54 protein-coding genes and 2 pseudogenes (1 of these 56 running past the window's edge) are annotated in these 55,490 nt (G+C 76.2%); 32 read left to right on the forward strand and 24 right to left on the reverse strand.

Going from position 1 to position 55,490, the window contains the following annotated elements:
- Positions 1–39: 39 nt before the first annotated feature.
- A pseudogene (locus AB0442_RS09485) lies at positions 40–846 on the reverse strand (cytosine permease); the annotation flags it as partial.
- Positions 847–889: 43 nt separating this feature from the next.
- Between AB0442_RS09485 and AB0442_RS09490 the strand changes: the two are divergent.
- Complete coding sequence (locus AB0442_RS09490) at positions 890–1,039, forward strand: amidohydrolase family protein (RefSeq protein WP_366161958.1); 150 nt, start codon at positions 890–892, stop codon at positions 1,037–1,039.
- 230 nt (positions 1,040–1,269) lie between these two features.
- Here the strand turns inward: AB0442_RS09490 and AB0442_RS09495 are convergent, their stop codons facing one another.
- A complete protein-coding gene (locus tag AB0442_RS09495) occupies positions 1,270–2,553 on the reverse strand; it encodes an ABC transporter substrate-binding protein (RefSeq protein WP_366161793.1) in 1,284 nt (427 codons plus the stop codon).
- 388 nt (positions 2,554–2,941) lie between these two features.
- Between AB0442_RS09495 and AB0442_RS09500 the strand changes: the two genes are divergently transcribed.
- The 7 genes and pseudogenes from AB0442_RS09500 to AB0442_RS09530 all read left to right on the forward strand — a co-directional run bounded on the left by AB0442_RS09500 (position 2,942) and on the right by AB0442_RS09530 (position 8,978).
- Positions 2,942–4,309 carry a CapA family protein gene (locus AB0442_RS09500; RefSeq protein WP_366161794.1) on the forward strand — a complete coding sequence of 456 codons (1,368 nt, stop codon included), beginning with the start codon at positions 2,942–2,944 and terminating at the stop codon, positions 4,307–4,309.
- Between the two features lie 102 nt (positions 4,310–4,411).
- Positions 4,412–4,858: pseudogene (locus AB0442_RS09505) on the forward strand (proteinase inhibitor I4 serpin); the annotation flags it as partial.
- An 83-nt stretch (positions 4,859–4,941) separates the two neighbouring features.
- Positions 4,942–5,610 carry a serpin family protein gene (locus tag AB0442_RS09510; protein WP_366161795.1) on the forward strand — a complete coding sequence of 223 codons (669 nt, stop codon included), beginning with the start codon at positions 4,942–4,944 and terminating at the stop codon, positions 5,608–5,610.
- An 18-nt stretch (positions 5,611–5,628) separates the two neighbouring features.
- On the forward strand, positions 5,629–6,303 hold the full coding sequence (locus AB0442_RS09515) for an SMI1/KNR4 family protein (RefSeq protein ID WP_366161796.1): 675 nt from the start codon (positions 5,629–5,631) through the stop codon (positions 6,301–6,303).
- Positions 6,304–6,430: 127 nt separating this feature from the next.
- Positions 6,431–7,828, forward strand: a complete 1,398-nt coding sequence (locus AB0442_RS09520) for a M1 family metallopeptidase (protein ID WP_366161798.1) — start codon at positions 6,431–6,433, stop codon at positions 7,826–7,828.
- 591 nt (positions 7,829–8,419) lie between these two features.
- Entirely contained in the window at positions 8,420–8,668 is a 249-nt protein-coding gene (locus tag AB0442_RS09525) for a hypothetical protein (RefSeq protein WP_366161799.1), read from the forward strand.
- 85 nt (positions 8,669–8,753) lie between these two features.
- Positions 8,754–8,978 carry a hypothetical protein gene (locus tag AB0442_RS09530; RefSeq protein WP_366161801.1) on the forward strand — a complete coding sequence of 75 codons (225 nt, stop codon included), beginning with the start codon at positions 8,754–8,756 and terminating at the stop codon, positions 8,976–8,978.
- A 67-nt stretch (positions 8,979–9,045) separates the two neighbouring features.
- Here the strand turns inward: AB0442_RS09530 and AB0442_RS09535 are convergent, their stop codons facing one another.
- Entirely contained in the window at positions 9,046–9,507 is a 462-nt protein-coding gene (locus tag AB0442_RS09535) for an ATP-binding protein (RefSeq protein WP_366161802.1), read from the reverse strand.
- Positions 9,504–9,899, reverse strand: a complete 396-nt coding sequence (locus tag AB0442_RS09540) for an STAS domain-containing protein (RefSeq protein ID WP_366161803.1) — start codon at positions 9,897–9,899, stop codon at positions 9,504–9,506. Before AB0442_RS09540 ends, AB0442_RS09535 begins: the two co-directional genes overlap by 4 nt.
- A gap of 309 nt (positions 9,900–10,208) precedes the next feature.
- Between AB0442_RS09540 and AB0442_RS09545 the strand changes: the two genes are divergently transcribed.
- Entirely contained in the window at positions 10,209–14,627 is a 4,419-nt protein-coding gene (locus tag AB0442_RS09545; RefSeq protein WP_366161804.1) for a HAMP domain-containing protein, read from the forward strand.
- A gap of 5 nt (positions 14,628–14,632) precedes the next feature.
- Positions 14,633–16,945 carry a SpoIIE family protein phosphatase gene (locus AB0442_RS09550; protein WP_366161806.1) on the forward strand — a complete coding sequence of 771 codons (2,313 nt, stop codon included), beginning with the start codon at positions 14,633–14,635 and terminating at the stop codon, positions 16,943–16,945.
- A gap of 37 nt (positions 16,946–16,982) precedes the next feature.
- On the opposite strand, the gene AB0442_RS09555 is transcribed toward AB0442_RS09550, so the two are convergent.
- On the reverse strand, positions 16,983–18,131 hold the full coding sequence (locus AB0442_RS09555; protein ID WP_366161807.1) for a glutamate--cysteine ligase: 1,149 nt from the start codon (positions 18,129–18,131) through the stop codon (positions 16,983–16,985).
- 639 nt (positions 18,132–18,770) lie between these two features.
- Between AB0442_RS09555 and AB0442_RS09560 the strand changes: the two genes are divergently transcribed.
- A complete protein-coding gene (locus AB0442_RS09560) occupies positions 18,771–18,956 on the forward strand; it encodes a hypothetical protein (RefSeq protein ID WP_366161808.1) in 186 nt (61 codons plus the stop codon).
- 116 nt (positions 18,957–19,072) lie between these two features.
- Positions 19,073–19,303, forward strand: coding sequence for a DUF6296 family protein (locus tag AB0442_RS09565; protein ID WP_366161809.1), 231 nt, complete (start codon positions 19,073–19,075; stop codon positions 19,301–19,303).
- Positions 19,304–19,361: 58 nt separating this feature from the next.
- Here AB0442_RS09565 and AB0442_RS09570 read toward each other — a convergent pair whose 3' ends face one another.
- Together AB0442_RS09570 and AB0442_RS09575 are read right to left on the reverse strand one after the other, a co-directional pair.
- Positions 19,362–19,928 (reverse strand): type 1 glutamine amidotransferase domain-containing protein, encoded by a 567-nt coding sequence (locus AB0442_RS09570; protein WP_366161810.1) that lies wholly within the window; start codon positions 19,926–19,928, stop codon positions 19,362–19,364.
- A gap of 92 nt (positions 19,929–20,020) precedes the next feature.
- Positions 20,021–20,257 carry a hypothetical protein gene (locus tag AB0442_RS09575; RefSeq protein WP_366161811.1) on the reverse strand — a complete coding sequence of 79 codons (237 nt, stop codon included), beginning with the start codon at positions 20,255–20,257 and terminating at the stop codon, positions 20,021–20,023.
- 155 nt (positions 20,258–20,412) lie between these two features.
- Here AB0442_RS09575 and AB0442_RS09580 point away from each other — a divergent pair, with 155 nt between their 5' ends.
- The gene (locus AB0442_RS09580) at positions 20,413–20,643 is read left to right on the forward strand and encodes a hypothetical protein (protein WP_363538710.1); all 231 of its coding nucleotides are present in this window, start codon (positions 20,413–20,415) and stop codon (positions 20,641–20,643) included.
- A gap of 123 nt (positions 20,644–20,766) precedes the next feature.
- Here the strand turns inward: AB0442_RS09580 and AB0442_RS09585 are convergent, their stop codons facing one another.
- The 12 genes from AB0442_RS09585 to AB0442_RS09640 form a co-directional block, all read right to left on the reverse strand.
- Positions 20,767–21,261, reverse strand: a complete 495-nt coding sequence (locus AB0442_RS09585) for a DUF6328 family protein (RefSeq protein ID WP_366161813.1) — start codon at positions 21,259–21,261, stop codon at positions 20,767–20,769.
- Positions 21,262–21,453: 192 nt separating this feature from the next.
- Positions 21,454–22,227, reverse strand: a complete 774-nt coding sequence (locus tag AB0442_RS09590) for a class I SAM-dependent methyltransferase (RefSeq protein ID WP_366161814.1) — start codon at positions 22,225–22,227, stop codon at positions 21,454–21,456.
- Positions 22,228–22,309: 82 nt separating this feature from the next.
- Positions 22,310–23,074 (reverse strand): endonuclease/exonuclease/phosphatase family protein, encoded by a 765-nt coding sequence (locus tag AB0442_RS09595; protein WP_366161815.1) that lies wholly within the window; start codon positions 23,072–23,074, stop codon positions 22,310–22,312.
- Between the two features lie 67 nt (positions 23,075–23,141).
- Positions 23,142–23,621: a MarR family transcriptional regulator gene (locus tag AB0442_RS09600; RefSeq protein ID WP_366161816.1), complete on the reverse strand. Its 480-nt coding sequence runs from the start codon at positions 23,619–23,621 to the stop codon at positions 23,142–23,144.
- Entirely contained in the window at positions 23,618–24,031 is a 414-nt protein-coding gene (locus AB0442_RS09605) for an EVE domain-containing protein (protein ID WP_366161817.1), read from the reverse strand. The genes AB0442_RS09600 and AB0442_RS09605 overlap by 4 nt, the downstream gene beginning before the upstream one ends.
- Complete coding sequence (locus tag AB0442_RS09610) at positions 24,028–24,468, reverse strand: SRPBCC family protein (RefSeq protein WP_366161818.1); 441 nt, start codon at positions 24,466–24,468, stop codon at positions 24,028–24,030. The genes AB0442_RS09605 and AB0442_RS09610 overlap by 4 nt, the downstream gene beginning before the upstream one ends.
- 100 nt (positions 24,469–24,568) lie before the next feature.
- Positions 24,569–25,747, reverse strand: a complete 1,179-nt coding sequence (locus AB0442_RS09615) for an NAD(P)/FAD-dependent oxidoreductase (RefSeq protein WP_366161819.1) — start codon at positions 25,745–25,747, stop codon at positions 24,569–24,571.
- Complete coding sequence (locus tag AB0442_RS09620) at positions 25,744–26,067, reverse strand: tetratricopeptide repeat protein (RefSeq protein WP_366161821.1); 324 nt, start codon at positions 26,065–26,067, stop codon at positions 25,744–25,746. Before AB0442_RS09620 ends, AB0442_RS09615 begins: the two co-directional genes overlap by 4 nt.
- Before the next feature lie 148 nt (positions 26,068–26,215).
- On the reverse strand, positions 26,216–27,931 hold the full coding sequence (locus AB0442_RS09625) for a response regulator transcription factor (protein ID WP_366161823.1): 1,716 nt from the start codon (positions 27,929–27,931) through the stop codon (positions 26,216–26,218).
- Between the two features lie 336 nt (positions 27,932–28,267).
- Entirely contained in the window at positions 28,268–28,822 is a 555-nt protein-coding gene (locus AB0442_RS09630; protein ID WP_366161824.1) for a DUF2231 domain-containing protein, read from the reverse strand.
- A 57-nt stretch (positions 28,823–28,879) separates the two neighbouring features.
- A complete protein-coding gene (locus AB0442_RS09635) occupies positions 28,880–29,581 on the reverse strand; it encodes an HAD family hydrolase (protein ID WP_366161826.1) in 702 nt (233 codons plus the stop codon).
- A gap of 27 nt (positions 29,582–29,608) precedes the next feature.
- Entirely contained in the window at positions 29,609–30,223 is a 615-nt protein-coding gene (locus tag AB0442_RS09640) for an NUDIX domain-containing protein (RefSeq protein ID WP_366161827.1), read from the reverse strand.
- Between the two features lie 430 nt (positions 30,224–30,653).
- Here AB0442_RS09640 and AB0442_RS09645 point away from each other — a divergent pair, with 430 nt between their 5' ends.
- The 3 genes from AB0442_RS09645 to AB0442_RS09655 all read left to right on the forward strand — a co-directional run bounded on the left by AB0442_RS09645 (position 30,654) and on the right by AB0442_RS09655 (position 35,546).
- Entirely contained in the window at positions 30,654–31,544 is an 891-nt protein-coding gene (locus AB0442_RS09645) for a hypothetical protein (protein WP_366161828.1), read from the forward strand.
- 91 nt (positions 31,545–31,635) lie between these two features.
- Positions 31,636–32,814 (forward strand): ATP-binding protein, encoded by a 1,179-nt coding sequence (locus tag AB0442_RS09650; protein WP_366161829.1) that lies wholly within the window; start codon positions 31,636–31,638, stop codon positions 32,812–32,814.
- Positions 32,811–35,546: a hypothetical protein gene (locus AB0442_RS09655; protein WP_366161830.1), complete on the forward strand. Its 2,736-nt coding sequence runs from the start codon at positions 32,811–32,813 to the stop codon at positions 35,544–35,546. Before AB0442_RS09650 ends, AB0442_RS09655 begins: the two co-directional genes overlap by 4 nt.
- 222 nt (positions 35,547–35,768) lie before the next feature.
- Here AB0442_RS09655 and AB0442_RS09660 read toward each other — a convergent pair whose 3' ends face one another.
- Together AB0442_RS09660 and AB0442_RS09665 are read right to left on the reverse strand one after the other, a co-directional pair.
- A complete protein-coding gene (locus AB0442_RS09660) occupies positions 35,769–37,292 on the reverse strand; it encodes an SDR family oxidoreductase (RefSeq protein ID WP_366161832.1) in 1,524 nt (507 codons plus the stop codon).
- Positions 37,293–37,343: 51 nt separating this feature from the next.
- Positions 37,344–38,399, reverse strand: coding sequence for a spore photoproduct lyase family protein (locus AB0442_RS09665; RefSeq protein ID WP_366161960.1), 1,056 nt, complete (start codon positions 38,397–38,399; stop codon positions 37,344–37,346).
- A gap of 344 nt (positions 38,400–38,743) precedes the next feature.
- On the opposite strand from AB0442_RS09665, the gene AB0442_RS09670 reads away from it, so the two are divergent.
- From AB0442_RS09670 to AB0442_RS09705, 8 genes are all read left to right on the forward strand, one after another.
- A complete protein-coding gene (locus AB0442_RS09670; protein ID WP_366161833.1) occupies positions 38,744–39,328 on the forward strand; it encodes a sigma-70 family RNA polymerase sigma factor in 585 nt (194 codons plus the stop codon).
- On the forward strand, positions 39,325–40,092 hold the full coding sequence (locus AB0442_RS09675; RefSeq protein WP_366161835.1) for an anti-sigma factor: 768 nt from the start codon (positions 39,325–39,327) through the stop codon (positions 40,090–40,092). Before AB0442_RS09670 ends, AB0442_RS09675 begins: the two co-directional genes overlap by 4 nt.
- Before the next feature lie 213 nt (positions 40,093–40,305).
- Entirely contained in the window at positions 40,306–41,637 is a 1,332-nt protein-coding gene (locus AB0442_RS09680; RefSeq protein WP_366161837.1) for an FAD-dependent oxidoreductase, read from the forward strand.
- The gene (locus AB0442_RS09685) at positions 41,634–42,449 is read left to right on the forward strand and encodes a DUF1365 domain-containing protein (RefSeq protein WP_366161838.1); all 816 of its coding nucleotides are present in this window, start codon (positions 41,634–41,636) and stop codon (positions 42,447–42,449) included. Before AB0442_RS09680 ends, AB0442_RS09685 begins: the two co-directional genes overlap by 4 nt.
- Positions 42,446–43,768 (forward strand): cyclopropane-fatty-acyl-phospholipid synthase family protein, encoded by a 1,323-nt coding sequence (locus tag AB0442_RS09690; RefSeq protein WP_366161840.1) that lies wholly within the window; start codon positions 42,446–42,448, stop codon positions 43,766–43,768. Before AB0442_RS09685 ends, AB0442_RS09690 begins: the two co-directional genes overlap by 4 nt.
- Complete coding sequence (locus AB0442_RS09695) at positions 43,765–45,003, forward strand: cyclopropane-fatty-acyl-phospholipid synthase family protein (RefSeq protein ID WP_366161841.1); 1,239 nt, start codon at positions 43,765–43,767, stop codon at positions 45,001–45,003. Before AB0442_RS09690 ends, AB0442_RS09695 begins: the two co-directional genes overlap by 4 nt.
- A gap of 56 nt (positions 45,004–45,059) precedes the next feature.
- A complete protein-coding gene (locus AB0442_RS09700; RefSeq protein WP_366161962.1) occupies positions 45,060–45,797 on the forward strand; it encodes a DUF1295 domain-containing protein in 738 nt (245 codons plus the stop codon).
- A gap of 551 nt (positions 45,798–46,348) precedes the next feature.
- Positions 46,349–47,341, forward strand: coding sequence for a MerR family transcriptional regulator (locus AB0442_RS09705; protein ID WP_366161843.1), 993 nt, complete (start codon positions 46,349–46,351; stop codon positions 47,339–47,341).
- 283 nt (positions 47,342–47,624) lie between these two features.
- Here the strand turns inward: AB0442_RS09705 and AB0442_RS09710 are convergent, their stop codons facing one another.
- Entirely contained in the window at positions 47,625–48,908 is a 1,284-nt protein-coding gene (locus AB0442_RS09710) for an NAD(P)/FAD-dependent oxidoreductase (protein ID WP_366161845.1), read from the reverse strand.
- 70 nt (positions 48,909–48,978) lie between these two features.
- Here AB0442_RS09710 and AB0442_RS09715 point away from each other — a divergent pair, with 70 nt between their 5' ends.
- Complete coding sequence (locus tag AB0442_RS09715) at positions 48,979–49,383, forward strand: hypothetical protein (protein WP_366161847.1); 405 nt, start codon at positions 48,979–48,981, stop codon at positions 49,381–49,383.
- A gap of 578 nt (positions 49,384–49,961) precedes the next feature.
- Positions 49,962–50,843, forward strand: a complete 882-nt coding sequence (locus tag AB0442_RS09720) for an RNA polymerase sigma factor SigF (protein ID WP_366161849.1) — start codon at positions 49,962–49,964, stop codon at positions 50,841–50,843.
- Between the two features lie 127 nt (positions 50,844–50,970).
- Here the strand turns inward: AB0442_RS09720 and AB0442_RS09725 are convergent, their stop codons facing one another.
- Entirely contained in the window at positions 50,971–51,414 is a 444-nt protein-coding gene (locus AB0442_RS09725; RefSeq protein ID WP_366161851.1) for an SsgA family sporulation/cell division regulator, read from the reverse strand.
- A gap of 253 nt (positions 51,415–51,667) precedes the next feature.
- Here AB0442_RS09725 and AB0442_RS09730 point away from each other — a divergent pair, with 253 nt between their 5' ends.
- From AB0442_RS09730 to AB0442_RS09740, 3 genes are all read left to right on the forward strand, one after another.
- Positions 51,668–52,351: a hypothetical protein gene (locus AB0442_RS09730; protein WP_366161853.1), complete on the forward strand. Its 684-nt coding sequence runs from the start codon at positions 51,668–51,670 to the stop codon at positions 52,349–52,351.
- A 132-nt stretch (positions 52,352–52,483) separates the two neighbouring features.
- Positions 52,484–52,915, forward strand: coding sequence for a hypothetical protein (locus AB0442_RS09735; protein WP_366161855.1), 432 nt, complete (start codon positions 52,484–52,486; stop codon positions 52,913–52,915).
- Between the two features lie 62 nt (positions 52,916–52,977).
- Complete coding sequence (locus AB0442_RS09740; RefSeq protein ID WP_366161857.1) at positions 52,978–54,003, forward strand: mechanosensitive ion channel domain-containing protein; 1,026 nt, start codon at positions 52,978–52,980, stop codon at positions 54,001–54,003.
- Positions 54,004–54,025: 22 nt separating this feature from the next.
- Here the strand turns inward: AB0442_RS09740 and AB0442_RS09745 are convergent, their stop codons facing one another.
- Positions 54,026–54,460: an SRPBCC family protein gene (locus tag AB0442_RS09745; RefSeq protein WP_363538770.1), complete on the reverse strand. Its 435-nt coding sequence runs from the start codon at positions 54,458–54,460 to the stop codon at positions 54,026–54,028.
- A gap of 195 nt (positions 54,461–54,655) precedes the next feature.
- Here AB0442_RS09745 and AB0442_RS09750 point away from each other — a divergent pair, with 195 nt between their 5' ends.
- From AB0442_RS09750 to AB0442_RS09760, 3 genes are all read left to right on the forward strand, one after another.
- Positions 54,656–54,880, forward strand: a complete 225-nt coding sequence (locus AB0442_RS09750) for a DUF6458 family protein (RefSeq protein WP_030275090.1) — start codon at positions 54,656–54,658, stop codon at positions 54,878–54,880.
- A gap of 22 nt (positions 54,881–54,902) precedes the next feature.
- A complete protein-coding gene (locus tag AB0442_RS09755; protein ID WP_363538772.1) occupies positions 54,903–55,223 on the forward strand; it encodes a WhiB family transcriptional regulator in 321 nt (106 codons plus the stop codon).
- A 137-nt stretch (positions 55,224–55,360) separates the two neighbouring features.
- Positions 55,361–55,490, forward strand: partial view of a GlsB/YeaQ/YmgE family stress response membrane protein gene (locus AB0442_RS09760; RefSeq protein WP_344627842.1) — the 5' end (the start) only. 131 nt of this gene lie beyond the right edge of the window; only the first 130 of its 261 coding nucleotides appear in the window; its start codon is at positions 55,361–55,363; its stop codon lies beyond the right edge, outside the window.

The raw sequence follows: 55,490 nt of genomic DNA on the forward strand, positions 1-55,490 counted from the left end.
CGCCCGGTGGCGAGAGGACACCGGGCGCGCGGCCGTTCGTCAGTCCCGGCCGTCCGGGGCGCCCCGCCGGGCCGCCGCCAGGTAGACCGCGGCGGAGAGCAGGAGGCCGACCGGCAGCGACAGCTCGGTGCCGCCGAGGGCGGCGGCCACCGGCCCGGTGTACAGCGGGGTGGTGACGCACAGGCCCGCCGCCGCGGCGCCCAGCAGGACGGCGGCCGCCCCGGCCGGGTTGACGCCCGCGGTGTACCAGAACGGCCCGCCGCGGCTCTCGTCGGAGAGCGCCCGGCCGTCGTAGCGGTTCCGGCGCAGCAGGACGTCGGTGGCGTAGACGGCCATGGTGGGGCCGGTCAGCACCACCATCAGCTCCAGGACGCTGTTGACGGTGTCGAGGAAGTTCGAGACCAGCAGCGCGTAGAGGGTGAGTGCGACGCCGAGCGCGCCGTCCAGGGCGACGCTGCGGGAGCGGCGGACGCGCAGGCCGGCCGCCTGCAGGGCGAGCCCGGAACTGTACGCGCTCATCGCGTTGTTGGCGACGGCGGACAGCACGACGGCCAGCAGGAAGGCCGGTTCGAACCAGCCCGGGAGGATCGCGGTGAGCGCGGTCTGCGGGTCGCTCATGTCCAGCGCGGTGCCGGCGACGGCGCCGAGCGCGGTGAAGAGCACGCTCGGCAGGAACCCCCCGAGCGCCGTCCACCCGGCCACGGCCCCCGGCCGGGTGCTGCTCGGCAGGTACCGGGCGAAGTCGGCGCTGTTGGTGTACGAGAGCGGGGCGGACGCGACCAGGATGAGCCCGCCCGCCAGCGCGGCGACCAGCGCGCCGCCGTGCAGCGGCTGTTCGGGGCGGTAGGGGTACACCCTCAACCCCGCCTGGGCCGCGGGGGAGGACCACCTGGCCGGGGGGCTCGCCGTCGGACAGCGCGCGGACCTCACCGTCCTCGCCGAGGACCCGCTCACCGTGCCCGACGGCGACCTCGCCGCGCTCCCGGTGCTGCTCACCGTCGTCGACGGCCGCCCGACCCACCGCGCCCCGCAGCTGTGACGCGGCGACGGGGCTGCGATGGGCCGGCGGAGCTGTGACGCGGCGACGGAGCTGCGACGGATCGACAGTTCTGTGACAGGACATCACTGTTATGACCGGCCATCACTCGCCAACCGTGAGTCGTCGGCTCGGTGACAGGCCATCGCAGATGTGAAGGGCTGGCATGGTTGCGGCACCACAGCCGTGTTGCGACAGGCCGTCGCAGGCGTGACGGAACGCAGTCCCGGCCGCTACTGCGGGGCGCGCTTGCCGGTGAGCACCCAGCGGACGTCCACGAACCCGCTCTGCTGCTGGGCCAGCCGGCCGTTCTCCACCTGCTGGAACGTCACCCAGGTGTTGGTCAGCCGCGGCGACTCGGCGCTCGGCAGCATGCTCGCCATGCCCCAGTCCAGCGGCGGGGTGACACCGCCGGTGTCCAGCGAGTCCCCGCTGTCCAGCTGGTTGCGCAGCGTCTTCGCGGTCAGCGGCAGGCCGGCCGAGGCCAGCCGGTCGGCCGCCTGGAAGAAGACCTGATAGGCGACCCAGGTGGTCTGCACGCCCAGGTCGGAGACGTCCACCGGGGAGTCCGCGGGCCGGCCCTCCAGGGTGTGGCGCAGCTCGTCCCAGACCGCGGAGGACTCGGGCGGGTACCAGCCGGTCACCAGGGCGCCCTCCAGCGGACCCCCCTTGCCGCCGGTGGCGTCGACCACCGACTGCTGGACGCCGCCGAGCACCGCGCCGAGCCGGGTCCGGGCCGGGGCGAGCTTCCGGTAGGCGTCCAGCAGGGCCCGGGTCTGCTCGACGCCGAGCGCCGTCGTCACGCAACCGTCCTTGCGGTCCCCGCCGACCGCCGCCCGGGCGAGCGCGGCGAAGTCCGGGCCCTTCTCCGCGGCCTTCACGTCGGTGAGCGGCACCCCGGCCGGCCGCAGCGCGCCGGACAGGTAGCGGGTGAGGGTGTCGCCGGTGCGGTTGTCGGGCCGCACCAGCGCGATCGACTTGCAGCCCGCCGCGACCAGTTGGCGCCCGCTGCCGGCGATCAGCGCCGGCGTGCCGCCCGCCACCGGGTAGGACAGCGGACTGGAGAACTCCGGCCCGGACAGCCCGTAACCGCCCAGGTAGGGGATGCCCGCCGCCTCCAGGGCCGGCACGAAGTCCTCGGCGTGCCGGCTGTACGAGCCGATCACCGCCACCGCGTGGGCGTCCACCGCCTGCCGGGCGCAGGCCGCCGCCCCCTCCGCGGTGTCCTGCTCGTTGCAGGTCAGCACGTGCAGCCGGTGCCCGCCGAACCCGCCCTTGGCGCTGACGGACCGTCCGATCGCCTCGGCCAGCGCGGTGCTCCCCGACCGGTCCGCGGAGCCGGAGCCGGACGGGGCCATGGTCAGCACGGTCACCGCGGCGTTCTCGGCGGCACCCGCGCCGCCCGCGCACCCGGTGAGGTCGAGCAGCGCCGGGAGCAGTGCCGCGGCCGCCGCCAACCGCCCGGCCCGCCCCGTCCGTGTGCCCGCCGTGCTCCGCCGGCCGATCCGCCCTGCCATACCCGCGCCCCTCCCGTGGTCCGCCCGATGTCGGGGGCAAGCCAAGCGAGCGCAGCGCACGTTCAGGCGGCCAACGGGCGAACAGCACGGGGTGTTCGGGGGAAGAGCAGGTCGCTCTGCAAACGTACCACCGGACCAACCAGGCCACCGTCATGACGGGCCATCAGAGAGTGTCCGCTGGTCAGGACGGATTTCGGCGGCATACCGCGGCGCGGTGCCCGCCCCGGCATGTTCGGCCAACTCCGGAACGGCCGCCGGCGCCGTCAGCCGCGCCGAGGCCCGTGCTTTCGGCCCGTGCCGGGCGAACCGGCCGCCGTGCGGGGCGGGCGGTGGGGCGTAGCGTGGTGAGGGTGGTCCGTCAGCGCAGCGGCGCACTCCGGGGTGCCCGGTGACGCCGCTCGTCTCCCGCCGCGCGGTGCTGCTGGGTGCCGCCGGCGGACTGCTCGCCGCGTGCAGCAGCGGCACGCCGGAGCGCCGGCCCCACCGGGGCGCCGCGACCGCCGCCGAGGCCCTGCGGTCGGACGGCGGCGTCCGGCTGCCCGTGGTGCTGGCCGTCCACCCGGTGACGGCGATCGGCCGCACCGCGACCCGGGCCGAACTGGAGGCCGTGCACTCCGGCGGGGCGGACACCTGGCAGGGGCTCCGGGTGGTGCGCGGGACGGGTGCGGTGGCGGAGGTGGCCGCCGCCGGGGACGCCGTCGCCGTGGTGACGGCGGACGCCGTGGTGCCCGGCACCGCCGTCGTGCCGGTGGACGGCCGGGACCCGCTGACCGCACCGGCCGACTACCCCGTCACCGCCGCGGTCGACGCCGTGACCGCCCCCGATCCGGTGGTCACCAGCATGTGGACCGGCGACGTGATGCTCGGCCGCCGGGTCGGCGCCGGGATGGCGGCCGCCGGCGACTGGGAACTCCCGTTCTCGCAGACCGCGGGCCGGCTGGCCGCCGCCGGACTGACCGTGGGGAACCTGGAGTGCACCCTCTCCAAGGAGGGCCGGGCCACCCACGGCGGCGACTCCTTCGGCGCGGACCCGAGGGCGCTCGCGGGCCCTCGCCGGGCCGGCTACGACATCCTCACCCTCGGCAACAACCACCTGGGCGACTACGGGCCCGACGCCCTGGTGCGGACGGTGGCGATCGCCCGCGGGGAGGGCTTCGCCACCACCGGCGCCGGTGCGGACATCGCGGCTGCCCGCGAGCCGGCCCTGGCGACGGCCGGCGGGCTGCGCTTCGCCGTGCTCGCGTTCTGCGCCGTCGGCGAGTCCCCGGAGGCGGGCCCGGCCACGCCGGGTGTGGTGTGGCAGCGGATGCCGCCGATCACCGGCCCGCTCGCCGAGGGCGACCTCGCGGCGCTGGAAGCGTCCGTGCGCGCCGCCCGCCCGACCGCCGACGTGCTGGTGGTCGTCCCGCACTGGGGCCGCGAGTACTCGCACCGCCCGGTCGCCGAGCAGTACACCGTCGGCCACCGGCTGATCGACGCCGGCGCCGATGCGGTGGTCGGCATGCACCAGCACTGGGTGCAGCCCATCGAGATCTACCGCGGCCGCCCGATCGTGCACGGCCTGGGCAACTTCGTCTTCGACATGACCTTCTCCGAACAGGTCCAGCAGGCCGTGGTCGTCGAACTCGTCCACTGGGGGCGGATCCTGAAGAGCGTCCGGGCCGTGCCGGTGCGGATCGGTGCGGGCGGCGTGCCGCACTTCCTCGACCCGACCGGCGCCGAGGGCCGCGGCATCCTCGGCACCGTCTGGAGCTGATGGGCCGTCACATGCCGGACCGGGCACGAGAAACAGTCATCGTCCGGCGCCGTGTGCCCCTAACATCGGCTGATCGATCGGTTCGGCGGACAGGGGGCGGCCTTGGAGGCTGCGGCGGACACGGCACGGATCGTCAACGCGCTCGCGGAGCGCTGGGCGGCCGAAATCGGCGGCACCGGGAGCGACGGCACGGTCCTCACGGCCGTCGGCGTCTGGCCGCTGCTCGGCTTCCTGGCCGCCGGGGCGGACGGTGCCGCCCGCAAGGAACTGGAGGAGGTGCTCGGCCTGCCCGCCGAGGAGGCGGCCCGGCGCGGACGGGAGCTCCTCGCCCTGCTGCGCGACGTGCCCGGTGCCGGTGCCGCCGTCGGCCTGTGGACCGCGGGCGGCGTCCGACCGGATCCGGGCTGGCTGGCCGAGGTCGGACGGCACACCCGCGGCACCCTCAAGGGCGTGCCCGCGCTCGACCGGCTCGTCCTCGACCGGTGGGCCCGGAAGCACACCGGCGGCCTCGTCCGCTCCATGCCCCTGGAGGTCGACCGCGACCTGCTGCTGGTGCTGGCCAGCGCCGTGGCCGTCCGCACCCGCTGGCGGCACGCCTTCCAGGAGACCTGGCAGCACGCCGACTCCGGTCCGTGGGCCGGCCGATCGCCGCACTGCGGCTCGACGGCACCGAGCTGCTCGACCACCTCGCCGTCGCCGAGACCGCCGCCGGCCCGGTCACCGAAGTACGCCTGCCCGGCACCGCCGAGACCGACGTCCACCTGCTGCTCGGCACCGAGGACGCCCCGCTCGGCCCGGTCCTCACGGCGGGCCTCGCACTGCTGGACGGCCGCGCCCGGCGCATCCCGGCGGCCGAGCTGCCGACCGGCGGGCCGTGGCCGGGCCTGAGGACCGACACCCTGGACAGCGCCACCCCCGGGGACCGGCTGGACCTGACCACCGCGGCCTTCACCGTCGACACCACGCACGACCTGCTCGAACGGGCGGAGCTGTTCGGTCTGCGTACGGCGAGCGAGCGGGACTCCTTCCCGGGGATCTGCCGCACCCCGCCGCTGCAGGTCTCCCAGGCCAGGCAGCAGGCCACCGCCGTCTTCGGCGCCCGCGGCTTCGAAGCCGCCGCCGTCACCGCCGTCGGCATGACCCGAGGCACGGCCGCACGCCCGTCCGTGCTGCACCGGGTCACCGTCGCCCGGGTCCGCATCGACCGGCCGTTCGCCTTCCTCGCCGTGCACCGGCCGACCGGCCTGGCCCTGGTCGGCGGCTGGATCACCGAACCGGCGGGCGCACACCCGTCACCGTGAGGCGCTAACCTGCCGGGCATGGTCGATCAGATGTGGGCGGGCGTCCGGGAGCGGGTCGGAGTACTGGGCGGCACGGTCGGCTTCTTCGGCGCTGCGACGCACGGCTTCCGGCTCGACCCGGTCCTCGCACCGGCCGAGGTCGAGGCCCTGGAGGCCCGGCTCGGCACGACGCTCCCCGACGAGTACCGCAGCTTCCTGCTGCAGGTCGGCGCCGGTGGCGCCGGCCCCTGCCACGGGGTGTACCCGGTCCACCGCACCGGGGACGGCTGGGCCTGGTCCGGCGACGGCGCCGACCTGGCCGACCTCGACCGGATCGCCGAGGCCTTCCCCACCACGGGCCCCGACCCGGAGGCGCTCGCAGTGCTGGTCGCGCAGCGCCCGGACGAGGAGTCCTTCGAGGGCGAGGACGAGTACGACACCGCCATGGAGGAGTGGGACGACCGCGTCGGTGAACTCCTGTGGGCGGCGGACCGCACGGTCGGCGCGATCGTCATCTGTCACATCGGCTGCGGCCAGCGCGAATGGCTGATCGCCAGCGGCCCCGAACGCGGTCGGATCTGGTCCGACAACCGCGTCGACGACCTCGACCTCGCCCCGCTGCTCGACCCCGACGGCCGGCCCGTCACCTTCGCCCGCTGGTACCTCGACTGGCTCGACAAGGCGGAGCAGCACCTGCGTCAGCAGGCCGGCTGAGCCCGGAGTCCCGTGAGCGCGCCTCCCCGGTGCGCAACGCCCCCGCGCCCGCCGTCCGGAGGACCCGGCCGGCCGCCCCGGCGCGGCGGCGCCGCCGCGCCGGGGAGGCTGTCGGAGCATGTGGCGAATGATGAGACGAACCCGGGCGACGGCGGCGGCCTCCGCCGCAGCCGTCCTGCTGCTCCTCGCCGGTGCGCCCGCAGGTGCCGCCGCACCCGCCGGCGCGGCACTCACCCCGCCGGACCCGTACTTCCCGCTCAGCGGCAACCAGGGCTACGACGTCCTCCACTACGACCTCGACCTCGACTTCACCCCGGCGAGTCACCTGTTGGACGCCCGGGCGACCATCACCGCGAGCGCGGACCGCCCGCTCGCCTCCTTCCGCCTGGACTACTCGGGCCCGGCCGTCCAGGAGGTCCTGGTCGACGGCAGGGCCGCCGCGTACCGGCGGGACGGCCAGAAGCTGACCGTCACCCCCGCCCGCCCGATCCGCCCCGGCGCGGTGTTCGGCGTCGTGGTCCGTTACCGGGGCATCCCCGAGCGGATCTCCGACCCGGCCCTCGGCGACTACGGCTGGATCAACACCCCGGACGGTGCCGTCGCCCTCAACGAGCCCGACGGAGCCCGCACCTGGTACCCCCTCAACGACGACCTGCGGGACAAGGCCACCTACACCTTCCGGATCACCACCCCGACCGGGGTCACCGCCCTCGCCAACGGGGAACCGGCCGGCCCGCCGCAGACCCGCGACGGCCGCACCACCGTCACCTGGCAGATGCGCAAGCCGATGGCCGGCTACCTGTCGATGGTCGCGATCGGCGACTTCCGGGTCACCCGCAGCACCGACGGCGGCCTGCTCAACATCACCGCCTACGACCCGACCGGCAGCGACGACGGCCTGCTGCATCCGGCCACCGTCCAGGCGGTCGCCTGGGAGCGGAAGCGCTTCGGCGCGTACCCCTTCGACTCGACCGGCGGCATCATCGACCGGATCGGCGTCGGCTACGCCCTGGAGACCCAGAGCCGCCCGGTCTACGACGGCGGCACCGACGAGCTCACCGTCGTCCACGAGATCGCCCACCAGTGGTACGGCGACAGCGTCACCCCCTCCACCTGGCGCGACATCTGGCTGAACGAGGGCTTCGCCACCTACACCGAATGGCTGTGGCAGGAGGACCACGGCGGCCCCACAGTGCAGCAGGTCTTCGACACCTACTACGAGACGCCCGCCGGCGACCCGTTCTGGAAGCTGGAGACCGGCGACCCCGGCCGCGACGAGATGTTCAACTACGACGCGGTCTACATCCGCGGCGCGATGACCCTGCACGCCCTGCGCACCACCATCGGCGACCGCGACTTCTTCGACCTGCTCCGCACCTGGGCGCGCACCCACCGCTACGGCACGGTGGACACCGGTGACCTGCTGCGGCTCGCCGAGAAGATCTCGCACCGCGATCTCGGCCCGCTCTTCGACGCCTGGCTCCGCACCGCGGCCAAGCCCCCGCTGCCGACACCGTCGCACTGACCCTCCGTCCGGACGCCGGCGGCGCCGCCCAGTGGCGCGGCCCGCCGGCGTCGGGCGTTCGTGCCGTCCTGTCAGGTGTGCCCGAGGAGCGCCGCGGTGGGCCTTCCGGCCTCTTGACCGGAACCGGACGACCCGCCCCGCGGAGCGTGGTTGGCCGGGCCCCGGACGGGGCAGAGATCCGGTACGCGTGAGGAACGGCGCAGGTGGGCAGAGGTCGCCGGTGCCGGTGACCGAGGAGATGACGGTGATGATCAGGATCAAGGTGGTGTCACGCCCCGTCCGGGGCAAGCCGCGGCCTCCGCTCGATCTGCGAACCCCGTCGGGCCGGCCGCTGCCCTACTGAGCACCGGCCCACCGGCCCCCTGCGCACCGGCCCTGCTGAGCGCCGGCCGGCAGGCGGTGACGCACCCGCGGGCAGGCTCGCCGGGCGCGGGAGCGGGCCGTCCGCCGCGGGGTTTGCGTGCGGTCGGGCCGGGCAGGCGGACACTCCTGCTCCGCGGACGGAGCAGGAGGCGGACCGTACGGCCCGCCCCGGTCCCGGGCGCAGTAACCTGGAGGGTTCTGCGTCCCGCACGGCGAAGGGAGCCTGCCGTGGCCCATGCCGATCGCGACCTCGCCATGCTCGGCGAGAACGTCGAACCCGCCGGTGCACTGAGACCCGAGACCCTCGACCGGGTCCGTGCGGTGGTGGCCGAACACGCCCGCGACGGGGAGGACCGGCGGCTGCTGCTGGAGGTGCTCGGCCTGGCCGGCGACGAGCCGGCCGCCCACGACGCCTCGGCCGACCTCACCCGGACGGAGGAACCGGAGAGCGGTGGGCGGCCGCATCCGTCACACTGACGGCCCCGCGGATCGGCGGACACCCCGCCCGGGCCGCGGCCGAGCCCCGGCCGACTTCCGGCCGAGCCCTGCCCGAGGAGGAGCGATGGCGTTCCCGCACCACCCCCACCGTGCGCCCGAGGACGGGCCCGAGACACCGCGGCGCGACCGCGCCGTGCTCGGCGCCCTCGGGGCACTGCTCGACGACCTCGCCGCCCTCGGCCACGGCCACGCCCGCCGGGAGGACCCGGACACCGACGAGGCACCCGACACCGCCCACGGCCTCGAACGCCGAGCCCCACACCCGGGCGACCTGACGGCGACCGCCTGATCGGGCCATCCCGCAGGTGCCCCCACGCGCCCCTGGTCATGTACCCCGTCCGCTTGGATCTCAGGCCCTACTGGATGCCCGGGCCGGTCCCCGCAAGGGGGAGGACGGCCCAGACGGTCTTGCCCGCGGGGTGCTCGGCCACGCCCCAGGACGAGCTCAGCCGCTCGACGATGAAGAGGCCGTGGCCGCTCGGCCGGGCGGCGTCGTGCGGGCGCCGCGGCAGGGGGCGGGCCGGTCCGGCGTCGACCACCTCGATCCGGACGGCCGCGTGGGCCGGGGAGAGCGCCAGTTCGAGCGGCCCGTCGGCGTGCTGGGCGGCGTTGGTGAGCAGCTCCGCCACGACCAGGCGGATGCAGTCGGCGGCCGGGCCGGCCGGGTCCACGCCCCAGGAGGCGAGTACCGCCTCGGCGAACCGCCGTCCGGCGCGGGCCCGTCCACCGCCGTCGAAGGTGATCGTCGCGCGGGCGGCGACCGCCGCAGGGACGTCCCCCGTCCCCTCGCGGCGACTTCTGTCGGCGGCGGCTGTCACGGCTGCCGTCCGCTGCCCCGGAACTCCGCGGTGGAGCCGAGCACGGCGAAGACGGTGTCGGCGCCGGTCATCGCGAGCAGGCGCCGCATCTGCGGCGGCAGTGCGCAGAGCACCAGCCGGACGTCCCGCTCCTGGGCCCGGGTGCGCAGCCGGAGCAGCAGGTTGAGACCGGAGGAGTCGCAGAAGCCGACACCGGCGAGGTCCAGGCACAGCGTGGTGGCCGCCGCGGCGAGGGCCGCCTCCAGGTCGGGGCGGGCGGCGTCCGCGCCGTCCAGGTCCAGGTCGCCCTCGACGGCGCAGACGACCGCACCGTCGAATGCCGTTGCCATGACGGTGCGGACGCCGGCGTCCGCCGCCGTTCCGGTCGCCTGGTCGGTGTCGCCGGTGCCCATTGCGCTGCCCTCCCGCCGCGGCCCTGCGCGGTGCCGCCGTGCCGTCCATCGCCTTCCGTGGGGATGCGTATCACCCGCATGGATTCGTACCACACGTCCGCCCGCCGATTCCCCTTCCGGTCTTCCGCGCGCACCGGCGACTTCCGTCCGTCCGCCCGTCGATCGGGCCGCCGAGCAGGGCTTGTGTGTACGCGGCGTAGGGTAGTGTCGCCTGCGGCCGGCCGCCAGCGCGGCCGGCGGTCGCGCCCGGGACCGTGCGCGGCTCCAACACCACCGGGGCAACTCGGCCGTGACGAGGGGAACGTGGCCGTGACGGAGACGCAGCCGGGCCGGATCGCGAACGGCGTCCTTCCCGCGGGGCCCAACCCGCCGGGCACGGTGGGTGAGCCGGACCTGCGCAATCTGCTGGCCGGTCTGACGGCCGTCCGCGACGGCGACTTCGGCACCCGGCTGCCCGACGACGCCGACGGACTGCTCGGCGAGATCGCCGGCGTGTTCAACGGCATGGTCGACCAACTGTCGCTGTTCACCTCGGAAGTGACCCGGGTGGCGCGCGAGGTCGGCACCGACGGGCGGCTCGGCGGCCAGGCCGAGGTGCCCGGGGTGTCGGGCACCTGGAAGGACCTGACGGACTCGGTCAACGCCATGGCCGGCAACCTGACCACCCAGGTCCGCGACATCGCGCAGGTGGCGACGGCGGTGGCGAAGGGCGACCTCTCGCAGAAGATCGACGTCGCCGCCCGCGGCGAGATCCTGGAGCTCAAGAACACCGTCAACACCATGGTCGACCAGCTCTCCTCCTTCGCGGACGAGGTGACCCGGGTGGCGCGCGAGGTCGGCAGCGAGGGCCGGCTCGGCGGTCAGGCGCAGGTGCCGGGCGTCGCCGGCACCTGGCGCGACCTGACGGATTCGGTCAACTTCATGGCCGGCAACCTGACCGACCAGGTCCGCAACATCGCCCAGGTCACCACGGCCGTGGCGAAGGGCGACCTCTCACAGAAGATCACCGTCGATGCGCGCGGCGAGATCCTGGAGCTCAAGAACACCGTCAACACCATGGTCGACCAGCTCTCGGCGTTCGCCGACGAGGTGACCCGGGTGGCGCGCGAGGTCGGCACCGAGGGCATCCTCGGCGGTCAGGCGCAGGTGCCGGGCGTCGCCGGCACCTGGCGCGACCTGACCGTCTCGGTGAACTCCATGGCGGGCAACCTGACCGACCAGGTCCGCTCCATCGCGCAGGTGGCGACGGCGGTGGCGAAGGGCGACCTCTCGCAGAAGATCAACGTGACGGCCCGCGGCGAGATCCTGGAGCTGAAGGAGACCATCAACACGATGGTCGACCAGCTCTCCTCCTTCGCCGGGGAGGTGACCCGGGTGGCCCGCGAGGTCGGCACCGAGGGGCGGCTCGGCGGCCAGGCGGACGTCCGCGACGTGTCGGGCACCTGGCGGGACCTCACCGAGTCGGTCAACGTCATGGCGGACAACCTGACCGCGCAGGTGCGGTCGATCGCCGAGGTGACGACGGCGGTCGCGCGCGGCGACCTGAGCCAGAAGATCCGGGTCGACGCGCGCGGCGAGATCCTGGAGCTGAAGGAGACCATCAACACGATGGTCGACCAGCTCTCGGCGTTCGCGGACGAGGTGACCCGGGTCGCCCGGGAGGTCGGCACCGAGGGCAACCTCGGCGGCCAGGCCACCGTCCGCGGAGCCTCCGGCACCTGGAAGGACCTCACGGACAACGTCAACGTGATGGCGTCCAACCTGACCGGGCAGGTCCGTTCGATCGCTCAGGTGGCCACCGCCGTCGCCCGCGGCGACCTCAGCCAGAAGATCACCGTCGAGGCGAAGGGCGAGGTCGCGGCACTGGCCGGCGTGATCAACACCATGGTCGACACGCTCTCCGCGTTCGCCGGGGAGGTCACCCGGGTCGCCCGCGAGGTCGGCACCGAGGGCATCCTCGGCGGCCAGGCCACCGTGCCCAGCGTCGCCGGCACCTGGAAGGACCTCACCGACAACGTCAACTTCATGGCGCACAACCTGACCAGCCAGGTCCGCAACATCGCCCAGGTCACCACGGCCGTCGCCCGCGGCGAACTCAACCGCAAGATCGACGTCGACGCCCGCGGCGAGATCCTGGAGCTCAAGACCACCATCAACACCATGGTCGACCAGCTGTCCTCGTTCGCCGCCGAGGTCACCCGGGTCGCCCGCGAGGTCGGCAGCGAGGGCCGGCTCGGCGGCCAGGCCGAGGTCGAGGGCGTCTCCGGCACGTGGAAGCGCCTCACCGAGAACGTCAACGAACTGGCCGGCAACCTCACCCGGCAGGTCCGGGCCATCGCCGAGGTCACCGGCGCCGTCGCCGAGGGCGACCTCACCCGGTCGATCACCGTCGACGCCTCCGGCGAGGTCGCCGACCTCAAGGACAACATCAACACCATGGTCGAGTCGTTGCGCGAGACCACCCGGGCCAACCAGGAACAGGACTGGCTGAAGACCAACCTCGCCCGGCTCACCGCCCTCGTCCAGGGCCACCGCGACCTCACCGTCGTCGCCGACCTCATCATGAACGAGCTCACCCCGCTGGTCGGCGCCCAGTACGGCACCTTCTACCTCGCCGAGGACACCCCCGAGGGCCCCGAACTCGTCCTGGTCAGCAGCTACGGACGACCCGCCGGGGACAGCCCGCCCCGGCTGAGGCCCGGCGAGTCGCTGGTCGGCCAGGCCGCTCTGACCCGGCGTCCGCTCGCCGTCACCGACCTCCCCGACGGCTACACCGTCGTCTCCTCCAGCCTCGGCGCCGCCCCGCCGCGCGCCCTCGTCGTCCTGCCGATCACCGTCGAGGACCAACTGCTCGGCGTCCTCGAGATCGCCTCCCTGCACCCCTTCACCGCGGTGCACCGCGACTTCCTCGACCGGTTCACCGAGGCCCTCGGCGCCAACCTCAGCATGCTGCTCGCCAACGCCCGCACCGACGAACTCCTGGAGGAGTCCCAGCGGCTCACCGCCGAACTGCGCGCTCGCTCCGAGGAACTCCAGAACGGCCAGCAGGAACTGCGCGACTCCAACGCCGAACTCGAGGAGAAGGCCGACCTGCTGGCCGCCCAGAACCGCGACATCGAGACCAAGAACCTGGAGATCGAGCAGGCCCGCCGGGAACTGGAGGAACGCGCCCGGCAGCTCGCCCGCACCTCCATGTACAAGTCCGAGTTCCTCGCCAACATGAGCCACGAGCTGCGCACCCCGCTCAACAGCCTGCTCATCCTCGCCCAGCTGCTCGCCCAGAACCCGGCCGGCAACCTGACGGTCAAGCAGGTCGAGTACGCCGAGATCATCCACTCCGCCGGCTCCGACCTGCTGCAGCTCATCAACGACATCCTCGACCTCTCCAAGGTCGAGGCCGGCAAGATGGACATCCACGTCGAGCGCTTCCCGCTGCGCGAACTCCTCGAGTACGTCGAGTCGACCTTCCGGCCGCTCGCCGGACAGAAGCGGCTGCACTTCACCGTCGTCACCGCACCCGGCCTGCCGGACACCCTGCACACCGACCAGGCACGGCTGCGGCAGGTCCTGCGCAACCTGCTCTCCAACGCCGTCAAGTTCACCGACAGCGGCCGGGTGGAGCTGCGGATCGAACCCTCCAGCCCGGAGGAGAGCACCGCCGACGGCTCGGTGCCGCCCGGCAGCCTCGCCTTCCGGGTCACCGACACCGGCATCGGCATCGCCGAGCAGCACCTGGAGTCCATCTTCGGCGCCTTCCAGCAGGCGGACGGCACCACCAGCCGCCGCTACGGCGGCACCGGCCTCGGTCTGTCCATCAGCCGCGAACTCGCCCACCTGCTCGGCGGCACCATCACCTCCCGCAGCACCCTCGGCGAAGGCAGCTGCTTCACCCTGCACCTGCCCGGTCCCGCACTCGGGGAGTCCGCCGAGAGCGCCCCGCCGCGCCCGGCCCGGCTGCTCGTCGTCGAGGCCGACCCGTCCGGCCTGCTCACCGCCGTCGCGACCAGCGCCACCGCCCGCCGCGACCCGCCCGCCGAGATCCGCACCGTCGGCGACGCCGAAGAACTGCGCGCCGCGCTCGACCGGGGCCCGTGGCACTGCGCCGTCGTCGACCTCGACCTGCCCGGCGAGCGGCTGCGACCCGTCCTCGACGCCCTGCGCGCGGACGGGCCCGCGGTGATCGGCCACTCCGAACGGTCCCCCGACCCGGACCGGCCCGACCGGCCGGACACCGCCGACCTGCCGACGGCCGCCGGCCTCGACGACCTGCGCGAGAGGATCAGGGCGGCGACGGCCCCGCCCGAGGAGGCGCCCGCCGCCCCGCCCGCCCCGGCACCCGTGCACCGCGCCCGGCTGGCCGGCCGTACCGTCCTGATCGTCGACGACGACACCCGGAACGTCTTCGCCGTCACCGGCATGCTCGAACTGCACGGGGCGCGCGTCCTGCACGCCGAGAACGGCCGTACCGGCCTCGACATGCTGCGCGGCCACCCCGAGACCGACATCGTCCTGATGGACGTGATGATGCCGGAGATGGACGGCGACACCGCGACCGCGGAGATCCGCAGACAGGGCGGCACCGCGGACGTCCCGATCATCGCCCTCACCGCCAAGGCGATGCCCGGCGACCGGGCCCGCAGCCTCGCGGCCGGCGCCAACGACTACATCACCAAGCCCGTCGACACCGACCACCTGCTCGCCCGGATCATCCACTGGCTGGACGGCTGACCGCCGTGGACCGGACCGGCCCCGCCGACACCGGGGCACCCCGCGACCGCACCGAGACCGCGGCCGACCGGCTCGCCCTCGCCCTGCGGCGGCTGGAGGCCGAACGCGACGTGCTCCGCGACCGGCTCGCCACCCGCCCGCTCGTCGACATCGCCACCGGCATGCTCGCCGAACGGCTGCACTGCCCGCCCGCCGACGCCGCCGCCCAGCTCGACGCCCTCGCCGCCGAGGCCGGCGTCCCCGCCGACCGGCTCGCCGCCGAGATCGTCGGCGCGACCGCCGCCCCCGGCCCCGACCTCGGCGAGAGCCCCGCCGCCGGCCTCCGGCCGCGGCCCGCACCGCCCACCGAGGCGGACACCGCGGCCCGCGCCCTGCTCGACCGCACCGCCGACCTGCCGACCGCCGACACCGCCGTGATCTGGGGCGCCGAACCGTGCGGTGGCCTCACCCTGCTCGGACACGCCGGCCTCGACCCCGAGGACGCCCGCGCCTGGCGCCACGTCCCGCCCGGTGTCGACACCCCGGCCCGGCACGCCGCCCGCAGCGGCAGCGGACTCTGGCCCGAGGACGGGCCCGCCGCCACCGGCCTGCCCACCGCCGGCCGCGACACCGCGCCGTACCGGCTCGCGATGCCGATGCGCCGCCGCGGCCGCCTGCTGGGCGTCCTCGAACTCGGCTGGGCCGAAGCCCCGCCCCCGCTGCCGACCGCCGCACCCGCCCGGCTGCGGGCCCTCGCCGAGGTCTTCGCCGTCACCGTCGACACCGCGCCCCCGGCGGTGCGGCCCGAGCCGCCGCCCGCGGACACCGCCGCCCTGGAGGCCGTCCTCGACCCGGCCCTGCTGCTCGCCCCGCTGGAGGGCCGCGACGGCGAGGTCGCCGACTTCCGCATCCTGCGCACCAACCACCGCTTCCGCGACCCGGCCGGCCGGCCCAGGCACCGCATCGAGGGCAGCACCATGCTGGAGTCCTACCCGCTCGCCAGCACCCGCGGCATGCTCGACCGCCTGCTCACCGTGCTCGCCACCGGCGAACCCGTCCGCGAACGGTTCGTGCTCACCTTCCTCGCCGAGGACCTGTCCCGGCTGCCGGTCGTCGCCCGGATCGGCGCCGCCCGAACCGACGGCCACCTCCTGGTCAGCTGGCAGGTCGAGGACGCCGACGCCCGGCTCCTCGGCCTCGTCCACTCCGCCCAGCGGCTGGCCCGGGTCGGCGGCTTCGAGGAGGACCTCGTCAGCGGCGACGTCCTGTGGAACGAGCGGATGTTCGCCCTGTACGGTCTGCCGCCCGACGCCATCCCCGTGCCGCTCGCCGCCCTCCCGGCCCACGTCCACCCCGACGACCGCCGGGCCGTCCAGCGGCTCACCCGCACCGTCCTGGAGGAGGGCCGGGCCGCCTCCGCCGTCTTCCGGCTGCTGCCGCCCGGCCGGCCCGCCCGCTACGCCCGGATCGTCGCCGAACCCGTCACCGACCCCGCCGGCCGGGTGGTGCTCGTCCGCGGCGCCGGACAGGACGTCTCCGACCAGCACCGCACCGAGGTCGCCCTCGCCGCCACCCGCGAACGCCTCGCCGACAGCGAGCTGGAGGCCGCCCAGCGGCACCGGCTCGCCCTGCGCCTCCAGGAGGCGATCCTGCCGCCCGAACCGCCGCCGCTGGACAGCGCCCGGCTGCACGCCGCCGTCCGCTACCGGCCCGCCGTCGAACGCGAACGGGTCGGCGGGGACTGGTACGACATCCTGCCGCTGCCCGACGGCGGCGCCCTGCTCTCCGTCGGCGACCTCGCCGGGCACGGCGTCGAGGCGGCCACCGGGATGGTCGCACTGCGCAACGCGCTGCGCGGGCTCGCCGTCACCGGCGCCGGCCCCGCCCGGCTGCTGGAGTGGCTCAACCTCACCGCCCTCGCCCTGCCCGCCCCGGCCACCGCCACCGCGGTCTGCGCCCGCTACGACCCGCGCACCCGCACCCTGCACTGGGCCCGCGCCGGGCACCTCCCGCCCGTCCTGCTGCGGTCCGGCCGGCCCCGGGTGCTGCCGCTGCCCCGCGGTCTGCTGCTCGGCGCCACCCCCGACGCGAGGTACGAGGAGCTGGCCCTGCCGCTGGAGCCCGGCGACGTGCTGCTGCTGTACACCGACGGGCTGATCGAGCAGCGCGGCACCGCGGACGAGGAGTCGCTGCGCCAGCTGCTGGTGGCGGCCGGCGCACCCGGACCCGACCTCGGCGGCTGGCTCGACACCCTGCTGGAGCACAGCCGCGCGGACACCGACGACGACACCTGCCTGATCGCCGTCCGCACCGACCCGCAGGACCCGCGGGACCCGTAGGACCCGCCGCCCGGCGGGTCCTACGGGTCCCGGGCCCTCAGGCCGCGGCGGTCAGCGCGGCGAGTTCGTCCACCACGTCGCCGTACCGGCCGCGCCGGGCGAAGGCGGCACGCTGCCGGTCGGCGCCGGTGCCGGCCGTGCACAGGCCGGCCAGCAGCTGGCGGACGGTGCCGACGTCGCCGGCGGCCTCCAGGCCCGGCCGGGCGCGTTCCACGAGCAGGTCCACCAGGTGCCGCATCGGTGCGACGCGGCCGGTCACCGGGTCCGTCCCGTTGCCGTTGATGCCGCAGAGCGCGGCCGACCAGTGCGCGGCGTCGATCATCGCCGTGGTGTCGGCCCCCGCCCCGTCCGGACCGGCCGCCACCGGGTCCTCGGGGAGCTCGGCCAGCATCGTGGTGGCGAGTCCGCGCACCAGCGCCGCCACCAGCAGCGTGGTGTCCACGTCCGCGCTGGTGTCGGCGACCCTGACCTCCAGCGTCGGGACGTGCTCGGACGGCCGCGAGTACCAGTAGATCATCGCGGTGTCGAGGATCACCCCGGCGTCCAGCAGACCGCCGACCGTCGCCCGGTAGCCGGGCTCGTCCAGCCGCGGCGCCGGGCCGACCGTCGGCCAGCGCCGGTAGAAGGCGTGCCGCCAGCTCGCGTAGCCGGTGTCCCGGCCCGCGCTGAACGGCGAGTTCACCGCCAGCGCCTGGACGATCGGCAGCCACGGCCGCATCCGGTTGTTCAGTGCCAGTGCCCGCGCCCGGCACGGCACGCCGACGTGCACGTGGCAGCCGCAGACCAGGCCCTCCGGACTGGTCGCCACCGCACCGACGTGCTCGCTGATCCGCCGGTACCGCGCCGAATCGGTGATCGTCGGCGGATGCCCGTCCGCGATCACCGGCATCGCGGTGCCGACCGGGCGGCAGTCCGCGCCCGCGGCCGCCTCCCGCAGCACCGCCCGCAGGTGCACCAGGTCGGCGCGCAACTCCGGCAGGCTCCGGGCGGGGCGGGTGCACACCTCGGCCTGCGAGGTGAAGAACTCGGTCTGGACCCGCTCGCCGAGCACGTCCGAAGCCTCCTTGACGACACCGGGCGCGCGGCCGACGGGCAGCCGCGAGTGCCGGTCGACGAGCAGGAACTCCTCCTCGACCCCCACCGTCGGCACCTCCAGCACCCGGCGGAGGCGGGCCCCGGCCGTCACCGGACCGGACCTCTCGCCGGGGCCGCAGAGCCGCCGACCGAACCACCTGCCGGACCACCGGCCAAGCCACCTGCCGGTGCGGGCTGCGGGTTCGGCGGCACCGGCTCGGGGCCGGGCGCCGGCGGAGCCGGATCCGGCGGCACCGGGTCGGGCCCGGGACCGGGCGGGGAGGGCGGCACCGGGGCCGGTCCCGGGGGCACCGGCTCGGGCCCCGGCGGCACCGGAGGCACGGGGACGGGCGGGGGCGGGACGGGTGCCGGGTCGGGCACCGGTCCGACGTCCGGTCCCGGAGGAACGGGGACGGTCATGGCGTCCTCCTTGTCACGGGGGCGGGAGACCGGTCGTCACGCAGCACCGGCCGTCACGCGGGCGGTACACCGGCCTCCGGGCCGGGCGCCCCGTCCATGGTCCGACGGTCCGCGCCGATCCGCAGCCGACCGGGCTGCACGACCCGGGCTCGCGGGTCTCCCCCGCCCCGGCGGTTACCCCCTGCCGCCGGGGCCAATCCTGCCGCCGCCGCGCTGCGCCGGCCGCGATTGGACGGGCCCCGGGCGGGCAGGCGCGCGGTGACGGGCGGCACCGCCGGACACCCTGCGGCGCCGCCGACCAGTGGAGGAACAGCACCGAGGAGGACCGGCCATGACCACCCAGCCTTCCCGCAGCCAGCCGTCGGGCACCGGGCGCGAGCACCCCGACGACGCCTGGCCGCCCACCGACACCCCCGACTCCCGGATGACCGGGGAGGGCGGCCCGCCCCCGCCCGACGACCAGGAACCGGGCAAGGAGGCCGACGCGGCGGCCGACCCCGCCGACGACGAGGACTGAAGAGGACCGAACCCGGGACGGGCGCCGTCCGCCGGGCCGGTGGGACGGGGCCGGTGGGACGGGTTTCGCGGACGGCCCGGCCGTCCAGACGCAGGGGCACCCCCAGGAGGTGCGCCATGACCCCCACCGAGCGCTACGCCGTGACCCTGCCCACCGCCCCCGGCACCCACGCCCCGCCCCAGGTCGTGATCGTCACCCCGACCGGGACGTTCGGCCCCGACGGGCGCCCGGTGTACGCCGACGAGTCCGGCACCCTGCTCGTCCAGGTGACGGCCGCGGGCGTCGCCGAGCCCCTGGCGGGCTGCCCCGGCGCCCACGTCTGCCTGCACGCCGTCCCGATGCCCTGACCTGACCCGGCGTTTCGCCCGACCCGTCGGTGTGACGGGTCGGGCGAAACGCCGGGCCTCAGGCGTGTGCCGGGGTGCGGGCGAACTCCTCGACCAGCGTGCGCTCGAAGGCCGGCAGGTCGGCGGGCTTGCGGCTGGAGACCAGGGTGTTGGGGCCGTTGTGACAGACGGAGACCTCGCGGTCGACCCAGTGGGCGCCCGCGTTCCGCAGGTCGGTGCGCAGGCTCGGCCAGGAGGTCAGGGTGCGGCCGCGGACGGAGTCCGCCTCGATCAGCGTCCACGGGCCGTGGCAGATCACCGCGACCGGCTTGCGCAGGTCGAAGAAGCCGCGGACGAAGCCCACCGCCCGCGGGTCCATCCGCAGGAAGTCCGGGTTGGCGACGCCGCCGGGCAGCACCAGGGCGTCGAAGTCCGCCGCGGAGACGTCCGCGACCACCGCGTCCACCCGGAAGGTGTCGCCCGGGTCCAGGTGCTCGAACGCCTGGACCGTCCCGCTCTTGGTGGACACCAGCCGGGGTGTGCCGCCGGCCCGCTCCACCGCCTCCCACGGCGAGGTCAGCTCGACCTGCTCCGCGCCCTTCGGCGCCACCAGGAATGCCACCGTCCTGCCCTGCAGACCGGTCATGTCGGCCACCTTCCTCCGTATTCGCGTTCGGGTCGTTCCCCGAACGTCTCACCGGGCTGCCCGGCACGAAACCGCGGCGCCGGTGCGCGTGGTCAGTCGTGGCCCCCGGGCCTGCGCCGACGGCGGCGGACGAACACCAGGGGATGGGCCGCGGCCAGTACGGCGAGCACCCCGAAGGCCAGCGCGAGGGCGGCCGGGACGGCGCGGGCGGCCGGGTCGTCGTCCCCGGCGGCCACCGCCCAGAACGCGAACAGGGCGGTCAGGAACGCCAGCAGCGGCGCGGACACCCGGGACAGCGCCTGCCGGGGCCCACCGGTCGTGGACGGCACGGCCGCTCACCTCCACCGGGACCCGGCCGCGGCCGGCCGGCCCCGTGACGGCGTCTGCCCGGCCGGGCCCGCGCCACACCCCGGGAGCGCCGGGCGTCCGTTTGTGGCCGGGCGGCCCGGGCAGGCGCACAGTGGAGGGGGTGAAGGAGGCTGCCATGCCCGTCAATCCCGGCCCGCCCGAACTGCGTCCGCACGATCCCGCCGCCGGTGCCGCGCGCACCGTCCCGGTGAACCCCGGGCCGCCGCCCGAGACCCTGCGCAGGCCGCACGAGCGGCACGAAAGCCGTCCGCGGCGCCACCGGCACTGGCCGCACCGCCACGACCGGTTCGACCGCCACCACCAGGACGGCCGCGACACCGCGCAGCCGCCGGAGCGGGACACCTGACCCGACCGCTCACCCGTCCCGTCCATGGTGACACTGTGTCACTGTTGCGACATGGTGTCGTCACTGCGACACAATGTCACTGATGTGATGGGCCGTCCCGATTTCTGCCGTGCCCTGGCGTGCTCAGCGCCGCCGGGGACCGGAGCGGCGCAGCAGCACGACCGGGACGAGCACCCAGCACACCGCGAACCACGCCAGCACGGCGCCCGCGATCACCCAGGCGCCCCAGGTGAGGCCGGCGACCTTGAGCAGCAGCAGCAGGGCCGCGCCGACGTTCAGGCCGAGCAGGACCACCCCGAGCGAGACCATCCGGGCGGCGGCCGCGACCATGCGCGGCTTGATGTGCCGCCCGGCCAGCAGCCGGTGGTAGGAGACCGGTGCCATCAGGGTGCCGGTGGCGATGGCACCGAGGGTCACCACCCCGACGTAGAGGGCCCGGTCGAAGCCGTGCAGCGTGGTGAACCGCTCGGTGAACACCACCGTCAGCAGGAATCCGAACATGATCTGGGCGCCGGTCTGCGCGACCCGCACCTCCTGGAGCAGGTCCGTCCAGAGCCGGTCGGCCCGCTCCTCCGGGGTCTCGTCGCGGCCGTCCGCGGGTGGCTGCTGCTCTGCCATGCTCTCCATCCTCGGTGCGGCGGCCGGGGGACGCCGCCGGACCCGGCCGCCCGCTCGGGAGGCCTGCTGGGTAACGACCCGGACAGGGCCCGGACGCAGACGGGCGGCCCGCGGGTCAGGAGCGCGGGCTCACCCTGTCGGGCGTCTGGCCCGATCCGCGGCCGGCAAACCCCGCGGGCCGGACGGGCCCGCTCACGGGGCGACCGCGGTCAGCACCGGCTGGAAGAACCCGCTCGCCGCCGGCTCCGCCCAGGCCGGCCGGACGAAGCCCGCGTCGAGCACCAGCCCGGTCAGCCGCTCCCGGGCGAGCGCCCAGTACGCGGCGCGCCGGACCTCGGTGCGCACCCCGTCCGGGCCGCTGCGCTCCTGCACCATGTCGAGGTCGTAGTGCTCGCCGTCCTCGTGCCAGTGCCACCGCTGGAAGGTGGTCGTCCTGACCCCGGCGTCCGCGACCACCTGCGGCGGCGTGCCGGTGGGCCGGGTGCGGCGCAGTTCGTCGTACGGGCGGGTGCTGATGAGCAGCAGGCCGCCCGGGCGGAGCACCCGCCGCATCGCGTCCAGCGCGGCGCCGACGTCCCCGGCGGTCAGCAGGTGGGGGAGCGAGTTGTCCGCGCACACGACCGCGTCGAACCGGCCCGGGACGAACGGCAGCCGGCGCATGTCGGCGGCGACGGTGGGCAGCTCCGCGCCGCGGACCGCCGCCTCGCGCGCCGCCCGGGCCGCCGCCACCGCACTGAGGTCGGAGCCGACCACCCGGTGGCCGCGCAGGGCCAACCCGATCGCCTGGGTGCCGATGCCGCAGGCGCAGTCGAGCACGTCCGCCGGGCCGGACCCGAGGCGGTCGGTGAGCAGCGCGTCCAGGGCGGCGCCCTGCCGCCGGATGCCCGCCTCCCAGTCGGCGTAGATCAGGTGGTAGTCGGCGGCGAGGCCGTCGTAGAAGCCCGCCACCGGGTCCCGCGGTGCCATGCGTCCTCCTGTCGCCGTCCGTGGAGCCGGTTCTGACGCCCCGTCGGCGTCACGGCGACCTCACGTCTGCCTCGCACCGGCCTCACAGCGACGGCGTGCCGTTCCGGTCGGCAGGTCCGGGGTCGGCTCCGGGGGCGACCTCGGCGCGGACGGGGTTGTGGTCGGAGAGGCCGTCGACGTCCTCGACCACGGCGCCGCGGCTGTCGAGGCCGTGCACCACCACGTGGTCGATCCACTGGGACTTCTCCGCGCCGGTCTCGCGCGGTCTGGTCGGCGGTGCGCCGGGCGGGAGCCCGGCGACGGCGAAGCCGGGGCCGAGTTCGGCGGCCACGGTCGTCCGGTCCGCGTTGAAGTCGCCCAACAGGACGGCCGGGCCGTCCGCGGCGGCGGCCACCACCTCCGCCAGCCGGGCGAGTTGGGCGGGCCGGCGGGGACCGGTGCTCACATGGGTCGCGACGACGAGCAGGCCCGCCGTGCGGACGGCGAGCAGCCCCTTGCCGCGGTCCTCCGCGAAGGCCTCGGCGGCCACCACCTCGCCCGGCCCGTCGACCAGCAGCACCAGGTGCTCGCTGCGGTCGGCCAGCAGGGTGGGGATGCGGCGCGGTGTCGGGATCCGCGGGTAGTCGAGCGTGTGGATGCTCCGGCCGACGGGCAACGCGGCCCGGAGCGAGGCGAGTTGGTCGCCGCTCACCTCCTGCAGCGCCACCACCCGTTCGGTCAGCGCGGCGACCCGGGCGGTGACGGCGGCGATCCGCGGTGCCTCCTCGGGCCACCGGTCGAGGACGTCACTGCTCCAGTTCTCCGCGTGGACGCGGTGCAGGACGTTCCAGGTGGCAACGGTGAGCATGCCCCCGATGGTACGGGCCGCCGGCGACACCCCGCGTCGCGGGCGCAGCCCCGCAGGTGGCTGCCCCTCAGCCCGCTTCGCCCGGCTGCCCCTTCGCGCTGCGGAGGGTGCGCAGGGCGGCACTGAAGGCGGCGGCGTCGGCGCCGAGCGGCCCGAAGAAGGCGCGGTCGCAGGCCTCGACGGCCGCGACGGCCCGGTCGGCGAGGGCGCGGCCCTCGTCGGTGGGGGCGAGGGCGCGGGCGCGGCGGTCGTGCGGGTGCGGCAGCCGGTGGACCAGGCCGCGGGACTCCAGGGCGCGCAGGACCTGGGAGGTCATCATCGGATCGGTGGCGGCGTGGTCGGCGAGGTGCTTCTGGGTGACCGGTCCGTCCGCCTGCAGCCAGCTCAGCGAGGCGAGCAGGACGAACTGGACGTGGGTCAGCCCGTACGGCTTGAGGGCGGCACGCTGGGCGGCCTGCCAGCGGTTGGTGACCTGCCAGAGCAGCAGGCCGGGGCTCTCGTCGGGCTCGGTGAAGCCGCTGGCCAGGCGCGGCGGGTGGTCGGTCATGCGGGGACCATAGCGGCCCGGACGAGGGCCAGGTCGTGGGCGGTCAGCTCGACCAGGCCGCGGCGCAGCCGGTACCCCCAGTCGGGGCCGGAGGTCAGGTCGAGCGTGCCGTCGAACCGGGCGAGCGGTGTCTCGGCGGCGCCGGGCAGGTAGTCGACCCGCCGCCGCCAGGGCTTGAAGTCGCCCTCGTCGGCCTGCCACACCTCCTCGTCGGCGACCGTGCCGATGGCGGTGAAGGCGCGCAGCGGGCGGCCGCCGGTGAGGCTCGTCCGGGGCGAGTAGTAGACCAGCCAGTCGCCGGCCGCCAGACGGGCGACCGCGTCCCGGCGGCCGTGGTTGAGCTGGGCGATGCCCAGCCCGGTGCCGCGCAGGACGTGGTCGCGGCAGACGACGCCGAGCCAGGCCCTCATGCGGCGGTCACCGCGCCGTCGGCCTCGGCGGTGGCGGCGAGCCGGTCGAGGTCCTGCTGGAGGCCGGCCCGGATGTCCTTGCCGAGGATCGCGTTCCACAGGGCGGCGAGCGGACCGTCGAGGGTGACCTCGACGTTGACCAGGGTGCCGCCCTGCTCGGTGCGCTCGACCAGGTGACGGAAGGTCAGCCGGGCGCCCAGCAGCCGGGAGACGTCGGTGAACTCCCGGCCGGGGACGAGCTTCGCGACGGTGAACGGCACCTTGGGGCCTCCCTTCGGCTTGAGCACGCCGGTGGCGCCCTCGACGAACGGGCCGTCCAGGCGGACCCAGGCGGTGTCGGTGTTCCACTCGGGCCAGGTGGCCATGTCGGCCCAGCGGGCGAAGAAGGCGGACGGGTGGGCGGTGGAGACGGTCTGTGCCGTGGCGAGCTTCCTCATGAGGAATACTATGCGCGCTTAGTATCTTCCGCGTCAAGCCCGTTCCGCCCGTTGCCCGCGTCCGGGTCGCCCGGCCCGCCCGGCCCGTCCGGTGCGGCCCTCAGACGGCGGTCAGGACGTGCTCCCGGCGGTCGGCCCGGTGCAGGCGGCGTTCGCGGGCGACGATGTGCTTCGCCACCACCGCGGCGTCCTTGCCGGCGCCGCCGATCAGCATCGAACTGAACGCCCGCTGGAAGGCGAGGCCGCAGAAGTACAGACCGGGCGCGTCCCCGACCACGCCGCGGTGCTCCCGCGGCCAGCCGTCCGGGCCGGTCACCGGCGCGTCGATCCAGCCGAAGTCCTGCCGGAAGCCGGTGCACCAGACGACGTTGGCCACCTCGACCACCCGTCCGCCGCCGAGCAGCGGCATGCCGTCCCGCACCCCGGTCATCCGCTCCGGCACCCGCTCCACCCCGGCCCGCGCCAGGTCGGCGGCCTTCACCCGCAGCAGCGGCCCGCCGTGCGTGCGGACCTCGTCGCGCATCCGCCGTCCGAACGGCGTGCCCGTGGTGAGGACCCGGTCGGCGATCCGCCACAGCACCGGGAACGCCAGCCGGGTCGACCGCGCCTCCAGGGTGAGCGGGATCTGCCCGGTCTCCCGTCCGCACAGCACCGTCCGGTGCCGCCCGGCCACCTCGTACGCCACGTCCGCACCCGAGTGCGAGGCGCCGACCACCAGCACCGGCCCGTCGCGCAGCCGGCCTTCGTTGCGGTACTCGCAGGAGTGCAGCTGCAGGATCCGCGGATCGAGCTGAGGCGCGAAGGGCGGGACGTACGGGCCGCGGCCGAAGGTGCCGGTGGCGACCACGGCGTTCTCGGCGAGCAGCCGGCCCCGGTCGGTCTCCACCACCCACCCACCGGCCCCGTCGAGGCCGTCGGTGTCTCCGGTGCTCCCGGCACCGGTGGTGTCTGCGGTGTCCGCGGGGGAGAGCCGGGTGACCCGGACGCCGGTGCGCACCGGCAGGTCGAACCGCTCCGCGTACGCCTCCAGGTAGTCCGCCACCTGGTCCTTGCCGGGGAAGGACCAGCCGGGTGCGGGGAAGTGCATCCCGGGCAGCGCGTCGTAGCGGGCCGGGCTGTACAGCCGCAGCGAGTCCCAGTGCGAGCGCCAGTTGTCGCCGATCCGAACGCCGCCGTCCAGGATCACGCACTCCCGACCGCGCCGGGCCAGCTGCTGACCGACGGCGAGCCCCGCCTGCCCCGCACCGATGACCACGGTCTCGTGCCGTTCCCCGTTCATGACTCCTCCTCCGTTCCGTCCCCAGGCCCCGCGAGCAGCACCAGCACCCGGTTCAGCAGGGCCTCGGCCTCGGCCAGCCGGCCGCGGGCGACGCAGACCGCGCCGAGCGCCCGCAACGGCACCGCCAGCCGCGGGTCGTCCGGGCCGTACGCCGCCGTGCAGCAGCGGACCGCGCGGCGCAGCGCACGTTCGGCGGCGGCGTGCTCGCCGCGTTCCGCCAGCGCCGCCCCGAGGGCCGTCGCCACCCGGCCCGCCTGCGCGGGCGCGGGGACGCCCGTCCGGGCCGGTGCCTCGGCAGGTGTCTGTGCGTGGAGTGCCACGGTCGTCGCCGCCTTCCGGGGCCGTTCGCCGTACTCCGACGCTAGGCCGCGGGGCCGGGGCGGCACATCGGCAGAACCATGTGTTCCGGGCCGTGGCGGATGGGCAGATGTGCGCAGACGGCCGAGGGGCCGCACCGGCCCGGGGACCTCAGTGGCCCGGGGGGCGGGCACCGGCGAGGCCGTGTTCGAAGGCGTACGCGGCGGCGGCCGTCCGGGAGCCGGCGTCCAGCTTGCCGAGGATGTTGCTGATGTGGCGGGCCACCGTGCGCTCGCTGAGGTGGAGCTCCCGGGCGATCGCGTGGTTGCTGCCGCCCCCGGCGACCAGCCGCAGCACCTCCACCTCGCGCGGGGTCAGCCCCGCGGGCGCCTGCGCCGGGCCCGTACCGCCGGGGGGCCCGTCTCCCGCCCCGCCGGCCGCCGCCGCCCGGGCCAGCGCCAGGTCCGGCCCGGCGCCCAGCCGGGCGAACCCGGCCGCCGCCGCGTCCAGTTCCACCGCCGCGGTGTCCTCGTCGCCGAGCGCCCGGCAGGCCCGTGCCACCAGCACCCGGGCCCGGGCCGTCTCGTACGGCACGTCCAGGTCCCGCCACAGCCGCCAGGCCCGGCGGGCCTGTGTCAGCGCCTGCGTCAGCTCCTCCGTCCGGGCCCTCGCAGGCGCGCCGGCGAGCAGCACCGCCGCCCGCGCCTGTGCGGCCTGCGCGTCCAGGGCCGGCCGCCGGAAGGTCCCCGCGATCGCGGCGAGCTCCTCGGCGGCCGCCCGGGCCTCCGCCGTGCCGCCGATCACCAGCGCGACCTCCACCAGCGCGGGCAGCAGCCGGGCCCGGGCCAACCGGTCCGGCGCCTCCGCGAGGGCCCGCCGCACACCGCCCGCCGCCGCCTCCAGCCGGCCCCCGGCCAGCCGCAGCAGTGCCAGCCCCGGCTGGGCGTCGCAGCCGTACCGCCCGCTCTGCCGGTACGCCTCCTCGGCCCGCGCCCACTCCCCGCGCAGCCGGTGGATCTCGCCGAGCTGGTAGAAGGCGCCGCCCGCGAGGAACTCCCCGAAGCCGCGGGTCAGCCGCTCGCAGGCGCTCCGCGCCTGCACGGCCGCGTTCGCCCAGTCGCCCACCAGCCGCAGCAGCTCCGAGCGGTGCACCAGGCAGATCCCCGAGTACCCGCCCTCGAACTGCGGCCGCGCGTCCGTCCAGGCGTCCAGCGCGAGCGTCCACTCGCGGGCCCGGCGCAACTCCTGCAGGTCCTGGCAGACCGCGATCACCAGGCAGTACACCCAGGCGGTCACCCGCGGTCCGGTCTCCCCGGCGGTCACCGCCACCATCGCCTCGTCCAGCAGCGCCAGACCCTCGTCCACGCGCTCCTGCGCGATCCGCGCAGCGCCCTGGTACTGGGCCGCCAGCACCGCCAGATCCCGGTCCCCGAACCGCCCCGCCAGCTCCAGGACCCGCCCCGCCGTCCCGAACGCGGCCTCGTGCTCGCCCTCCTGCAGCTGCCGTTCCGCCTCCCGCACCAGCAGGAACCCCTGCTCGGCGCACGGCGGACCCGACCCGGCGAACCGCCCCGCCCGCGCCAGCCAGCCGCCCGCGTGCGCGAACTCGCCGCGCATCGCCAGCACCTCCGCCAGCCAGAACGCACAGCGCAGCGCACCACGGACGTCCGCGGCCCCCTCTCGCGCCAGGTACGCCCGCTGCAGGACGGCCGACGCCTCCTCGCCCCGGCCGAGCAGCTGTGCCGCCTCGCCCCAGTCCTCCAGATCCGCGACCCCGAGCCCGCCCGGCTCCCCGCCGTCCGCGGCGGCGTACAGCTCACAGGCGTCCCGCCAGGCGTGCCCGCCGTGCGAGCGCCTTGCATCGGCCAGTACCGCGGCCGCGTCCATGCCTGCCTCCGGCCCCCACCGGGCCCCGACCACCATTCAACCGCCGCCCGCCCCGACTGTCAGCCGCCGTCGCCCGGGACCGGCCGTGGTCAGAACTCCGCGGTGCCGAGGTCGAGGTCGAACGGCGCCGGCAACCGCACCGGCACCCCGAACGGAGGGGCCCCTCGACGAGGGTGCAGCCGAGCCGCCCGGGCTGGGAGAACAGCGTGCAGACCCGCTCCTGCCGGTCGACCAGCAGGTGGAGCGGCGCACCGTACCGGGCGTAGCGGCGCTCGGCGGTCCGGTCGGGCCGACGAGCCTCACCCGCCCGCGGGCCGGCGGGACGCTCTGACGGGGTCAGAGGCTCTCGGCGGGCTCCTGGTGGTGGGCGAGGTGGCCGCCGAGGGCGGCGGCCGTGGCGGCGACCGTGAGGCCGGCGAGGCCGAGGAGACGGCCCGTGGTGGGGGCCGTGCCGGTACGGGCGGCGCGGCAGCGGGCGGCCAGCGAGGCGCCCTGCAGGGCGGCCGCGGCGACGATGCCGACGGCGTGGACCAGGCCGGTGCGGCGCTGCTCGGCGGTCAGCGTCGACCAGTCGGCCCAGCCCGTCCAGGCGGCGGGGGCCACGCCGATCAGGCCGATCCTGGTGAGCCGGCGGGCCGCGTCGGGGGAGGTGCAGGCGGCGTCCAGGAGGGTGGCCGAGAGCCAGCAGCCCACCGGGAGCTGGACCACCGCGGGGTGCAGGTGATGGCCGAGCCACACGCCGTGCAGGGCGTCCCGCACGGGCTGCGGGACCTGCTGGAGCATCCCGTGCAGGCGCTTCGACGCGGGGTCGAGGGGGGCCCAGCCGGACGGTGCGTCCAGCCATCCGGCGAGCGGTGACCGCCTGGATCCGGAGAAGGTGTGAACGTCCATATCGGGCGATTTGCCGGTTCGTGCACCCGCCAAACCCGCGCCGGCCGAACGGGGAGTTCAGAAGTGGGTGAGCAGCTCGGTGAAGCTCGCCAGCTCCAGGGTGGCGGTGTGCGCACCGAACTCCTCGTGCTCCAGCACCCAGGTGTGCTCGTGCGGGATGAAGACGGCGTTCAGGCCGGCCCGGCGGGCCGGCACGATGTCCGACTTGGGGGAGTTGCCGATCATCCACGTCCGGTCGGGGACGAGCGAGAGGTCGGCGACCAGCCGGTGGTAGGTGTCGACGTTCTTCTCGGCCACGATGTGGATCCCGCCGAAGTGGTGCGCGACGGCGGATGCCTCGACCTTGCGCCGCTGCTCCGCCTCGTCGCCCTTGGTGAGCATCAGCAGCCGGTGCCGCCCGGCCAGCTCGGCGAGGGTGTCGGCGACGCCGGGGATCAGTTCGACCGTGCGGCTGGTCAGCGGCAGCAGCAGGTGGTCGATCCGGTCCCGGTCCTCGGCCGTGACGGAACGGCCCTGCAATTGTCCGAGGCTCTCGGCCAGGTTGTGCCGGAACACGGTGGCGCCGTACCCGAGGGTGGCCGCGTTCGCCGCCTCCACCGCGTCGAGCACCGTCCGGGCGGCCTGCCGGGCGGCGACGTCGGCGGGATCGCCGGCCACCCAGTCGAGGAAGCCCTCGATGACGCGCTCGAAGAGCACGTTGTTCTCCCACAACGTGTCGTCGGCGTCGAAGACGAGCACCTGGTCGGCGTGCAATCCCATCCACCTCATCCGTTCCGTGACGGTCGGTCAGTTCGCCGGTGCGGCCGGGGAGCCGTCCTCCAGCAGGGTGCCCAGCCGGGCGAGCGACTCCCGCAGGGCCTCCCCGCGGGCCGCCCCGGCCGCCTCGGCGAGCGGCAGCCACCGCACCCGGGCGCCCGGCCGCTCGGGGCGGGCCGCCCCCGGGGTCCCGGTGGCGAGCACGAAGCGGAGGTCGGCGTGTTCGTGGGCCGGCTCGCGGTCCGAGGCGGGCACCGGCAGCACGACCACGTGCAGCAGCTCCGCCGAGGGCCAGAACGCCAGGTCGGCGAGGCCGGTCTCCTCCTCGGCCTCGCGCAGCGCCACCGCGCCCGGGAACTCCTCGCCGGGATCGCCGTGTCCGCCGACCTGCAGCCAGTCCTGCTGGCGCTCGTGCCAGCGCAGCAGCACCTCCCGCCGGGCGGGGTGCACGATCAGCGCGGAGGCGGTCACGTGCAGCGGCCGTCCGCGGTCGTAGGGGTCGGCGGCGGCCGCCAGCGGCGCGATCCGGGCGAGGTCCGCGGCCTCCTGCGCGGTGCGCGGGCGGTGCCCGGCCAGCAGCCCGGCGAGCGTCGGCAGCTCCCCGGGCGCGGTGCGCCCCGTCCCGGAGATGTCCGTCCCGGCCATTGCCCGCCTCCGTACCCGTGCCGCGTGCGACCGGTCGGCCGGCACCCGTCGAACCTAGCCGGGCCACGGCGCTCCGCACACCGATTTTCCCCCGCCGCGGGCCCGCCGTACACCGAGCGCGACCGTCCGCCCGGTGCGGTCCGCCCGAGGCGTCCGTCACCGAGGGCGACTCCGGGCGGCCCCGGGCACCCCGGCCGACCCGCCGTCAGCCGGGATCCCGCGGGCGGCCTGCGACCGGTCCCCGGCGGACGGCCACGGGCCGTCACCCCGTCGGCCGCCCTCCCGGACCCGGCGACCGGGTCCGGGCCCTCAGATCGGCCACGGACCGTCACCAACGGCGCGGCGTGCGGCGGACGGCCGTCCGCGGGCGATTGAGCTCCCCGCCGAAGGGGCCGACACTGGAGGTAGAGCGAGCGGCCGGAGGCATGCCATGGGCCCAGCGATCGTCTACGTGCACGGGGTCGGCAACAAACCGCCCGAACAGCAGTTGAAGGAGCAATGGGACGTCGCCCTCTTCGGCCGGCCGATGGGCGGGCTCTCCCGGATGGCGTACTGGGCGCCGCTGCGCCACCACGAGCCGCTGCCCGCACCCGTCCCCGACGACGGGGTCACCGAACTGCCGCCCTCGGGTTCGGCGCCCAGGACGGCCCGGCCGTCGGCCCCCGCCCCGCCGGAGGAGTTCCTCGCCGCCGTCCGCGCCGGGACCGGGGCGTCCGTGCCGGGCAGCACCGCCCCCGGGCCGCTCGACCCCTGGTTGCGGGCCATGGTGTACGCCGCCGAGGCCCTCTCCGCCGGAGCGGGCGCCGCCACCGGCGCGGAAGCGCTGCCGCTGCCCCGGTTCGGCCGCACCGCGGCCTTCCAGGCCCTCGCCCGGCACACCTACGAGGACGCCCACGCCTACTTCTCCGGCGGGATGCGCGAGCAGATCCAGAAGGTCGCCTCGACCGCGCTGGAGGAGGCCGACGGGCCGCTCGTCGTGGTCGGTCACGGCCTCGGCTCGGTGATCGTCTACGAGGTGCTGCGCACCCACCCGGGCGAAGTGCCGTTGCTGATCACCATCGGCTCGCCGCTCGGCATCCCCGAGATCCGGGACCGGCTCGCCGCCCCGCTCACCGTGCCGCCCGGCGTCGCCGCCTGGCGGAACGCCTACGACCCCCGCGACCTGGTCGCCCTGGGCCGCACCGTCCGCCCGGAGTACGAGCCGGGCAGCCTCACCGAGGACGTCGTGGTGGTCAACGACAGCGCCAACCACCACGGCGCCGCCGAGTACCTCGCCCGCCCGGCCGTCCGCGCGCCCGTCCGCGCCCGGATCGCCGCCTGACCGTCCGGCCCGCCGCCCGAACGGCGGCGCACCCCGCCCGCGGCCCGGCCGACCGGACCCGGACCGCACACCCCGACCGGGGGCACCCCTGATGACCACGCCCGGAACACAGACGCGGGAGGCACCCGCCGCCCCGCCCGCCCTCCACCACGGCCTCGACCCCGTGTACGGCGCCCCCGGGGACCCACCCGGGCCGCCCGCGGCGGCGGTGACGGTGGGACTCTCCGGCGCGGACCGGCGGCTCCTCGTGGACGTCGTCGTCAACGCCTGCACGCCGCAGGACCTCGAACGGGCGTGGTCCCCCACCGGCCGCGGACCGGCCACCACCGGCACCGACCTGCGCACCACCGTCCACCGGGTCGTCGAGGAGGCCGAACGGGACGGCCGGCTGGAGGAGTTCCTCGGCGCCCTGCGCCACGGGCGCTCCCCCGCCGTGGCCGCCCTCGCCGAACGGCTGCTCACCGCCGTCCCGGCGTCGTCCGCCGGACCGGGCGGCGCCGCAGCCGAGGACCCGTACGCCGCCGACCTGCTCGGCCGGCGGCTCTTCCTCGGCCGCACCCTGCTCCGCACCCACCTCAAGGACCTCGTCTCCGACAGCCGCAGCCGCGTCCTGCTCGTCACCGGCCCCCGTTCCTGCGGCAAGTCCCACACCTGGTACTTCGTCAGCCACGTCGCCCAGCAGCTGCGGACCTTCCGGCCGGTCCTCGTCGACCTCGCCGAATGGGCCGACGGGCTCTGCACCCCCCACGACCTGATGAGCTCCGTCGCCGCCCAGCTGGAGCTGCCCGAACCCACCCCCGCCCCGCCCGCCCGGGGCGCCGACCAGGCCCGCCGGCTGTGCGACTGGCTGGTCGGCCGGCTCTACGACGCGTCCGGCCGCACCACCCATCTGCTCGTCGTCGACAGCCTCGACCACGTGCCGCTGCAGGCCGACACCGCCGCCCTGATCGACCGCCTCACCGACGCCGCCGTCCGCGGCCGCCACCCCGGCCTGCGCGTCCTCCTGCTCGGCCACGACCGCCCCGCACTCGACGCCCTCGACTGCGTCCTCACCGAGCCCGTCGGCACCGTCGACCGCCGCGACCTGTGCGCCTTCTTCGGCCGGCTCGCCACCGACCTCGGCACCGAGATCGCGCCGCCCCTCGTCGAGACCGTCGTCGACCGGCTGCTCGCCGCACTGCCCGACGACCGCGCCGCCGCGATCCGCCGGCTCCCCGACGCCGTCCGCGACACCGCCGACGCCGTCTTCGACCGGCAGGTCCTGCGATGACCACGGCCCGCACCCGCCTCAGCGCCGCCACCGTCGAAGAACGCCTCGACCGGCTCACCCGCAGGACGGCCGCGGCGGCCGGCCCGCCCCCGCCCGCCGAACAGGCCTACCGCCAGGCCGCCGCCGTCCTCGCCTGCTACGACCCCGCCACCCTCCGCCCGGTCGGCCACGCACCCGACGCCGCCGCCCTCCGGGCCCTACTCGCCGTCAGCGAACCCGTCCACGGCGCCGACGGCAGCCCCGAATGGCGCCTGCCCGAGGCCCTGCGCCGCACCACCCTCGCCGCGATGGCCGGCCCGGACGCCCACCGCCGCGCCCTCGACACCAACCCCGACCGCCCCCGGGGACCCGTCCAACTCGCCCTCACCCGCTACCTCACCGACACCGCCCCGCCCCCCGCCGAACAGGACCTCGACGAACTCCTCGCCACCACCCGGGTCGCCGCATGGCTCGACGGCCTCGTCCCCGGCCTGCCCGGCGCCACCGAGATCACCGACCACCTCGAACGCCGCCGACTCCTCGAACCGCTGCGCCGCCTCGCCGGCACCCACGTCGCCGGACGCGCCGACGTCCTCGCCGAACTCGCCGAGCACACCGCCGGCACCGACCGCCGGCCGATGCTGATCGGAGGCCCCGGCGGCATCGGCAGGTCCACCGTCCTCGCCCGCTTCATCCTCGACGGCGAACACCGCAGCACCGGCCCCCGGCTGCCCTTCGCCCACATCGACCTCGACCGGCCCGGCCTGCTGCCGCAGGAACCGCTCACCCTGCTCCTCGAAGCCGTCCGCCAACTGCGCATCCAGCACCCCGGACTGCGGCCCCTCGCCGAGTTCTTCACCGACAAGTGGATCGCCCGCGCCGCCCCCGACCTGCACACCCTCGCCGCCGCCCACGCCGACTCCGCGGCCACCGCCCGCGGCACCACCGACCACCTCACCGCCTCCGTCCGGCTGCTCACCGCACCCGCCGAACGCGAGTCGCTGTACCGCGAGTTCGCCCGGCTGCTCGCCCTCGCACTGCCCGACGGCCCCGTCCTGCTCGCGATCGACACCTTCGAGGCCGCCCAGGACATGGGCCCCGAGGTGCTCGCCGAACTCCGGCGGATGTTCGACCTGCTCGCCGCCGCCAACCCGGCCCTGCGGGTCGTCCTCGCCGGCCGCGTCCCCGCCGGACTGCCCGCCCGCGAACTCCGACTGCCCGACTTCGACCGCGACGCCGCCCGCGCCCGCCTGAGCGCGCTGCTCGGCCCCGCCGCCGACCCGGCCGCCCTCGACCCCGTCGTCGACGCCGTCGGCGGCGACCCGCTCGACCTGCGCCTCGCCGCCGACCTCATCGGCAGTGGAGACACCACCGGGGGAGAACCGCACGACCACCTCCACCGCCACGTCCTCGACCGCATCGAGGACCCCGACGTCCGCGGCCTCGCCCGCCCCGCCCTGGTGCTCCGCCGACTCACCCCCGCCGTACTGCGCTACGTCCTGGCCGGCCCCGGCGGCGTGCGCGTCCCCGACGACCTGCGGGCCGGCGAACTCTTCGACCTGTTCGCCCGCGAGACCGCCCTGCTCGGCCCCGCCGCCGACGGCTCCCTCGAACACCGCGGCGACCTCCGCCGCCGACTCCTGCCGCTGCTGCAGGCCGAGGCGCCCGAACAGGTCGCCGAGATCCACGAGGCCGCCGTGCTGCACTACGTGCAGGAGGACGGCCTCACCGCCCGCGCGGAAGAGCTCTACCACCGGCTCGGCCTCGGTGAGTCCGCCACCGAACTCGACCGGCGCTGGCAGCCCGGCGTCGAAGCCCTGCTCACCGGCTCCATCGACGAACTCCCGCCCGGCAGCCGGGCCTACCTCGCCTCCCGCTCCGGACGGACGCTCCACCCCGCCACCCTCCGCGAGGTGCCCGCCGAGCAGTGGGAACGGCACGCCGAGGTCCAGATCACCCGGCTGCTGGAACTCGACGACCCGCACCGCGCCGCCGAAGTCCTCGGCCGCCGGCCCGCCGGCGGCGAACGCGGCGCACGGCTGCTGCTGCTCGAAGCCCGGGTACGGGCCGCCCTCGGCGAACTCGACTCCGCCCGGGCGCTCGCCTCCGCCGCCCGCAGCCGTGCCGTCGAGGAACAGGCCCGGGGAGTGCAGTTGGAGGCCGACTACGCGCAGGCCCGCTGGGCCGTCGACGAGGGATTCGCCGAAGAGGCCGGACCGCAGCTCGCCGAAGCCGCACGACTGGCCGAGGACCTCGGGGACCGGCTGATGGTGATCCGGATCGAACTCGCCCGCCGGCCCTGTGCCGGGGACGGGTCCGGGGACGGGGCCGCTGCGCTCGCCCGGCTGGTCGACGACCGGACGGTCCGACTGCTCTCCCAGGACCCGCAGCTGCTGCTCGCCGCCACCGCGGCCGTCGGCGAACAGCGGCCCGAACTCGTCCGGCAGAGCCTGCGGGTGATCGGCCTGCGGCGGTTCACCCCCCGGCAGCGGACCCGACTCGCCCGGGTGCTCGGGGAATGGGACGCCACGCTCGGCGGCGAAGCCGCCAGGACGGCCGCCCCGGCCGGACCCGGGGCCGTCCTGCCCTCCGCCGGCTTCTGGCCGAACTGGCTGGCCACGGCGCCCCCCCACCAGGCCGCGAACGCCCTCATCGCCCTCACCACGGCCCTCCCCGGCGGCACGGCCGTCCTCGCAGCCCTCGCCGGCGTCCACCGCCAATGGCTCACCGGGGACGACCCGCCAACGGAGTAGCGGAAGCACTCAGGGGCGCGGGGCAACCCCTCAGGGGCGCGGGGAACTGCGCAATTCGGGATCGGCGAGCCGACGGATCCGGTCGGCCGTGGACACGCGGACGCGCACCAGGGGCCAACCGGAACTGCCGGGTCCGCCACCCTCGGACTGCGCAGTTCCCCGCGCCCCTGGGGATGCTGCCCCGCGCCCCTGGGGTTGCTCCAGGTCCCTGGGAGCTGCCTCTCAGGCGGCCTGGGCGCGTTCGGTGATGTTGCGGGCCATGCCGCCGAAGACGACGGCGTGGAAGGGAGCGACGGACCACCAGTAGGCGTGGCCGGCGAGACCGTGGGGGTGGAAGAGGGCCCGTTGGCGGTAGAGGGCGCCGCCGTCGCCGTCGGGGGCGACCGAGAGTTCCAGCCAGGCCGGGCCGGGCAGCCGCATCTCGGCCCGCAGCCGCAGCAGCCGCCCCGGTTCGATCTCCTCGACCCGCCAGAAGTCCAGCGAGTCGCCGACCCGCAGCCGGGCCGGGTCGCGTCGCCCGCGCCGCAGCCCGACCCCGCCGACCGCGCGGTCCGCCCACCCCCGCAGGGCCCAGGCGAGCGGGAAGGAGTACCAGCCGTTCTCGCCGCCGATGCCTTCGACGACCCGCCAGACGGATTCCGGCGCGGCGTCGACGCGCAGTTCGCGGACGTCCTGGTAGAGGCTGCCGCCGGCCCAGTCGGGGTCGGTGGGCAGCGGGTCGCTGGGGGCGCCGGGCAGGGAGGCGGAGGACCAGCGGGTGGTGACCTGGGCGTCGCGGATGCGGCGCAGGGCGAGGCGGACGGCGTCGTCGAAGCCGATCAGGCCGTGCACCGGCCGGTCGAGGCCGGGTGCGGTCTGTTCGGGCGGGTCGGGGACGTACCGGGCGATGTCGTGCTCGGCGCAGACGACTTCGTGCCGCAGGGATTCGACGAGCGGCCGGGCGATGGAGTTGGGGACGGGGGTGACCAGGCCGACCCAGAGGCCGGAGAGCCGGGGGGTGAGGACGGGCACCGGGACGATCAGCCGGCGGGGCAGGCCGGCGACGGCCGCGTAGCGGAGCATCATCCGGCGGTACGTCAGGACGTCGGGGCCGCCGATGTCGAAGGCCCGGTTGACCTCGGGCGGCAGGTCGGCGGCGGCGACCAGGTAGCGCAGCACGTCGCGGACGGAGATCGGCTGGATCCGGGTGCCGACCCAGCTGGGCGTCACCATCACGGGCAGCCGTTCGGTGAGGTAGCGGAGCATCTCGAAGGAGGCGGAGCCGGAGCCGATGATGACCGCGGCGCGCAGTTCGGCGGTGGGTACCCCGCTGGCGCGCAGCACCCGGCCGACCTCGGCGCGGGAGCGCAGGTGCGGAGAGAGTTCGTCGGCGGGGACGCCGGCGGGCACGAGTCCGCCGAGGTAGACGATCCGCCGGACGCCGGCCCGGGCGGCGGCCGCGCCGAAGGCCCGGGCGGCCTCGCGGTCGGTGCGTTCGAAGCCGGAGCCGGTGCCGAGGGAGTGGACGAGGTAGTAGGCGGTGTCGACGCCCTCGAAGGCGGCGGTCAGGGTGTCCGGCCGGGTGACGTCGCCGGTCGCGGTCTCCACCCGGGCCCGCCAGGGGTGGTCGCGCAGCCGTCGGGGGTCGCGGACCAGGCAGCGCACGGTGCGGCCGGCCGCGAGGAGTTCGGGCACCAGACGGCCTCCGATGTACCCGGTGGCGCCGGTCACCAGGCAGTGCGGCGGCCGGGCGGGCTGGTCGGTCATCGGTCCTCCCGGGGGCGGTGGGCCACCGGGCGGTGGCCGCTGGACGGTCGGTCAGAAGGCGTACCGCACCCTGAGCCAGGGCGCGTGCCGGTCGATCAGGACGCGGAGCTCGGCGAGCGCCGCCGCCTTGCCCGCGGCCCGGTAGCGGACGTTGCGGGCGCCGTTCCCGGAGGTCTTGGCCTCCTGGAGGGCGGGCCGCCACAGCAGCTCCTCGGCCTTGGGGTGCCAGCCGAGGTTGACCTCGTGCAGTTCACGGTTGTGGGTCAGCATGATGATCTCCGCCGCGGCCTGCGCCTTCACGGCGGCGGGCAGCATGTCGTCCATCCGGTGCAGCAGCTCGGCCCAGTCGCGCTGCCAGCCGGCGCGCAGGACGACGGGGGAGAGGTTGAAGTGCACCTCGTACCCGGCGTCGAGGAAGTCGCCGGCGGCGGCGATCCGCTCGGGGACGGGTGTGGTGCGGACGTCCAGCAGCCGGGCGTCGGCGGGCGGCATCAGCGAGAAGCGGATCCGGGTGCGGCCGCGCGGGTCGAGGGCGAGCAGGTCGCGGTTGACCCACTTGGTGGCGAAGGAGGCCTTGGCGGTCGGCCACCCGCGGAAGGCGCGGACCAGGTCGGCGGTGTTGTCGCAGATCAGGGCGTCCACCGAGCAGTCGTTGTTCTCGCCGATGTCGTACACCCAGGCGGTGGGGTCGCACTGGTTGGGCGCGGGCTTGCGGCCCTGCCGGCGGACGTGGCCGGCGAGGTGGGCGACGATCCGGTCGATGTTGGTGAAGACGGTGATCGGGTTGGCGTAGCCCTTGCGGCGCGGTACGTAGCAGTAGGCGCAGGCCAGCGCGCAGCCGTTGGCGGAGCTGGGGGCGATCCAGTCGGCGGAGCGGCCGTTGGGCCGGGCGGCGAGGGTCTTCTTCACCCCGAGGACCAGGACCTCGCTCTTGATCCGCGCCCAGCGTTCGACGTTCCCGGCGTTGCCGTGCAGGTGCGGGATCCGCCAGTGCGAGTCGACCTCGACCAGCCGGGCGCCGGGGAAGCGTTCCAGCACCTGCCGGCCGCGCGGGGAGGCGGCGGCCGCCGGTTCGGCGAAGATCTCCCGGACGTGGAAGAGCGGCATCGGGCGGCGGTCGGTGGGCACGGTGGATGTCTCCGGGCGGTTCGGGGGCGGACGGTCTCGCGCGCGGTGCTTCGGAGCCGGCCGCGGATCGGATGGGTGCCGGTCCTTCCGTCCGGAGCGGTGTGCGGGCGGGCGGGTTCCGCCATGCTGGTGCGGCCCGCGGGCAATCCGGCGGGCGTCCGGTTCCGAATGCACCGTGCCCGACGACCGCCGCCGCCCGAGGACGGCGCGGTCCCACCGACGACCCGGAGGTTCCCGATGCCCGTCATCCGTCCGACGGGCAGGCCGCACGCCTGCCCGGCCCGACCGGCGGTCCGCGCCGCCCGACCGAGCGGGGTGGCGGATTGAGCACGGTGGTCCACCTGTCCGGTCCGCAGCGCCGCGGCCCGGACCTCAAGGAGCTCCTCGCCCAGGTGGCGTTCGGCGACCAGGACGCGTTCGGGCGGCTGTACGACGTGGTGGCGGGCCCGGTCTTCGGCCTGGTGCGGCGGGTGCTGCGGGACCCGTCGCAGTCGGAGGAGGTGACCCAGGAGGTGATGCTGGAGGTGTGGCGGACGGCCGCCCGCTACCAGCCGGACCGCGGCGAGGTGATGTCCTGGGTGCTGACGATGGCGCACCGCCGGGCGGTCGACCGGGTCCGCTCCGCGCAGGCGACGGCCGACCGGGAGCAGCGGGTCGCCGCCCGCTCGCACGTGCCGGCCTTCGACGAGGTCGCCGAGCAGGTGGAGGGCCGCCTGGAGCGCGAGCAGGTGCGGCGCTGTCTGAGGATGCTGACCGAGCTCCAGCGCCAGGCCGTCACCCTGGCCTACTACCGGGGCTACTCGTACCGTGAGGTGGCGGACATGCTGAGCGCGCCGCTGGGCACCGTGAAGACCCGGATGCGGGACGGTCTGATCCGGCTGCGGGACTGCCTGGGGGTGGAGTCGTGACCGGCGGAGCCGAACTGCACACGCTGACCGGCGCGTACGCGGCCCATGCCCTGGAGGGGCCGGAGCTGGCGGAGTTCGAGCGCCACCTGGCCCTGTGCGAGGCCTGCGCGCTGGAGGTCCGGGAGTTCGCCGCCACCCTGGCGCGCCTCGGTGCCGCGGAGGCCGAGACGCCGCCGGCCGAGCTGCGGGCCCGGGTGATGGCGGGCATCGGGTCCGTCCGCCAGCTCGCGCCGCCGTCCGTGGTGCCGCCCCCGGAGGTGCCGCCGCAGCCGACCGGGCGCCGCCGCCGGAGCAAGATCGTCCGGCACTGGCCGAAGCTCGCGCTGGCGGCGTCGGTGGCGCTGGCCGCGGCGCTCGGCGGCCTCGCGGTCGACCAGAGCCGGCGGGCCGACGAGGCCGATGCGCGGGCCGCGCAACTGCAGGCCCAGCAGGCCGCGTTCGGCAGCCTGTTGACCGCGCCGGACGCCCGGACGGCGACCGCGACCGCCGGCCCCGGCGTCGGCACGGTGGTCTGGTCGCAGAGCCGCGGCCAGGCCGGGTTCCTGGCCTCCGGGATGCCGGCGCTGCCCGCCGGCAAGACCTACGAACTGTGGTTCGACGACGCCGGGACGATGCGGCCGGCCGGACTGATGCCGGCCTCCGGCGGTTCGCTGCTGCTGCAGGGGCCGCTGAACGGCGCGGTCGGCGTCGGCGTGACGGTGGAGCCGGAGGGCGGCTCGGCGCACCCGAGCGGCACGCCGGTGATGCTGCTGCCGTTCAGCTGAGCGCGGGCACCTGCCCCCACCCGCGGGGGCAGGTGCCGACCCGTCCGCCCGCCGCGACAACTCCGCACCGACCGAGGGCAATCCGCCCGGCGCACCGCTCCGAAGTACCGGTGGCCAGTGAAGGAGCGGCCCGCCGGCAGTGCGGGCCCGTGCAGTGGAGGGGGCCCCGTGACAGTGTCCGGAACAGTGCCGCAACCGGCGGGCGGAGCACGCGTGCGGCCGGCGCCCGCGGGCCGCACCGTCGCCGTGGTCGGCGGCGGAGTGGCCGGGCTGACCGCCGCCCACGAACTCCGGCGGGCCGGTGTGGACGTGCACCTCTTCGAGGCGCAGGCCCGGCTCGGCGGGCACGCCCACACCCAGAGCGCCGTCGGCGCCGACGGCCGGGAGGTGCCGCTCGACACCGGGTTCCTGGTGCACAACCACCGCACCTACCCGCACCTGGTGCGGCTGTTCCGCGAACTCGGCGTGCAGACCCGCGAGAGCGACATGAGCATGTCCGTCCAGTGCCGCGGCTGCGGCCTGGAGTACGCCGGAGCCCGCGGCCCCGCCGGACTGCTCGCCCGCCCCGACGCCCTGCTCCGCGGCCGCTACCTGCGGATGCTCGCCGAGGTGCCGCGCTTCCACCGCCGCGCCCGCCGGCTGCTCGCCGACCCCGGCGCCGGCGACCCCTCGCTGCGCCGGTTCCTCGACGAGGGCGGCTTCTCCCGGTACTTCACCAGCCACTTCATGACCCCGGTGGTCGCCGCCGTCTGGTCCTGCGCCCCCGACCTGGCCGGCGACTACCCGGCCCGCTACCTCTTCGCCTTCCTGGAGAACCACGGCATGCTCGGCGTCACCGGCTCGCCGACCTGGCGCACCGTGGTCGGCGGCTCCCGCACCTACGTCGAGCGGATCGCCGAACGCCTCACCGCCGTCCACCGCTCAGCCCCCGTCACCGCGGTGCACCGCCACCACGACGGCGTGGAGATCACCACCGCGGACGGCCGCCGCACCGCCGCCGACGCCGTCGTGGTCGCCACCCACGCCGACCAGGCGCTCGCCCTGCTCGCCCGCCCGACCCGCGCCGAACGCGAGGTGCTCGGCGCCTTCCGCTACTCCCGCAACCCCACCGTGCTGCACCGCGACGCCTCCCGGCTGCCCCGGGCCGCCTGGGCCCGCGCCTCCTGGAACTACCGGATGGCCGACTGCGGCGGCAGCGCCGAGAGCGTCCAGGTCAGCTACCACCTCAACCGGCTGCTCGGCCTCGACACCGCCGAGGACTACCTGGTGACGCTCAACGCCGACCGGCACGACCCGCCCGCCGAGGAGCACGTCGTCTCCCGCACCGTCTACGAGCACCCCGTCTACACCGCCGAGACGATCGCCGCCCAGCGCCGGCTGCCCGAACTCACCGCCGGCCGCACCGCCTTCGCCGGCGCCCACCACGGCTGGGGCTTCCACGAGGACGGCTGCCGCTCCGGGGTGCAGGCCGCGCACGCCCTGCTCGGCCTGCCCGCCGAGGACGGCGCCGCCGCCCGGTCCGGCCTGCCGGCGGGCGTCCGATGACCGCCGCGGCCGCCACCGCCGACACCGGCCGCAGCCCGGCCGTGCTGCCCGGCCCCTGGGGCGCCGCCCTGTACGAGTGCGCGATCACCCACGTCCGCACCGCCCCGGTGCGGCACGCCTTCCGGCACCGCACCTACCTGTGGCTGGTCGACCTCGACCACCTGCCCGTGCTGCCCCGGGCGCTGCGCCCGCTCGCCCGCTTCCGGGCCGCCGACCACCCCGGCGACCCCCGCGGCACCCTGCGCGGCAACCTGGCCCGCTACCTCGCCGGGCAGGGCGTCGACCTCGCCGGCGGCAAGGTCCTGATGCTCGCGCAGGCCCGCTCGCTCGGGTACGTCTTCAACCCGCTCACCGTCTACTGGTGCCTCGCCGCCGACGGCACCCCGCTGTGCACCGTCGCCGAGGTGCACAACACCTACGGCGGCCACCACCGCTACCTGCTGCGGCCCGGCGCCGACGGCCGCGCCTCGGTGGCCAAGGAGTTCTACGTCTCGCCGTTCTTCCCCGTCGACGGCCGGTACCGGATGGCCCTGCCCCGGCCGGGCGAGCGGCTCGCCCTGACCGTCCGTCTGGAACGCGACGGCGCGAGCCCGTTCGTCGCCACCGTGCGCGGCCGCCGCCGTCCGGCCGGCCCGGCCGCCCTGCTGCGGGCCGCGCTGCGGCACCCGCTCGCCACCCTCGCCGTCAGTGTGCACATCCGCCACCAGGGCATACGCCTCCTGCTGAAGGGCCTGCCCGTCCACCCCCGCCCCAGGCCCCTGCCCGACGACCGCACCGGTTCCGCCGCCACAGAAGAGGTGTCCGCCCCGTGACCCGGCCCGCCGAACTCCCCACCGAACCCGCCGCCGCACCGGCCGCCGGGCCCGCCGCCCCGCCGGTCGCCGAGGTCGACCTGACCCGCTGGCCCGACGTCGCCCGCGTCCCCCGTGCGCAGCTGCGCGCCGCCGTCGCCGGACGCCTGCTCCGGCGGGTCGCCCACCGCCGCGGCCTGGACGTCCGACTGCCCGACGGCAGCCGGCTGGTCGCCGCCCCGCCCGGAGCCCCGGTGCTCCGCCTGCACCGGCCCGCGGACTTCCTCGCCCGGGTCGGCGCCACCGGCCTGATCGGCTTCGGCGAGTCCTACCAGGCCGGCGACTGGGACGCCCCCGACCTGGTCGGCCTGCTCTCCGTGCTCGCCACCGCCCCCGAGACCCTCGTCCCGACCGGCGCCCAGTGGCTGCGCCGCCTCTACGTGCAGCGGCCGCCCGCCGCCGTACTCCCCACCGCCGACAACGCCCGCCGCAACATCCACCACCACTACGACCTGTCGAACGAGCTCTTCGCGCTCTTCCTCGACCGGACGATGACCTACTCCTCCGCGGTCTTCGACACCACCCCCTCCGGCGCCCCCCTCGCCACCTGGGACGACCTGCCCGAGGCCCAGCACCGCAAGATCGACCTGCTGCTCGACCTGGCCGCCGTCGGCCCCGGCAGCCGCGTCCTGGAGATCGGCACCGGCTGGGGCGAACTCGCCCTGCGCGCCGCCGCCCGCGGCGCCCGCGTCACCAGCCTCACCCTCTCCGAGGAGCAGCTCGCCCTCGCCCGCCGCCGGATCGCCGGGGCCGGCCTCGCCGACCGCGCCGAGGTCAGGCTCTGCGACTACCGCGCCGCCGAGGGGCAGTACGACGCCGTGGTGAGCGTGGAGATGATCGAGGCCGTCGGACGACAGTTCTGGCCCGAGTACTTCCGCACCATCGACCGCGTCCTCGCCCCCGGCGGCCGGGCCGCCCTGCAGGCCATCACCATGCCGCACGACCGCATGATCGCCAGCAGCAACACCTACACCTGGATCCTCAAGTACATCTTCCCCGGCGGGCTCATCCCCTCCGTGCAGGCCATCGACCAGGCGACCGCCCGGCACACCGCGCTGCGGGTCACCGCCGACCACGCCTACGGCCCGCACTACGCCGAGACCCTGCGGCTGTGGCGCGAACGCTTCACCGACCGCGCCGCGGACGTCGCCGCGCTCGGCTTCGACCAGGTCTTCCGCCGCACCTGGGAGCTCTACCTCGCGTACTCCGAGGCCGGGTTCCGCACCGGCTACCTCGACGTCCGGCAGATCCTGCTCACCCGCGAGGAGACCGCCCGGTGACCGCCGCCGACCGCCTCGAAGCCCTGCTCACCGACCTGCTCGGCCCGCTGCCGTTCCGGCTCCGCGCCTGGGACGGCTCCACCGCCGGCCCCGACGGCACCCCCACCGTCGTGCTGCGCCGCCGCCGCGCGCTGCGCCGGCTGCTCTGGCAGCCCGGCGAACTCGGCCTCGCCGACGCCTACATCACCGGCGACCTGGACGTCGAGGGCGACCTCGCCGAGGGCCTCGGCACCGTCCGCCGCGCCCTCGCCGGCCGCGGCCCCGTCCGCCCGGCCGCCCGCGACCTGCCCCGGCTGCTCGCCGCCGCCGCCCGGCTCGGCGCCCTCGGCCCGCGGCCCGCCCCGCCCGGCGGCCGCGCCGCCGTCCGCGGCACCCTGCACAGCCGCGGCCGGGACCGGGCCGTCGTCAGCCACCACTACGACCTCTCCAACGAGTTCTACGCCTTGCTGCTCGGCCCCGCGATGGCCTACTCCTGCGCCTACTGGACCTCCGGCGACGAGAGCCTGACCGACGCGCAGACCGCCAAGTTCGACCTGGTCTGCCGCAAGCTCGACCTGCGCCCCGGCAGCCGCCTGCTCGACGTCGGCTGCGGCTGGGGCGCCCTCGCCCGGCACGCCGCCAAGCACTACGGCGCCCGGGTCACCGCCGTCACCCTCTCCCGCCGCCAGCACGCCTTCGCCTCCGCCCTGGTCGCCGAAGCCGGTCTCGCCGACCGGGTCGAGGTGCTGCTGCGGGACTACCGCGACCTCGCGGACGGGCCGTACGACGCGATCAGCTGCATCGAGATGGGCGAGCACGTCGGCGAACGGCACTACCCCGCCTTCGCCGGGCGGCTGCGGGGCCTGCTCCGCCCGCAGGGCCGACTGCTGGTGCAGCAGATGTCCCGCGGCGCGAACGCCCCCGGCGGCGGCGCCTTCATCGAGACCTACATCGCCCCCGACATGCACATGCGCCCGGTCGGCCGCACCGTCGACCTGCTGGAGGGCGCCGGGCTGGAAGTCCGGCAGGTCGAGGCGATGCGCGAGCACTACGCCCGCACCATCGACGCCTGGTACGACACCCTCCGCGAGCGGCACGCCGACTTCACCGGCCTGGTCGGCGAACCGACCGTCCGGCTCTGGCAGTTGTACACCGCCGGCAGCTCGCTCGCGTTCGCCGAGGGGCGGATGGGCGTCGACCAGATCCTCGCCGTCCGGCCCGCCGGCCCCGCGGTGCGGTACGCGGCGGCCCCGTGAACGCCGCCGCCTTCGCCGTCAACCTCGCGGCGGCCGCCGGCGCCGCCCTCGCGGTGATGCTGGCCGCGCTCGCCGTCGGGCTGCGCACCGGCCGGCACCGCGGCGTGGACGTCGCCTGGGGCCTCGCCTTCACCGCCGTCGCGCTCACCGGCTACGGGCTCTCGGCCGGGTACGGCGACGACGGGCGGCGGCTGCTCGCCACCGTGCTCACCGCCCTCTGGGGCGTCCGGCTCGCCGCGCACATCGCGCGGCGGGCCCGCGGCACCGGCGAGGACCCGCGGTACGCCCGGATGCTCGCCCGCCGCCCGCCCGGCCGGGCCCGCACGCTCTACGCCGTGCGCATCGTCTACCTGCTGCAGGCCGCCCTGGTCTGGTTCGTCTCGCTGCCGGTGCAGGCCGCCCAGTACCTGCCCGGCCGGCCCGGGCCGCTCGCCTGGGCGGGCACCGCGCTCTGGGCGGTCGGACTGTTCTTCGAGGCCGTCGGCGACCGGCAGTTGAGCCGCTTCAAGGCCGACCCGGCCAACCGCGGCCGGGTGATGGACCGCGGCCTGTGGCGCTACACCCGGCACCCCAACTACTTCGGTGACGCCTGCGTCTGGTGGGGGCTCTTCCTGCTCGCCGCGGACACCCCGATCGGCTGGGCGTTCGTCGGCAGCCCGCTGCTGATGACCTGGCTGCTGGCCTTCGGCAGCGGCAAGCCGATGCTGGAACGCCAGATGGGTGCGGACAAGCCCGGCTGGGCCGAGTACGCGGCGCGCACCAGCGGCTTCGTGCCGCTGCCGCCCCGCCGCTGAGGGCGCCGCCGGGCCGGGCACGGTTCCGGGCGGGCGCCTCGGCGCCCGCCCGGCCTCTCGGCAACCGAACAGTACGAGTCATCCGAACCCGGAGCCGGAACCCGCCGGGTGCCGGCACGCGGCCGCCGAGCCCCGGTCGGCCGGGCCGGCGGACAGGACTGCCGCAGGAGGTGCGGCAGCGGCCCGCCGGGCGGGTCCGGCGGCCACCGCGAACGCCGGGAGCACCGTGCCGTGCACTCGCGGACCCCGGACCGGCGCACCCGCCGTACCGCGCACGCGGCGCGGCCTGCGGTCGAGCCCCGGATCGCCGAGGCGGGCCGTCCGTTCGGGGTGGGCGAGGACGGATCGCGGAGTCGGGGCGGCGGCTGCCATGGCGATCGACCTCCTTCCACACCGGGCCCGAGGCCCGGTCCCCTCCACCGTGGAACGGCGCCGGCCGTCCGGCAGCTCGCATCGCCCGTGCACCGTTGCGGGCACGTCGGGTGCGTCCGGCCCGCGGCGGGCGGCGTGTCCGGTCGGCGACGGCCGGGCGGCGGGCGTACCGTGCCGGGGTGGAGATCCCCACCGACCTGACGGCGAGCCTCGCCGAGGCCAGCATCACCACCGGGGGAGTGGCCCGCCGACTCGGCGTCTCGCCCACCACCGTCCGCTCCTGGGAACGCCGCTACGGCATCGGCCCGTCCGGCCACGAGGCCGGCCGGCACCGCCGCTGGCGACCGCAGGACGTCGCCGTGCTGGAGGCGATGTGCCGCCTCACCGCGCACGGCGTGCCGCCCGCCGAGGCCGCCCGGCTCGCACTGGCCGGCGCCCTCGTCCGCGTCCCGCAGGGCCGTGCCGAGGTCCGCGGCACCGCAGGACCGGACGAACCCCGCGAGTCGGGCGGCGGCCGGGCGCTGCCGCTGGGCACCGTCCGGCCGGAGTGCCGCGGCCTCGGCCGGGCCGCCGTCCGCCTGGACGCGCCCGTGGTGGAGCGGATGCTCGACGCGGCCGTCGCCGAACTCGGCGTGGTGACCGCCTGGGACGAGGTGATGATGCCCGCCCTGCGGGCCGTCGGCCGCAAGTGGGCCACCGAGGGCGAGCGGTACGTCGAGGTGGAGCACCTGCTGTCCTGGCACATCTCCGGAGCCCTGCGGAAGGCCACCCGCTGCACCGAACCGGCCGCACCCGTGGCGCCGGTGCTGCTCGCCGGCATGCCGGGGGAACTGCACTCGCTGGCGCTGGAGGCGGTCGCCGCCGGACTGACCCGGCGGGGCGTGCCGTTCCGGATGTTCGGGCCCGCCGTGCCGACCGGCGCCCTGGTCGAGGCCGTCCGGCGGATCGGCCCGTCGGCGGCGCTGCTCTGGTCGCAGTGCCGGAGCACCGCTGACCCCCGCCTCGCCCAGCTGGCCGCCGCGACCGCCTGGGGCCCGCGCGGTGCCCGGGCCCGGCCGGCGGTGCTGCTCGGCGGTCCCGGCTGGGCCGGGGGCGGCCGGATCGCCGGCACCGTCCGCCCCCGCCGCCTCCCCGAGGGCCTGGCCCACCTGGAGGCGCTGGCCACCGCCTGACGCCGCGTCGGAGAGCTCGTGCCCGGGTGAGGCCGGTCGGGCCCCCGGTGCGGCGGCGGCGAAGCGGCTCCCGGTGCGGCGCCGCCCAAGATGCCGTCGATCAGGAGGTGCAGCAGGTCGGCGAGGAGCACCGGACGTCCAACGCGCTCGGCCACCGGGAGCCCGTGCCCGACCGGTTCGCCGACCTCGACGCCGGGGCGGTCGGCGCCCGCTGCCCGCGCCACCGCGAGGTGCTCGCCGCCGACCCGCCGCACCGCCCGCGCCGCGGCCGGACCCGACCGGCTCAGCGGCCTGCCCGAACTGCTCGCCGCCGAACGCGACCGGGGAGCGGATCCGTCCTGAGCCCGGCCGCCGCGTCCGCCAGCACCTCCCGGGCGGCCCGCGCACCGGAGGCCAGCGCCCCCTGCACCGACCCGGTCGCCCGGTGGTCCCCGCAGACGAACCGGCCGCCGCCCAGCGCGGCCGGCCGGGTCAGCGGGTGCGGGGCCGGCATCGCGGGCAGCGCGTACGGGATCCGGCGGTCCGCCAGGTGTTCCCAGCCGGCCGTGTCCACCTGGTACAGCTCGGCCAGCCGGGCCCGTACCTGCGGTTCCCAGGCCGCCGCCCCCAGCACCGAGGTCGCCACCAGCGCCCGCCCGTCGCCCGAGCACCCGGGCACCACCTCGGACAGCACCACGCTGTTCAGCACCCGGCCGTCGGTGTCGGCCAGCAGCGTCGGCTCGGCCAGCGGCGACACCGGCGCCGCGTGGTACACCGTGGTCACCGGACGCCCGGGCGGCACCGGCAGCCCGGGCAGCAGCCGCGCCGCCTCCGGAGCCTCGGTCGCCACCACCACCCGCCCGGCGGGCACCTCCGTGCCGTCCGCGAGCAGCACCCCCGCGTCCGTCAGCTCCGCCACCGGCGACTCCAGCGCCACCGTGCCCGGCGGCAGCCCGGCCGCCAGCTGCTCCGGCACCGCGCCGATCCCGGCCTCCGGCAGGCAGAGGGTGCCGCGCAGCAGGCTCCGCCACACCAGGTGGAAGAACCGGCTCGACGTCTCCAGGTCGTCCTCCAGGAACACCCCGGCGAGGAACGGCCGCAGCACCGCGTCCACGGTCTCCGGCGAGACGCCCGCCGAGACCAGCGCGCCGCGGGTCGGCACGTCCCGGCCGCGCCGCAGCACGGCGGCCGGCAGCACCATGTCGCGGGCGCTCAGCAGCCCCAGCGCCACCACGTCCCGGAACGGGGCGAGCCGGCCGGGCAGCAGGTCGCCCGCCAGGTCGGGCCGCCGCGTCGGATCGGCGAACCGGTACCGGCCGCGCCCGCCCGCCAGGACGAAGCCCGCGGTGAACGGGTGCAGCCGCAGCGCCCGCAGGTCGAACCGCCGGCGCACCTGCGGGTAGGAGGTGTTGAACACCTGGAACCCGCGGTCCAGCCGGAACCCGCGGACCAGGTCGGTGCGCATCCGCCCGCCCACCCCGTCCGAGGCCTCCAGGACGGCCACCTTCAGCCCGGCCGCCACCAGGTCCCGGGCGCATGCCAGCCCCGCGAGCCCGGCACCGACCACCACCACGTCCGGCGAAGACACCTCACCGACTCCTCTCCGTTCGGCCGCACACCCCGTGCACGGCAGCCCGCCCCCGGGTACGGATGCCCCTGTGAACCGCACCCTCCTCCGCCTCACCGGCGCGGCCACCGCCGTCTACGGCCTGGCCGTCATCCGCCGCCCCGCCCTGCTCGCCCGGCCCTCCGGCCTCGCAGCCCCGGACGGCGCCGTCCCCGCGCCGGTCGCCGCCTGCATCTCCCCGCTGGCCCTGCGCGACGCGGCCTGCGGCCTGGCGATGCTGCTGGCCCCCGACGACCGCAGCCTGCGCACCGCCACCCTGCTGCGGATCGCCGCCGACCTCGGCGACGCCGCCCTGCTCTCCGGGGCCGTCCCGGCCGTCACCGGCCTGCCCGCGGCCCGGTACCGGGCGGCCGCCCTGGTGGTCTCGCTCGGCTGGGGCGCCCTCTCCGTCGCCGGGCTGCTGCGGCCCGGGCGCGTCCCCGATCCGGAGCCCTGACGGCCGCCTCCGGGCCCCTCCCGGCGGGCCGTCGAGCGCTGCGTGAACGCTGCGGATGGCCCGGGCGCGAGGTCCGCAGGAGGGTGGAAGAAGTGCAGGCGGGTCAGCCGGCGCGCCGTGAGGCAGTGACCGGCGGGCCGGTCCGACGGTGGATGAACGGGTCCGGGCAGCGGATGCCCCGGGCCCGTTCCGCGTGCCCGCGGCACTTTCCGCCTGCGGTCGGTGTGCCATGGGGCCGGCCCCTCGTGCGGTGCGGTGACGGACAGCGGGTGCGGTGGACGGACGGCGGTGCGATGACGGACGGGGTCGGCGAGGCGGCGGCCCGGCGACCGGCGGGCCGGCGCCGCCCGCCGGACCCTGCCGCGAGTCTTCAGCCGCGCCGCACCGCCTGCCAGACGCATCGCTTGCGCACCGCTCCCCGCAGCCACCGCCGGACCGGTCAGGAGTGGACGAACGGCGCCGGTCATGGAGGAGATGTGAAGTCCTCCGGGCTCTTCCGTGGAGGATCGATCCTTGGGGGACTGGGCTCCGAAGCTCCGGGCATGCGAGCCGCCGACGCACCCACGGAAGGAATGGCCATGGCAGTGATGAGTGAAGGGTCGACCCTCGCGCCCGGAGCGACCGCCGAAGGCGCGAGCTCCGCGGGCGCCCCGGCGCCGGCGCCGGTCCAGCGCGTGGTCGACGACCCCTCGGCAGTGGCCCCGGCCGACGCCAAGGTCCTCTCCTCGGCCCTGTTCGCCCGGCTGCAGACCCTCGAGGAGGGCACCGCCGAGTACTCCTACGTCCGCGGCACCCTGGTCGAGCTGAACCTCTCCCTCGTCCGGTACGTCGCCCGCCGGTTCCGGCAGAGCGGCGAACCGATGGACGACATCGTCCAGGTCGGCACCGTCGGCCTGATCAAGGCGATCGACCGGTTCGACCCGGAGCGCGGCGTGGAGTTCGTGACCCTGGCGGTCCCGACGATCGTCGGCGAGATCAAGCGGTTCTTCCGGGACGCCACCTGGGCCGTCCACGTCCCCCGCCGCCTCCAGGAACTGCGGCTCGCCCTGGCCAAGGCCAGTGACCTGCTGGAGCAGTCCCTCGGCCGCCCCGCCACCGTCGCCGAACTCGCCGCCCACCTGGAGATCACCGAGGACGAGGTGGTCGAGGGCATGATCGCGCGCAACGCCCACACCGCGGGCTCCCTCGACCTCGGCAGCGACGACGAGGACGGCGACGGCTCGCTGTTGCGGCGCCTCGGCCGGCACGACCCCGGACTCGAGAAGGTCGAGAACCTGGAGGCGCTCAAGCCGCTTGTCGCCGCACTCGCCGAGCGGGACCGGGCGATCCTCCACATGCGGTTCGTCGAGGAGTTCACCCAGGCCGAGATCGGAGCCCGCCTCGGCGTCTCCCAGATGCAGGTCTCGCGACTGCTGGCGCGGATCCTCAACCGCCTCCGCGAGGGCATGATCGTCGGGTGAGGCCGAGCCCCGGGGGCGCGGGTGGCTGTGCGGATCAGGGGTGAGCCGGACTCGTCAGGAGCACCACTCCCGGATCGCGTAGGTCCCCGCGCCCCTGAGGTGCTGCCCCTGACGGGCCCCGGTCCGGTCAGACGATGCGGCGGAGGAATTCCTCGGGGGTGTGCGGCCAGTCGACGAAGGCGGACTCGCAGCCCGCGGGAACGGCGCGGTAGGTGCGGTCCAGGAAGGCGCCGAGTTCCGCCGTGCCGAGCCGGACGTCCGCGCCGCCGCCCGGGCAGCGCCACTCCAGCAGCACCCCGCCGTCCTCGTCCGGCCGCACCCGCAGGTCGCCCGCCCCGGCGCAGCCGTACCGGCCCTCGGCCAGCAGGTCGCGGCCGACCGTCCACCGCGGGCCGTCCTCGACCGCGCCGCCGTCCTCGACGACCAGCGTCTCCGTCAGCCGGGCCGGCCCGGGGAAGCACAGCGCGACGGCGTACGGGTCGTCGGTGCGGTACTGCAGCACCACGCGCACCCGCCGCGGCCGGGTCCCGCATATCCGCGCGGTCGTGTGCCGTTCGATCGTCTCCACCATGCTGCGTCCCTCCGCTCCTGCGTGGCCCGGGCCGGTGCCCGCCGGAGGGCGCTTGCCCCGCCGCCGGGCGTCCATGCGGGGCGGGAACGGCGGATCCCGGCCGATTCCGCCGCAGCCCGGCGAACTCCCCGACTGTGCGTCACCAGGGCTGCTGCGAAAGGGGGTTTGGTCGCGCCGGGAGCGGTGAGGCGGTACCGCCGAAGCCCGTCCGGACGCCACTTCGGGCCCGGACCCCACCGGAAGGAGAGAGCCCATGTCCACCGTGGCCGTCCTCCTCGTGGTCCTGCTCTGCGCCGCCGCGGCGGCCGCGGCGCCGTTCGTCCTGCGGCGCGTGCGCACGCGCCGGCTGCGGACGCGGTTCGGACCCGAGTACGAACGTGCGCTGCGCAGCCACGGCGGCGACGTCCGCCGTACCGACCGCGAACTCGCCGACCGGCTCGCGCTCCGCCGCGGCCTGCGGCTGACCGGCCTCCCCGAGGCCGACCGCGAGCGGTTCACGACCTCGATCAGGGGAATCCAGGTGCTCTTCGTCGAGGACCCGCCGCGCGCGGCCGCCGAGGCGGAGCGGACGCTGCAGTCCCTGCTGGACCGGGTCGGCTACCCGGCCTCCGGGCGGATCGAGGCGCTGTCCGTCGACCACGCGGGGCGTCTGGCGGCGTACCGCACGGCCCGGGAGATCCTCGGCCGCGCCGACGGCGCCGGCGCCGACACCGAGGAGCTGCGGACCGCGCTGCTGGCGATCCGCGGCCTCACCCTGGAGATCCTCGGCCGCGAGTACCCGGCCCCCGCCGAACGGCCCGCCGAACGGCCCGCCGCACCCCGGCCCGCCCCGGCGGAGACGCTCGGCACCGGGGCACCGGACGCCGAGCGGACGGCACCCGCCACCGGCGCGTCGGCCCCGGCGAAGGCGTTCGGCCGACGTGCCGTCAACTCCTGACCGGCCCGCCCCGCCCGTCCGCCCACCGCCCGTCCGCCCCCCCACCGGTCCGTCCGGCTGCCGTCGTGCCGGGCCGCACCCGGCGGGCGGACGGGTGACCCGATCCACCCCACCACTCCTGCGAGGAACGACATGACCGAGGACCGATCGCACGACACCGAGCACCACCGTCCGGACGCGCCCGCGCCCGCCCGGCGGGTGCCGTTCCCCCGCCAGCCCGACGCCTCGTCACCGCGGGCGGACGTCGCCGGGGCGGACCTGCCCGACCCGCCGCAGACCGGCGAGGGGTTCGGCGGCTGGCTCGACCGGCAGCAGGTGGCAACCGTCTCCGCCGAGTGGGAGGCCGTGCAGGCGGGCTTCGTCGACGATCCGGCGGACGCCGTGCGGCGCGCCGACGAACTCGTCGCCCGGGCGGCCGACCTGGTCGCCGAGGCCGTCCGCCGGCGCCGCGAGGGCCTGCACACCGAGCCGGGCACCCCGGCGGGGCCGGACGCCGGGACGGAGCGGCTGCGGCTCGCCCTGCGCGACTACCGCGGCGTCCTGGACCGCCTGCTGGCCTCCTGACCCCGACCGTCCGGGCCCCGCGGGCCGGCCGGACCCGCAGCCACAGACACCTACGGAGGACCATGTCCGTGTGGACCGCCCTGAGGCCCGCCGCGGTCGCCGTGGCCGCACTGCTCGCGATCCTGCTGCTGGACCGGGTGGTGCTGGCGGTGGCGAGACGTCCGGCGGCGGCCCGCCACCGCCACGTGATGCTGCCGTGCCGGGTGCCCGGACTGCTGACCCTGGGCGCCCTGCTGCTGCTCGCGGCCGAACCGGCCGCGGGCCTCCCGGAGGCCGTCCGCGGGCCGCTGCGGCACGGCCTGGTGCTGCTCGCCCTGGCGGCCGGCGCCTGGCTGCTGGCCCGCGTGGTCGCCCTGCTGATCGACACCTCGCTCGCCCGGTACGCCACCGAGCGGCGCGACCCGGCGCGGATACGGCGGGTCCGCACCCAGACCGGCATGCTGCGCCGGCTGGCCAGCGCCGGCATCGCGGTGCTCGCCCTGGCGGCGGCGCTGATGACCTTCCCGGCCGTCCGCTCGGTCGGCGCCAGCCTGCTCGCCTCCGCCGGCATCCTCGGCCTGGTGGCCGGCGTGGCGGCGCAGAACACGCTGGCCAACCTGTTCGCCGGGGTGCAGCTGGCGTTCGGCGACATGGTGCGGCTCGGCGACGAGGTCGTCGTCGCCGGCGACTGGGGGACGGTCGAGGAGATCACCCTCACCTGCGTGGTCATCGCCACCTGGGACGAGCGGCGGATCGTCATGCCGGTGTCCTACTTCGTCGGCCGGCCCTTCGAGAACTGGTCGCGCCGGGACCCGGCGATCACCGGGACGGCACTGCTCCACCTCGACCACCGCACCCCGGTGCCGGAGCTGCGCGCCGAGTTCGAGCGGCTGCTCAAGGAGAGCGAGTGGTGGGACGGCCGGGGCGCCGCCCTGCAGGTCGTCGACACCACGCCGACCACCATCGTGGTGCGCGCCCTGATGACCGCCCGCAGCGCCGCCGACGCCTTCGAACTCCGCTGCTGGGTCAGGGAACGGCTGATCGGCCACCTGCGCGAGCAGTACCCGGAGGCACTGCCGCGGGTGGCCGTCGACCCCGCGCGCGGCTGACCGCGGCGGGGCCCTCTCCTCCCTACTGCGGCTGCCGGGCGGCCTGCGCCTCGGTGAACTCCTTGAAACCGGCCAGGCCGTCCAGCACCCGCCGGTGGGCGAAGCCGAGCGCGGCCGCCAGGCGGTCCGCCAGCCGGGCCGGCCGGACGTCCAGTTGCAGCATCACCGTCGTCCGCCGGCCGTCCACCCGGTGGAAGGTCACCACACCGCTCTGCCGCAGGTCGCCCGCGACGGACGCCCAGGCGATCCGCTCGTCCTCGATCCGCTCGGTCACCCGGGCGTCGAACTCCCGTATCGCGCCGCCGGTGCGGACCGTCCAGCGGGTGAGTCCGGAACCGGCCCGCTCGACCCGGAGCACGCCCCGGAAGAACAGCGGGAAGTCCTCGACCCTCGCCCACTGTCGGTACGCCACCGGCACCGGCACCTCCACCCGGACGGACTGCTCGACCCGTGCCATCGCTCGCCACCTCCGCATCGCGCCCGCGGTCACCGGCCGGTGACCGTCCGTCAGACCGTCTGTCCCCGCCGCGCCCGGACATGCCCCCTCCGGCAGGGAATTGCGACCGGCCCCGGGTGACGGCGGCGAGCGGGGGTAGACGCGCCCCGGCCCGCCGCCACGGCGGACCGCGGCAGCGACGACGGAGGAGAACCCATGGGCATCGGCGGATGCATCATCCTGTTCGCGATCGGGGCGATTCTCGCCTTCGCGGTGGACTGGCACCTCTCGGGTGTCGACCTCGACACCGTCGGCTGGGTGCTGATGGCGGCCGGCCTGCTCGGCGTCGTCGTGTACGCGAGCGCGCTGCGCCGGCGCCGGCCGCTCGGCCGCCCCGTCGACGAGGTCGTCGAGGAACGCCGCTACTACGAGGGGCCGTGACGTGCCCCGGGGAGGACCACTGATGGACACCGAGGACCGCCGCGGACGGCGGTACACCGGAAGCTGGGCCTGGCAGCGCCGAGCGGCCTGCCGGGGCAAGGACGCCGCACTGTTCTTCCACCCGGCGGGCGAGCGCGGCGAGCACGGCCAGGAGCGGGAGGACGCGGCCAAGCGGGTCTGCACCCGCTGCCCGGTGCGCGGCCAGTGCCTGGAGTACGCGCTGGCCGCCGACGAGCGGTACGGCATCTGGGGCGGGCTGACCGAGGACGAGCGCCGCGTCCTGTCGGCCCGGGCCCGGCGCCGCGGCCGCCCGGCCACCGCCGGGCCGCCCCGCCGGAACTGAGCCGCCCCCGGTACGGCGAATCCGGGGGAATGGAGCCGCCGGAAGGGGGCAGACGACCCCCGTCGCCGGACGGACCGGCCCCAGTAGGGGGCGGCGGGCCGGGGACGCGAGAGACGGACGAAGGGAGGGGGTCGGCGATGACGATCCTCTGGGCACTGGTCGCCGGCCTGGTGGTCGGCCTGCTGGCGAGACTGGTCCTGCCGGGCCGTCAGCCCGTACCGCTGTGGCTGACGGTGCTGCTCGGCGCGATCGGCGCGGTCCTGGGCA

The organism is Kitasatospora sp. NPDC085895 (assembly GCF_040702125.1).
GTDB classification, from domain to species: domain Bacteria; phylum Actinomycetota; class Actinomycetes; order Streptomycetales; family Streptomycetaceae; genus Kitasatospora; species Kitasatospora arboriphila.

Bases quoted from the DNA above. Each gene is read 5' to 3' on its own strand.
- AB0442_RS09565 (WP_366161809.1), top strand. From the start codon at position 19,073: ATGACCCCCACCGAGCGCTACGCCGTGACCCTGCCCACCGCCCCCGGC.
- AB0442_RS09605 (WP_366161817.1), bottom strand. From the start codon at position 24,031: ATGAGGGCCTGGCTCGGCGTCGTCTGCCGCGACCACGTCCTGCGCGGC.
- AB0442_RS09580 (WP_363538710.1), top strand. From the start codon at position 20,413: ATGCCCGTCAATCCCGGCCCGCCCGAACTGCGTCCGCACGATCCCGCC.
- AB0442_RS09520 (WP_366161798.1), top strand. From the start codon at position 6,431: ATGATGAGACGAACCCGGGCGACGGCGGCGGCCTCCGCCGCAGCCGTC.
- AB0442_RS09590 (WP_366161814.1), bottom strand. From the start codon at position 22,227: ATGGCACCGCGGGACCCGGTGGCGGGCTTCTACGACGGCCTCGCCGCC.
- AB0442_RS09560 (WP_366161808.1), top strand. From the start codon at position 18,771: ATGACCACCCAGCCTTCCCGCAGCCAGCCGTCGGGCACCGGGCGCGAG.
- AB0442_RS09635 (WP_366161826.1), bottom strand. From the start codon at position 29,581: ATGGGATTGCACGCCGACCAGGTGCTCGTCTTCGACGCCGACGACACG.
- AB0442_RS09630 (WP_366161824.1), bottom strand. From the start codon at position 28,822: ATGGACGTTCACACCTTCTCCGGATCCAGGCGGTCACCGCTCGCCGGA.
- AB0442_RS09755 (WP_363538772.1), top strand. From the start codon at position 54,903: ATGGACACCGAGGACCGCCGCGGACGGCGGTACACCGGAAGCTGGGCC.
- AB0442_RS09615 (WP_366161819.1), bottom strand. From the start codon at position 25,747: ATGAACGGGGAACGGCACGAGACCGTGGTCATCGGTGCGGGGCAGGCG.
- AB0442_RS09685 (WP_366161838.1), top strand. From the start codon at position 41,634: ATGACCGCCGCGGCCGCCACCGCCGACACCGGCCGCAGCCCGGCCGTG.
- AB0442_RS09650 (WP_366161829.1), top strand. From the start codon at position 31,636: ATGACCACGCCCGGAACACAGACGCGGGAGGCACCCGCCGCCCCGCCC.
- AB0442_RS09730 (WP_366161853.1), top strand. From the start codon at position 51,668: ATGTCCACCGTGGCCGTCCTCCTCGTGGTCCTGCTCTGCGCCGCCGCG.
- AB0442_RS09725 (WP_366161851.1), bottom strand. From the start codon at position 51,414: ATGGTGGAGACGATCGAACGGCACACGACCGCGCGGATATGCGGGACC.
- AB0442_RS09640 (WP_366161827.1), bottom strand. From the start codon at position 30,223: ATGGCCGGGACGGACATCTCCGGGACGGGGCGCACCGCGCCCGGGGAG.
- AB0442_RS09735 (WP_366161855.1), top strand. From the start codon at position 52,484: ATGACCGAGGACCGATCGCACGACACCGAGCACCACCGTCCGGACGCG.
- AB0442_RS09720 (WP_366161849.1), top strand. From the start codon at position 49,962: ATGGCAGTGATGAGTGAAGGGTCGACCCTCGCGCCCGGAGCGACCGCC.
- AB0442_RS09595 (WP_366161815.1), bottom strand. From the start codon at position 23,074: ATGCTCACCGTTGCCACCTGGAACGTCCTGCACCGCGTCCACGCGGAG.
- AB0442_RS09625 (WP_366161823.1), bottom strand. From the start codon at position 27,931: ATGGACGCGGCCGCGGTACTGGCCGATGCAAGGCGCTCGCACGGCGGG.
- AB0442_RS09610 (WP_366161818.1), bottom strand. From the start codon at position 24,468: ATGAGGAAGCTCGCCACGGCACAGACCGTCTCCACCGCCCACCCGTCC.
- AB0442_RS09530 (WP_366161801.1), top strand. From the start codon at position 8,754: ATGGCGTTCCCGCACCACCCCCACCGTGCGCCCGAGGACGGGCCCGAG.
- AB0442_RS09540 (WP_366161803.1), bottom strand. From the start codon at position 9,899: ATGGGCACCGGCGACACCGACCAGGCGACCGGAACGGCGGCGGACGCC.
- AB0442_RS09700 (WP_366161962.1), top strand. From the start codon at position 45,060: ATGCTGGCCGCGCTCGCCGTCGGGCTGCGCACCGGCCGGCACCGCGGC.
- AB0442_RS09600 (WP_366161816.1), bottom strand. From the start codon at position 23,621: ATGACCGACCACCCGCCGCGCCTGGCCAGCGGCTTCACCGAGCCCGAC.
- AB0442_RS09745 (WP_363538770.1), bottom strand. From the start codon at position 54,460: ATGGCACGGGTCGAGCAGTCCGTCCGGGTGGAGGTGCCGGTGCCGGTG.
- AB0442_RS09740 (WP_366161857.1), top strand. From the start codon at position 52,978: ATGTCCGTGTGGACCGCCCTGAGGCCCGCCGCGGTCGCCGTGGCCGCA.
- AB0442_RS09750 (WP_030275090.1), top strand. From the start codon at position 54,656: ATGGGCATCGGCGGATGCATCATCCTGTTCGCGATCGGGGCGATTCTC.
- AB0442_RS09655 (WP_366161830.1), top strand. From the start codon at position 32,811: ATGACCACGGCCCGCACCCGCCTCAGCGCCGCCACCGTCGAAGAACGC.
- AB0442_RS09495 (WP_366161793.1), bottom strand. From the start codon at position 2,553: ATGGCAGGGCGGATCGGCCGGCGGAGCACGGCGGGCACACGGACGGGG.
- AB0442_RS09570 (WP_366161810.1), bottom strand. From the start codon at position 19,928: ATGACCGGTCTGCAGGGCAGGACGGTGGCATTCCTGGTGGCGCCGAAG.
- AB0442_RS09645 (WP_366161828.1), top strand. From the start codon at position 30,654: ATGGGCCCAGCGATCGTCTACGTGCACGGGGTCGGCAACAAACCGCCC.
- AB0442_RS09660 (WP_366161832.1), bottom strand. From the start codon at position 37,292: ATGACCGACCAGCCCGCCCGGCCGCCGCACTGCCTGGTGACCGGCGCC.
- AB0442_RS09585 (WP_366161813.1), bottom strand. From the start codon at position 21,261: ATGGCAGAGCAGCAGCCACCCGCGGACGGCCGCGACGAGACCCCGGAG.
- AB0442_RS09665 (WP_366161960.1), bottom strand. From the start codon at position 38,399: ATGCCGCTCTTCCACGTCCGGGAGATCTTCGCCGAACCGGCGGCCGCC.
- AB0442_RS09515 (WP_366161796.1), top strand. From the start codon at position 5,629: ATGGTCGATCAGATGTGGGCGGGCGTCCGGGAGCGGGTCGGAGTACTG.